The sequence below is a fragment of the Crossiella sp. CA198 genome (assembly GCF_052078295.1).
Classification (GTDB): Bacteria; Actinomycetota; Actinomycetes; order Mycobacteriales; family Pseudonocardiaceae; genus Crossiella.
In genome coordinates, this window is record NZ_JBQJIM010000036.1 from 1 (window position 1) to 56,674 (window position 56,674).

At 71.3% G+C, this 56,674-nt stretch carries 50 protein-coding genes and 1 tRNA gene (1 of these 51 cut by a window edge); 25 read left to right on the top strand and 26 right to left on the bottom strand.

Features of this window, described 5'->3' with window-relative positions; genetic code table 11:
- Positions 1-247 precede the first annotated feature (247 nt).
- On the bottom strand, positions 248-2,635 hold the full coding sequence (locus ACTOWY_RS39625; RefSeq protein ID WP_441314740.1) for a glycosyl hydrolase family 95 catalytic domain-containing protein: 2,388 nt from the start codon (positions 2,633-2,635) through the stop codon (positions 248-250).
- Between the two features lie 292 nt (positions 2,636-2,927).
- Between ACTOWY_RS39625 and ACTOWY_RS39630 the strand changes: the two genes are divergently transcribed.
- Both ACTOWY_RS39630 and ACTOWY_RS39635 read left to right on the top strand, forming a co-directional pair.
- The gene (locus ACTOWY_RS39630; RefSeq protein WP_441314741.1) at positions 2,928-3,272 is read left to right on the top strand and encodes a type II toxin-antitoxin system RelE/ParE family toxin; all 345 of its coding nucleotides are present in this window, start codon (positions 2,928-2,930) and stop codon (positions 3,270-3,272) included.
- A 5-nt stretch (positions 3,273-3,277) separates the two neighbouring features.
- Positions 3,278-3,583: a helix-turn-helix domain-containing protein gene (locus ACTOWY_RS39635; RefSeq protein ID WP_441314742.1), complete on the top strand. Its 306-nt coding sequence runs from the start codon at positions 3,278-3,280 to the stop codon at positions 3,581-3,583.
- Between the two features lie 104 nt (positions 3,584-3,687).
- Here ACTOWY_RS39635 and ACTOWY_RS39640 read toward each other — a convergent pair whose 3' ends face one another.
- Positions 3,688-5,394 carry an AbfB domain-containing protein gene (locus ACTOWY_RS39640; RefSeq protein WP_441314743.1) on the bottom strand — a complete coding sequence of 569 codons (1,707 nt, stop codon included), beginning with the start codon at positions 5,392-5,394 and terminating at the stop codon, positions 3,688-3,690.
- Between the two features lie 96 nt (positions 5,395-5,490).
- On the opposite strand from ACTOWY_RS39640, the gene ACTOWY_RS39645 reads away from it, so the two are divergent.
- Positions 5,491-6,402 carry a DMT family transporter gene (locus tag ACTOWY_RS39645; protein WP_441314744.1) on the top strand — a complete coding sequence of 304 codons (912 nt, stop codon included), beginning with the start codon at positions 5,491-5,493 and terminating at the stop codon, positions 6,400-6,402.
- Positions 6,403-6,454: 52 nt separating this feature from the next.
- Here the strand turns inward: ACTOWY_RS39645 and ACTOWY_RS39650 are convergent, their stop codons facing one another.
- From ACTOWY_RS39650 to def, 5 genes are all read right to left on the bottom strand, one after another.
- Complete coding sequence (locus ACTOWY_RS39650) at positions 6,455-8,080, bottom strand: AbfB domain-containing protein (RefSeq protein WP_441314745.1); 1,626 nt, start codon at positions 8,078-8,080, stop codon at positions 6,455-6,457.
- Positions 8,081-8,172: 92 nt separating this feature from the next.
- Positions 8,173-10,332 (bottom strand): SulP family inorganic anion transporter, encoded by a 2,160-nt coding sequence (locus ACTOWY_RS39655; RefSeq protein ID WP_441314746.1) that lies wholly within the window; start codon positions 10,330-10,332, stop codon positions 8,173-8,175.
- Between the two features lie 439 nt (positions 10,333-10,771).
- On the bottom strand, positions 10,772-11,530 hold the full coding sequence (cobM, locus tag ACTOWY_RS39660; RefSeq protein ID WP_441314747.1) for a precorrin-4 C(11)-methyltransferase: 759 nt from the start codon (positions 11,528-11,530) through the stop codon (positions 10,772-10,774).
- Positions 11,527-12,744, bottom strand: coding sequence for a precorrin-6y C5,15-methyltransferase (decarboxylating) subunit CbiE (gene cbiE / locus ACTOWY_RS39665; RefSeq protein WP_441314748.1), 1,218 nt, complete (start codon positions 12,742-12,744; stop codon positions 11,527-11,529). Before cbiE ends, cobM begins: the two co-directional genes overlap by 4 nt.
- Positions 12,741-13,259 (bottom strand): peptide deformylase, encoded by a 519-nt coding sequence (def, locus tag ACTOWY_RS39670; RefSeq protein WP_441314749.1) that lies wholly within the window; start codon positions 13,257-13,259, stop codon positions 12,741-12,743. Before def ends, cbiE begins: the two co-directional genes overlap by 4 nt.
- A 100-nt stretch (positions 13,260-13,359) precedes the next feature.
- On the opposite strand from def, the gene ACTOWY_RS39675 reads away from it, so the two are divergent.
- Positions 13,360-14,028, top strand: coding sequence for a peptidylprolyl isomerase (locus tag ACTOWY_RS39675; RefSeq protein WP_441314750.1), 669 nt, complete (start codon positions 13,360-13,362; stop codon positions 14,026-14,028).
- A 65-nt stretch (positions 14,029-14,093) separates the two neighbouring features.
- Here the strand turns inward: ACTOWY_RS39675 and ACTOWY_RS39680 are convergent, their stop codons facing one another.
- Entirely contained in the window at positions 14,094-14,891 is a 798-nt protein-coding gene (locus ACTOWY_RS39680) for an SDR family oxidoreductase (RefSeq protein WP_441314751.1), read from the bottom strand.
- A 74-nt stretch (positions 14,892-14,965) separates the two neighbouring features.
- On the opposite strand from ACTOWY_RS39680, the gene ACTOWY_RS39685 reads away from it, so the two are divergent.
- The gene (locus ACTOWY_RS39685; protein WP_441314752.1) at positions 14,966-16,069 is read left to right on the top strand and encodes an XdhC family protein; all 1,104 of its coding nucleotides are present in this window, start codon (positions 14,966-14,968) and stop codon (positions 16,067-16,069) included.
- A gap of 9 nt (positions 16,070-16,078) precedes the next feature.
- Here the strand turns inward: ACTOWY_RS39685 and ACTOWY_RS39690 are convergent, their stop codons facing one another.
- From ACTOWY_RS39690 to ACTOWY_RS39700, 3 genes are all read right to left on the bottom strand, one after another.
- On the bottom strand, positions 16,079-16,936 hold the full coding sequence (locus ACTOWY_RS39690) for an aldo/keto reductase (protein WP_441314753.1): 858 nt from the start codon (positions 16,934-16,936) through the stop codon (positions 16,079-16,081).
- 113 nt (positions 16,937-17,049) lie between these two features.
- Positions 17,050-17,670 (bottom strand): TetR/AcrR family transcriptional regulator, encoded by a 621-nt coding sequence (locus ACTOWY_RS39695; protein WP_441314754.1) that lies wholly within the window; start codon positions 17,668-17,670, stop codon positions 17,050-17,052.
- Complete coding sequence (locus ACTOWY_RS39700) at positions 17,667-20,018, bottom strand: GH92 family glycosyl hydrolase (protein ID WP_441314806.1); 2,352 nt, start codon at positions 20,016-20,018, stop codon at positions 17,667-17,669. The genes ACTOWY_RS39695 and ACTOWY_RS39700 overlap by 4 nt, the downstream gene beginning before the upstream one ends.
- Before the next feature lie 386 nt (positions 20,019-20,404).
- On the opposite strand from ACTOWY_RS39700, the gene ACTOWY_RS39705 reads away from it, so the two are divergent.
- Positions 20,405-20,791 (top strand): hypothetical protein, encoded by a 387-nt coding sequence (locus tag ACTOWY_RS39705; RefSeq protein ID WP_441314755.1) that lies wholly within the window; start codon positions 20,405-20,407, stop codon positions 20,789-20,791.
- A gap of 1 nt (position 20,792) precedes the next feature.
- Here the strand turns inward: ACTOWY_RS39705 and ACTOWY_RS39710 are convergent, their stop codons facing one another.
- The gene (locus ACTOWY_RS39710) at positions 20,793-21,533 is read right to left on the bottom strand and encodes a Clp protease N-terminal domain-containing protein (RefSeq protein ID WP_441314756.1); all 741 of its coding nucleotides are present in this window, start codon (positions 21,531-21,533) and stop codon (positions 20,793-20,795) included.
- Positions 21,534-21,617: 84 nt separating this feature from the next.
- Here ACTOWY_RS39710 and ACTOWY_RS39715 point away from each other — a divergent pair.
- The 3 genes from ACTOWY_RS39715 (at position 21,618) to selB (ending at position 24,714) form a co-directional block, all read left to right on the top strand.
- Positions 21,618-21,712 (top strand) — tRNA-Sec (locus ACTOWY_RS39715).
- Positions 21,713-21,727: 15 nt separating this feature from the next.
- On the top strand, positions 21,728-23,014 hold the full coding sequence (gene selA / locus ACTOWY_RS39720) for an L-seryl-tRNA(Sec) selenium transferase (protein ID WP_441314757.1): 1,287 nt from the start codon (positions 21,728-21,730) through the stop codon (positions 23,012-23,014).
- Positions 23,014-24,714, top strand: a complete 1,701-nt coding sequence (selB, locus tag ACTOWY_RS39725) for a selenocysteine-specific translation elongation factor (protein WP_441314758.1) — start codon at positions 23,014-23,016, stop codon at positions 24,712-24,714. Before selA ends, selB begins: the two co-directional genes overlap by 1 nt.
- A 1-nt stretch (position 24,715) precedes the next feature.
- On the opposite strand, the gene ACTOWY_RS39730 is transcribed toward selB, so the two are convergent.
- A complete protein-coding gene (locus tag ACTOWY_RS39730; protein ID WP_441314759.1) occupies positions 24,716-25,207 on the bottom strand; it encodes a MauE/DoxX family redox-associated membrane protein in 492 nt (163 codons plus the stop codon).
- Between the two features lie 88 nt (positions 25,208-25,295).
- Between ACTOWY_RS39730 and ACTOWY_RS39735 the strand changes: the two genes are divergently transcribed.
- From ACTOWY_RS39735 to ACTOWY_RS39755, 5 genes are read left to right on the top strand one after another with little or no spacing between them, the layout of a single operon-like run.
- On the top strand, positions 25,296-26,009 hold the full coding sequence (locus ACTOWY_RS39735) for a hypothetical protein (protein ID WP_441314760.1): 714 nt from the start codon (positions 25,296-25,298) through the stop codon (positions 26,007-26,009).
- 27 nt (positions 26,010-26,036) lie between these two features.
- Positions 26,037-26,525: a hypothetical protein gene (locus ACTOWY_RS39740; RefSeq protein ID WP_441314761.1), complete on the top strand. Its 489-nt coding sequence runs from the start codon at positions 26,037-26,039 to the stop codon at positions 26,523-26,525.
- Positions 26,515-27,075, top strand: coding sequence for a hypothetical protein (locus ACTOWY_RS39745; protein WP_441314762.1), 561 nt, complete (start codon positions 26,515-26,517; stop codon positions 27,073-27,075). Before ACTOWY_RS39740 ends, ACTOWY_RS39745 begins: the two co-directional genes overlap by 11 nt.
- Entirely contained in the window at positions 27,072-27,212 is a 141-nt protein-coding gene (locus ACTOWY_RS39750; RefSeq protein WP_441314763.1) for a hypothetical protein, read from the top strand. Before ACTOWY_RS39745 ends, ACTOWY_RS39750 begins: the two co-directional genes overlap by 4 nt.
- Before the next feature lie 54 nt (positions 27,213-27,266).
- Complete coding sequence (locus tag ACTOWY_RS39755; RefSeq protein WP_441314764.1) at positions 27,267-27,797, top strand: hypothetical protein; 531 nt, start codon at positions 27,267-27,269, stop codon at positions 27,795-27,797.
- On the opposite strand, the gene ACTOWY_RS39760 is transcribed toward ACTOWY_RS39755, so the two are convergent.
- The 4 genes from ACTOWY_RS39760 to ACTOWY_RS39775 all read right to left on the bottom strand — a co-directional run bounded on the left by ACTOWY_RS39760 (position 27,769) and on the right by ACTOWY_RS39775 (position 33,837).
- Positions 27,769-30,975 carry a S8 family peptidase gene (locus ACTOWY_RS39760; protein ID WP_441314765.1) on the bottom strand — a complete coding sequence of 1,069 codons (3,207 nt, stop codon included), beginning with the start codon at positions 30,973-30,975 and terminating at the stop codon, positions 27,769-27,771. The two genes, ACTOWY_RS39755 and ACTOWY_RS39760, sit on opposite strands and share 29 nt — an antisense overlap.
- 121 nt (positions 30,976-31,096) lie before the next feature.
- Positions 31,097-32,695, bottom strand: a complete 1,599-nt coding sequence (locus tag ACTOWY_RS39765; protein ID WP_441314766.1) for an ABC transporter permease — start codon at positions 32,693-32,695, stop codon at positions 31,097-31,099.
- Positions 32,692-33,570, bottom strand: coding sequence for an ABC transporter ATP-binding protein (locus ACTOWY_RS39770; RefSeq protein ID WP_441314767.1), 879 nt, complete (start codon positions 33,568-33,570; stop codon positions 32,692-32,694). Before ACTOWY_RS39770 ends, ACTOWY_RS39765 begins: the two co-directional genes overlap by 4 nt.
- A gap of 63 nt (positions 33,571-33,633) precedes the next feature.
- Positions 33,634-33,837, bottom strand: coding sequence for a hypothetical protein (locus ACTOWY_RS39775; RefSeq protein WP_441314768.1), 204 nt, complete (start codon positions 33,835-33,837; stop codon positions 33,634-33,636).
- Between the two features lie 111 nt (positions 33,838-33,948).
- On the opposite strand from ACTOWY_RS39775, the gene ACTOWY_RS39780 reads away from it, so the two are divergent.
- Both ACTOWY_RS39780 and ACTOWY_RS39785 read left to right on the top strand, forming a co-directional pair.
- Entirely contained in the window at positions 33,949-34,647 is a 699-nt protein-coding gene (locus tag ACTOWY_RS39780; protein ID WP_441314769.1) for a lysophospholipid acyltransferase family protein, read from the top strand.
- A gap of 123 nt (positions 34,648-34,770) precedes the next feature.
- Positions 34,771-36,186: a hypothetical protein gene (locus ACTOWY_RS39785; protein WP_441314770.1), complete on the top strand. Its 1,416-nt coding sequence runs from the start codon at positions 34,771-34,773 to the stop codon at positions 36,184-36,186.
- A gap of 81 nt (positions 36,187-36,267) precedes the next feature.
- Here the strand turns inward: ACTOWY_RS39785 and ACTOWY_RS39790 are convergent, their stop codons facing one another.
- From ACTOWY_RS39790 to ACTOWY_RS39805, 4 genes are all read right to left on the bottom strand, one after another.
- Entirely contained in the window at positions 36,268-36,669 is a 402-nt protein-coding gene (locus tag ACTOWY_RS39790; protein WP_441314771.1) for an NTP pyrophosphohydrolase, read from the bottom strand.
- Positions 36,666-38,768 (bottom strand): putative bifunctional diguanylate cyclase/phosphodiesterase, encoded by a 2,103-nt coding sequence (locus ACTOWY_RS39795; RefSeq protein ID WP_441314772.1) that lies wholly within the window; start codon positions 38,766-38,768, stop codon positions 36,666-36,668. Before ACTOWY_RS39795 ends, ACTOWY_RS39790 begins: the two co-directional genes overlap by 4 nt.
- A gap of 257 nt (positions 38,769-39,025) precedes the next feature.
- A complete protein-coding gene (locus ACTOWY_RS39800) occupies positions 39,026-39,832 on the bottom strand; it encodes an SAM-dependent methyltransferase (protein WP_441314773.1) in 807 nt (268 codons plus the stop codon).
- Between the two features lies 1 nt (position 39,833).
- Entirely contained in the window at positions 39,834-40,661 is an 828-nt protein-coding gene (locus ACTOWY_RS39805) for an SAM-dependent methyltransferase (protein WP_441314774.1), read from the bottom strand.
- A gap of 211 nt (positions 40,662-40,872) precedes the next feature.
- On the opposite strand from ACTOWY_RS39805, the gene ACTOWY_RS39810 reads away from it, so the two are divergent.
- The gene (locus tag ACTOWY_RS39810; protein ID WP_441314775.1) at positions 40,873-42,081 is read left to right on the top strand and encodes an ROK family protein; all 1,209 of its coding nucleotides are present in this window, start codon (positions 40,873-40,875) and stop codon (positions 42,079-42,081) included.
- Here ACTOWY_RS39810 and ACTOWY_RS39815 read toward each other — a convergent pair.
- A complete protein-coding gene (locus ACTOWY_RS39815) occupies positions 42,064-42,777 on the bottom strand; it encodes a class I SAM-dependent methyltransferase (RefSeq protein WP_441314776.1) in 714 nt (237 codons plus the stop codon). The two genes, ACTOWY_RS39810 and ACTOWY_RS39815, sit on opposite strands and share 18 nt — an antisense overlap.
- A 228-nt stretch (positions 42,778-43,005) precedes the next feature.
- Between ACTOWY_RS39815 and ACTOWY_RS39820 the strand changes: the two genes are divergently transcribed.
- The 4 genes from ACTOWY_RS39820 to ACTOWY_RS39835 all read left to right on the top strand — a co-directional run bounded on the left by ACTOWY_RS39820 (position 43,006) and on the right by ACTOWY_RS39835 (position 48,103).
- A complete protein-coding gene (locus ACTOWY_RS39820; RefSeq protein WP_441314777.1) occupies positions 43,006-44,196 on the top strand; it encodes an alpha/beta hydrolase family protein in 1,191 nt (396 codons plus the stop codon).
- 110 nt (positions 44,197-44,306) lie between these two features.
- On the top strand, positions 44,307-45,470 hold the full coding sequence (locus ACTOWY_RS39825) for an alpha/beta hydrolase family protein (protein ID WP_441314778.1): 1,164 nt from the start codon (positions 44,307-44,309) through the stop codon (positions 45,468-45,470).
- A gap of 210 nt (positions 45,471-45,680) precedes the next feature.
- Complete coding sequence (locus tag ACTOWY_RS39830) at positions 45,681-47,114, top strand: carbohydrate-binding protein (RefSeq protein ID WP_441314779.1); 1,434 nt, start codon at positions 45,681-45,683, stop codon at positions 47,112-47,114.
- Positions 47,115-47,287: 173 nt separating this feature from the next.
- Positions 47,288-48,103, top strand: a complete 816-nt coding sequence (locus ACTOWY_RS39835) for an ESX secretion-associated protein EspG (RefSeq protein ID WP_441314780.1) — start codon at positions 47,288-47,290, stop codon at positions 48,101-48,103.
- 124 nt (positions 48,104-48,227) lie between these two features.
- On the opposite strand, the gene ACTOWY_RS39840 is transcribed toward ACTOWY_RS39835, so the two are convergent.
- Positions 48,228-49,547, bottom strand: coding sequence for an NAD(P)/FAD-dependent oxidoreductase (locus ACTOWY_RS39840; protein ID WP_441314781.1), 1,320 nt, complete (start codon positions 49,545-49,547; stop codon positions 48,228-48,230).
- 1 nt (position 49,548) lies between these two features.
- Positions 49,549-50,145 (bottom strand): ferric reductase-like transmembrane domain-containing protein, encoded by a 597-nt coding sequence (locus ACTOWY_RS39845; RefSeq protein ID WP_441314782.1) that lies wholly within the window; start codon positions 50,143-50,145, stop codon positions 49,549-49,551.
- Positions 50,146-50,421: 276 nt separating this feature from the next.
- Here ACTOWY_RS39845 and ACTOWY_RS39850 point away from each other — a divergent pair, with 276 nt between their 5' ends.
- The 4 genes from ACTOWY_RS39850 (at position 50,422) to ACTOWY_RS39865 (ending at position 55,344) form a co-directional block, all read left to right on the top strand.
- The gene (locus ACTOWY_RS39850) at positions 50,422-50,982 is read left to right on the top strand and encodes a sigma-70 family RNA polymerase sigma factor (RefSeq protein ID WP_374205845.1); all 561 of its coding nucleotides are present in this window, start codon (positions 50,422-50,424) and stop codon (positions 50,980-50,982) included.
- Between the two features lie 6 nt (positions 50,983-50,988).
- On the top strand, positions 50,989-51,966 hold the full coding sequence (locus ACTOWY_RS39855) for a zf-HC2 domain-containing protein (RefSeq protein WP_441314783.1): 978 nt from the start codon (positions 50,989-50,991) through the stop codon (positions 51,964-51,966).
- Positions 51,967-52,114: 148 nt separating this feature from the next.
- Positions 52,115-53,929 carry a family 20 glycosylhydrolase gene (locus tag ACTOWY_RS39860; protein ID WP_441314784.1) on the top strand — a complete coding sequence of 605 codons (1,815 nt, stop codon included), beginning with the start codon at positions 52,115-52,117 and terminating at the stop codon, positions 53,927-53,929.
- Between the two features lie 320 nt (positions 53,930-54,249).
- Complete coding sequence (locus tag ACTOWY_RS39865) at positions 54,250-55,344, top strand: peptidoglycan recognition protein family protein (protein ID WP_441314785.1); 1,095 nt, start codon at positions 54,250-54,252, stop codon at positions 55,342-55,344.
- Here the strand turns inward: ACTOWY_RS39865 and ACTOWY_RS39870 are convergent.
- Positions 55,319-55,951, bottom strand: a complete 633-nt coding sequence (locus ACTOWY_RS39870; protein WP_441314786.1) for a DedA family protein — start codon at positions 55,949-55,951, stop codon at positions 55,319-55,321. The genes ACTOWY_RS39865 and ACTOWY_RS39870 overlap by 26 nt on opposite strands.
- Positions 55,951-56,674 carry the 3' portion of a lysophospholipid acyltransferase family protein gene (locus ACTOWY_RS39875; RefSeq protein ID WP_441314787.1) on the bottom strand. 65 nt of this gene lie beyond the right edge of the window, so 724 of the gene's 789 nt are visible here — the last part of the coding sequence; the start codon falls outside the window, past its right edge; its stop codon occupies positions 55,951-55,953. Before ACTOWY_RS39875 ends, ACTOWY_RS39870 begins: the two co-directional genes overlap by 1 nt.

Genomic DNA, 56,674 nt, shown 5'->3' on the forward strand with positions numbered 1-56,674 from the left:
CATACTGAAGGAGGCCTCGTCGGGTCGGTTGTGTGTGGTAACTCAATCCAACCCGACGGGGCTCTTCACGTTCGAGGGAAGGTCAACTCCCGCGAGTTACGGACACAACTTCTGGCAACCCGCTTAGAGGACCCAAACCAGATCGGCGGTGTGTTGGCTGCTGTGGTACGGGGAGTTGGCCGTTGTGGACAGGCGAAGCCGTCGACAACGGCCAACGCACCGTACGACAACGGCCAACACACCGCAGCTACGAGGTCGGTCGAACTCTCAAGGTCTCCCCAACGCGAAGAGTGATCTGCCGCCGCCACCCACCAGCACGCAACTCCGTGCTAGTCCCCCCGACACTCCGCACCACCGCGCTCGTCACCTTCCCGTCCCGCCAAGCCAGATCCACCTCGAACCCGCCCTTGGCGCCAATCCCGGTGACCCGCCCCTGCTTCGCCCACGCCCCCGGCAGCGCGGGCAGGAACTCGATCACCCCCACCCGCGAGTACAACACCATCTCCAGCATCGCCGTCGGCGCACCGAAATTCGCGTCGATCTGGAAGATAGCCCGTTCCCCGTTGCGGTACATGTCGAAGAAGTTCGCCGAGGTCCCGTTCTCGTTGGCGATACTCGGCCGCATCACCGTCAGCAACAGCTGATACGCCCGGTCAGCGTCCCGAAGCCTTGCCCAGCAAGCGGATCGCCAGGCACAAGCCCACCCGAAGCTCTCCATCCCCCGGACCTCCAGCAACTTCCGGATGCCCTCGATGGTGGCCTTCGGCGACACATCATGGTTCATGTGATCACCAGGAAAGAACCCGATCAGCGGCGAGAGGTGGCGATGGGTGCGCTCGCCGATGTCGTCCGGGTGCATCCACTCCTGCAGCATCCCGGTCTTCGGGCTGACCTCCGGCAGGTACAGCCGCGCTTGAAGATCCTTGACCTGCGCGGCGAACTCCTTGTCCCGCCCCAGTTTCGCCGCCGCAAGCTGGAGTTCGCGGAACAGCTCCCAGACGATCTCCTGGGCGTAGCTGATGCCCAGCGCGTCCTGCGGCCCGTGCTCCGGCGACCAGTCCTTGTCGTCGACCAGCACCTGCCGGGTGCTGCCGTCCGGGTAGGTGTGCGTGATGGTGATCAGCCGCGCGGCCCAGAACTCGGCCGCGCCCTTGAGCAGCGGGTAGATCCGCTCCAGGTACTTGACGTCCAGGGTGAACTCGTAGTGCTCCCACAGCGACTGGCACAGCCAGGCGTTGCCAGCCGGATGCCACCACCAGCCGAGGCCGCCGTTGGTGTTGGTGGAGAAGGCCACCGTCCACCCGGCGATCTTCCCGGTCGAGTTGCGGAACCGGTTGCGCGGATCGTTGAACAGCCGCTGGGTCTGCTGGGACCATTCGGGCAGCTGCGCCAGGCAGTACTCGGCCAGCGCGGGGAAACAGCGGCCGAGACCGGCGCGGTCGGTCAGCCAGTAGTTCATCTGGATGTTGATGTCGGTGTGGTAGTCGGCATACCAGTCCGGCGAGTTGTTGTGCAGCCACAGGCCCTGCAGGTTGATCGGCAGGCTGTCCCTGGACCCGGTGATCATCAGGTACCGGCCGAACTGGAGGTAGCTGGCCTCCAGTTCCGGGTCCGGCTGCCCGGGGTTGGTGTGCCGCACCGCGAGCCGCGACCAGGAGTCCAGATTCCGTTGCGAGCGGCTGGATTCACCAAGGTCGACGGTCAACTTCCGGTACAGCGACTGGTAGTCGGCGACGTGCGTGTTGAGCAAGGCGGTCCCAGAGACCTTGGCCTTGGCCAGCGCCCGGTCCCTGGCCACCGTCAGCGGTTCCACCGCGGTGTTCCGGAAGCCCTTGGCCGCGTCCGGCAGGTAGTCGGTGCCGCCGGAGACCACGATCAGCAGTTCCCGGCAGTCGGTGAAGGTCAGCTCAGCGCCGGTGACGGCGACCGCGCCGGTGTCGCTGAACGCGGTGACCACCGCGGCGTAACGCAACCCGTTGTCGAACCGGGCCTGCAAGGAGATCGTGCGCGTCCCGGCTTCGCCGGTCACGGTCTCTGTGCGAGTGGGCTCCAGCCGGATCCGTCCACTGTGGACACCTCCGCCACGCTGGGTCAGCCGGATCACCACGACGTCGTCCGGGTGGCTGGAGTAGGTCTCCCGCCGGTACTGCGCGCCCTTGACCCGGTAGGAGGCGGTGACCAGCCCGTTGCTCAGGTCCAGCCGCCGCCGGTAGTCGCTCACCGCGGCCTTGGTGTGCCCACTGACCTGCACCCGCACCTTGGCGAGCAACCCGAAGGACCCGAAGTCGTTGGGCCCGTACGGGAACTGCCCGTCGTCCTGCAGCACGTCGTTGCGATGCCCGGTCCACAGGGTGGCGTCGGTCAGGTACAGCACGTCGTCGGCCGGATCGGACCCGACCAGCGCTCCCAGCCTGCCGTTGCCGATCGGCAACCCCTGCTGGATGATCCGGCTTTCCTCGGCGGGCGCCGGGTACCACAGACTGGTCGCCTCGGACTCCGGCACCAGCGAGACCCCCTGGGGCCGGGCCACCTCCTCTGCCTGTGCGATGAACGGCCGGACCCCGCTCAGCATCATCCCGGCGCCAACGGCGCCCGTGATGCGCAGGAAGTCCCGGCGCGACGGCGAGTCGGACATGGTCGAGTCCCTTCGATGGGCTGTGGCGGAAGGTCCACCCGAGGCTCGATGTGGTGGTGCGGCGCAGGAAAGATACGATCTCTTAACAGAACCGTCAACGGCCCGTGGACGTCAGCCAAACAGAGCAACGGCCAGAAGTGCTGGTAAGACAGCACATCCAGTGATGCATGCGCCAAGAAACAATTCCCAATAGATCACCGGCAGAGCACTACACATCCGATGACTACTCACTGTCATCACGCGACCACACCCCGGGATCGACACAGCCTCGGCTGGATATAGCATCGATGGTATGAGCTGGGGTACCGTGGAACTGGAGCCGGAGGTTCGGGACTGGCTGGAAGGTCTGCCGACAGTCCACTTCGCCACAGCGGCGTTCTACCTCGACCTGGTCGCCGATCAAGGACCGCTGCTGGGTGAGCCGTACAGCCGCCAGCTGGTCGGGAAACTCCGGGAACTCCGGTTTCATCTGGATGGCGAGGCAATCCGGGTGACCTACTGGATCGCCTCAGGGCGTCGGATCGTGTTGCTGACGGTCTTCCGCAAGACTCGGATGCGCGAGGCGCGAGAAGTCGCCAGGGCACAGCGGGCGTTGCGGCGGTGTGTCGCCGAGGAACACAGTGTGGACGGGGAGTGAGTGCGATGGCTGACCGTGACGACTGGGCTGAACTGCGCGAGCGTCGGCTCGCCGAGCCGGGTGCGGCCGAGGCTTACGATGCCGCGCGGCTCGCCTACGAACTGGGCAAGACCGTCCGCGAGATGCGCGAGCAGCGTGGCTGGACCCAGGCGCGGCTCGCGGAGATCGCGGGCATGGCCCAGCCGGCGATCGCGCGGTTCGAGGCGGGTGGCACCGTGCCGACCATCCCGGTCCTCGAACGGCTCGCGCACGCCCTGGACGCCGAACTGGTGGTCCGCCTGGACCCGCACCTCCGCCAGCCGACCGCGTAGTCCCTGGCCCGCCACCGAGAACGCCCCGGCGCCCCGCGCGATTCCTGCCGCGCGGGGCGCCGGGGCCAAGCGGCGGCCAGCGCCGCCGGGTCACGTCCTGCTGATCAGCGCTTCAGCGGTTCCGCCACGTCCCAGCTGGTGTCGTGGTGGAAGTTCGCCCTGGTCTCGTACCACTCCGGCCCGTCGAACTTCGCCAGCCACACCTGGCCGTTGATGTGCCGGACGAACTTGCCGGGGAAGTTCCACGACTCCAGCGAGACGCCGGTGCCGCTGAGGCCGTGCTGGGCGCACCAGGTGGCGTCGGCGTTGAACAGGCCAGGGTCACCGGAGGGGCCGTCCAGGCGCAGTCTGCCGCCGGCGTGCCGCAGGAAGTTGCCGGGGAAGTTGACCGATTCCAGGGAGTAGCAGCGGGTGTCGAGCCTGCCCGGCACCAGCCGGAAGGTGGCGTCGGCCCGGTCCAGTTCGGAGCTGCCAGGGTTGACCGGGGACAGCTCGCCCAGGCCGTTGGCGTGTCGGATGTGGCGGTCGTTGAGGCCGGGGTTGGTGGCGCGCAGGGACTTGCGGTCCTGGCCTGGCTGGGTCAGGTCGTGCCGGGCCTTGCCGACCACGGTCAGGAACCAGTGCTGGTCCGCCTCGTGCCGGTTGGTCCCCTGGCTGACCGGGCTGCCCTCGCCGGTGGCGAAGTTCGCGGCCTCCAGCACCTTGTCCGTGCTGACGTTGCGCAGCTCGATCGAGCCGCTGCGCGCGGGCAGCGCCTCCCACCACAGCGAGCGGTCGGCGAAGTCCAGGCAGGCGCTCTGCACGACCTGGATGCCTGCCGGGTTCTGTCCGTTGAGCGGGCGCAGGCACTGGTGCTTGTTGTTCATGCTGCGCAGCGCGACCGTGTTCTCCGCCTGCTGCACGACCTCCCAGCGCTGGTTGGGGCCGGCGTGGCAGTTCGCGATGACGGTGTGGGTGTTGGGTTCCCACCGGGCGAAGTAGACGTCGAGGCACTTCTGCGAGTGCACGCCACGCAGTTCGACGATGTTGCCGTCGGCCAGGCCGGGGGTCTGCCTGCCTTCCTTGATCAGGCCGCTGAGCCACGGCTCCAGGTCGTCGGTGCGCGCGACGGCCGCGCCGGGCGTGCCGCCGGTGACGCCCTGGCAGCCCTGCTGGCCGGAGCTGGTGTGCACGCCGAGCAGTTCGGGCGTGCCCGCGCGCTCCCGGAAGGCCGGGCCGCCGAAGTCGCCGTCGCAGATCGCGGCGTTCGCCGGGTTCTGCGCGGCGAGGCTGAAGTTGTCGGCGCCCAGCGCGGAGGCGGTGAACAGCGCGGTGTGCGCGCGCTCCGGCCGGGCCTGCGTCGCGGTGCGGCCGTACCCGGCGGCGCGCACCACCTCGCCTTCGCCGGCCGGTCCGGCCCGGTAGGCCAGCGGGGTGATGTCGTGCACCGGGTCGGTGAGCCGGGCCATCAGCACGTCCCTGGCCGCGTCCAGCCGGAACTCGGCCACCTCGCGCACGGCCGTGCGCGCCGTGGCCAGGCCAAGGCCGCCGAAGCGGACCGTGGTGCGCTGGGCCGGGCGACCGGACTCCAGCTGGTTGCCTGCCTGGGCCGGGTTCGGGTCGAAGCAGGCGGCCGAGGTGATGACCCACTGCGGGTCGATCAGCGCGCCGGAGCAGCGCTTGTCACCTTGGTCGAAGGCCGCGGTGAAGGAGTACGTGCCGATCTCCACCTGGTTGCCGTTGCTGATCGCGTGCGCCTGTGCCGTGCCCAGCAGGGTGAGCGCGGTCGTGACGATGGCAGCACGGACCACCCGCGAACGGGTTGTTGACACTGCGGAACCCCCCTATGAGTCCTCGATGAGTGACGGGCGAAGCCTAGGGCAGGGCGCTGACATTTCGCTTAACGCCGGGTGTGAGGATGGGCGCTCGTGCCCCATCGTGTCCCGCTGATCCCGCTGCTCGCCCTGGCTCTGGCCGTGCTCGCGGTGTCCACCTCCGGCCCGCTGATCGCCTACGCCGCCGCGCCCGCGCTGGCGATCGCGTTCTGGCGCAACACGATCGCGGTCGGCCTGCTCACCCCGTTCACCGCACTGCGCCGCGGCCCGGAGCTGCGTGCCGCGGTGGCCGGGGACAAGCGCGGTCCCGGCGGCTACAGCGTGCTGGCCGGGGGGATGCTGGCGCTGCACTTCGGCACCTGGATGTCCAGCGCCCAGCTCACCACGGTGGCCACCTCGATCGCGCTGGGCTGCACCCAACCGGTGTGGGCCGGGCTGATCGCGGTCGGCCAGGGCAAGCGCTTGCCGGTGAGCACCTGGCTGGGCATCGGCCTCGCGGTGGCCGGCGCGGGGTGGACCACGGGCGCGGACTTCCAGGTCTCCGGCGCCGCGCTGTGGGGTGATCTGCTGGCGGTGCTGGGCGGGATGGCCGCGGCGGGCTATGTGGCCCTGGGCGAGCAGGCCCGCACCGCGCTGAGCACCACCACCTACACCACGATCTGCTACGCCACCTGCGCGCTGGTGCTGCTGGTGGTGTGCCTGAGCGCGGGCATCCCGCTGACCGGCTACCCGGACAGCACCTGGCTGGCCATCCTGGCCATCGCGCTGGGCGCGCAACTGCTCGGGCACTCGATGTTCAACTACGCGCTGCACGCGGTCTCGGCCACCACGATCAGCCTGGTCACGCTGCTGGAAGTGCCGGGAGCGGCACTGCTGGCCTGGGGCTGGCTGGGGCAGACCCCTCGGCCCGAAGCGTTGCCGGGACTGGCGTTGCTGCTGGCCGGGGTCGCGGTGGTGGTGCTGGCCGGGGCCCGGCGACCCGCCGCGGCGCCGGTGGCCGGATAGCCGAACGGCCGGGGCGGCAAACGCCACCCCGGCCGTCAGATCAGTTGCGGTGTCAGGGCTTCAGCGGCGGGGCCACGGCCCAGCTGGTGTCGGCCTCGAAGGAGTTCGGCGTCTCGTACCACTGCGCGCCGCCCTTGTAGGCGTTCCACACCTCGCCGTTGATGTGCCGGAGGTAGTTGTCCGGGAAGTTGAACGAGGCGAAGGAGACTCCGTTGCCCGCCGCGCTGTCCCTGGCGCACCAGGTGGCGTCGTTGGCGAACAGCGGGGTTCCGTTGTTGTCGTCCAGGCGCAGCCTGCCGTTGGCGTGCCGCAGGTACGCGCCGCGGATGTCCCGCGCCTGCAGCGAGTAGCAGCGGCTGTCGGCCAGGCCGGGCACCAGGTCGAAGGTGGCGTCGGCCTTGTCCAGCTCGGGGCTGCTCGCGGTGATCAGGCTCAGCCAGCCCGCACCGCGGGCGTGCCGCAGGTAGTGGTCGGCCAGACCGGCGTTGGTGGCCCGCAGCGAGGCGCGCTGCGGCAGGTCGTGCCGGACCTTGCCCTTGGCGGTGAGCTGCCAGAGCTGGTAGTCGTAGGGGCGGCTGCCGTCGCGCAGCACCGGCCGGGCGCCAGGGTCGAGGCTGGGCACGGCCAGGCCGCCGAGGTTGCCCTGGTTGCGCAGCTGCACGGTGCCGTTCTTGCCTGGCGTGATCGCCCAGTCCTGCGCGCTGACGTTGCCGCAGGTCATGAAGGTGACACTGCTGCTCACCGTGGTCAGGCACTGCTGGGTGTAGAGGTTGCGCAGCTTCCGGTACTCACCGGAGCCGACGATCTCGAACTCCTCCTCCGACCGGCCGCTCCCGCACTCCGCGGTCAGCTCGCCGCGCAGGCACCAGCCGCTGATCTGGTTCTTCAGCGTGACCACGCCACCGTCGGTGATCACCGGGTTGGCCCGGCCCGCCAGCACCTGCTGCTTGATCCAGTCGGTCAGGTCGTCCACCCGGACCGCGGTGGTCGCGTCGCTGGTCTCGGTCTCGCCGAGGCAGTTGCGCCGCGGCGCGGTGACCAGGATGGCGCCCAGTTCCGGGTTGCCGTCACGCTGGCGGATCACCGGGCCGCCGAGGTCGCCCGCGCAGATCTCCGCCCCGCCGGAGCCCAGGGTCAGCGTCGAGCCCGCCTGGCTGCCCAGCGGGAAGGTGGCCGAGTGCAGCCGGTCCGCTTCCTCGCTGGCCGCGGCGAGCGCGCCGTAGCCGGTGACGGTGAGCTGCTCACCGGTGGCGAACCCGGAGGCCGTGGGCATCCGGGCCGGCCAGGTGTCGGGCACCGGGTCGACCAGCTTGACCAGCACCAGGTTGCGGTCGGCGTGCGGGACGAGCTGACTCGCCTCGGACACCGCGCCCTCGCCGTGGGACAGCTTGGCCCTGCCGACGGTGACCACCGTCCGCTCGGCGGGCGCACCGGGCCTGACCTGGCCTGGCGTGCCGAAGCAGCTCGCCGCGGTCAACACCCACTGCTCGTCGACCAGCACCCCCGAGCAGGACTTCTCCGCGCCGACCCGCAGGTAGGCGCTGTAGCTGTACCCACCGGTAGCCACCGGTGTGCCGCCGCTGATCGCGTGTGCGGGCAACGCACCCAGCAGGCCGGTCACCACCGACGCGGCCAGCGCACCGGCCACCGCGGTCTTGCTCAACTTTGCACGCGCCACAGCGCAGATCCCCCTTGAGTCGACGAAGTCGTTACGTGCCAAGGGGACGCCGCTCCCCCGCAGGGGAGACTATGCAGAGCTTTCGGGGGTCGTCAATCCGCTGTTCGCCGCGTGCCGGTGCCCACCGCGGGCACTGCTCCATCCGGGTCAAGTGGTCTGAACCGCTGGGTTTCGGGATCCAAAATGGACAGTCGGGCCTGGCCGATGTCGAAGAACAGCCCGATCACCTGGAGCCTGCCCTCGGCGACCGCGGCGCGCACCATGGGCAGCCGGGCCAGCGCCTCGGTCTGCACCGCGACGTTGACCTTGGCCAGCCGGTCGGCCGCCTCCTCCGGCTCGCCCGCACCGGCCGGGTGCCCGGCGCGGAAGGCGCGCAGGCTGGGCAGTCCGGCACGCAGCCAGCGGCCCAGCGAGTCGTCCTGCTCGGCGCGGCCGGAGAGCAGGCTGGTCATGCCCGCGCAGGCGGAATGGCCGCAGACCATCAGGGTGGGCACCCGCAGCACCTCGACCGCGACGTGCACGGAGGCTTCGATGCCGTCGTCGCCGGGCGGCACCAGGTTGCCGACGTTGCGCACGGTGAACAGGTCCCCTGGCCCGCTAGTGGTGATCATGTTGGGCACGATCCGGGAGTCGGCGCAGGTCAGGAACAGCCCGTGTGGGCGTTGCAGCACCGCGAGTTGCTCGAAAAGCGGGCGCAGCAGCGGGGCGGAGTGCCGGTGGTACTCGCGCACGCCGGTCTCCAGCGGGGAGCCCGAGCGCGGCCGGGGCAGCTCGCCCTGCCAGCTGGACCAGGGCGCGAACCAGCGCGGCAGCACGGGTTTGCCCTCGGCGCCGAGTTCGGCCACCACCACGGTGCCGCCGCGTTCCTCGTGCTGGCGCCGCCAGCCGGAGAGGTGTTCGTAGGCGGCGTGGTCCAGGAAGTCCGCGACCAGTTCAATGTCCACAGTGGACCTGTCCGGGATCTGCCCGAGCATCCGGGAAAGTCTTGGCAGGGACAGGAAACTCAGGGTTCCCTCGACCTGCACCCGCCACCGGCCGGGCCCGGACTCGGTGACCCGGACCCTGGCCCAGACCACCCGGCGCAGCACCAGCACCACCGAGGTGGCCAGTCCGATCAGCACGCCCTGCAACAGGTCCAGGAACACCACGCCGAACACGGTGGCCAGGTAGGCCAGGGCTTCCCGGTGCCGCCAGGCCGAGCGCACGTCCTCGATCCGGACCAGCTGCAGGCCGATGAACACCAGCAGCCCGGCCAGCGCGGCCATCGGCACCCGTTCGATCACCCCGGCCAGCAGCAGCACGAACAACAGCACCCACACCCCGTGCAGGATCGCCGAGGCCCTGGTGCGGGCGCCTGCGGCCACGTTGGTCGAGCCGCGCACGATCACCCCGGTCACCGGCAGCCCGCCGAGCAGGCCGGAGGCCGTGTTGGCCGCGCCCTGGCCGATGAGTTCGCGGTCCAGGTCGCTGCGGGTGCCGGCCAGTTTGTCCACGGCCACCGCGGAGAGCAGGCTCTCCACGCTGGCAATGACGGTCAGGGTCAGCACCGCGAGCAGCACCGCGCCCCAGTCGCCGCCGGGAAGCTGGGGCAGGCGCAGGGATTCCAGCAGCGAACCGGGCAGGTCCACCCGGACCAGGTCGAGTCCGGCGACCTCGGCCAGCACGGTGGCCAGCAGCACCGCGACCAGCGGTCCGGGCACCCGGCGCACCGGCGCGGGCAGGAAGCCCCACAGCAGCAGCACACCGAGCACCAGCAACCCGATCAGCGCGGCGGGCCCGTGTAAGTCGAGCAGCTGGCCGGGCAGTTCGAGGAGGTTGGTCAGCGCGCTGGTGCCGGGCAGGCCGCCGAGCAGCACGTGCAGCTGGCCGAGCACGATGACCAGGCCGATCCCGGCCAGCATGCCGTGCACCACCGCGGGGGAGATGGCCAGCGCGGCGCGGGCCACCCGGCACAGGCCGAGGACGAGTTGCAGCACCCCTGCGGCCACGGTGATCCCGCAGGTGACCGCCCAGCCGAACTGGTCGATGAACCCGGCCACCACCACGGTCAGCCCGGCCGCGGGCCCACTGACCAGCAAGGGGGACCCGCCCAGGGCGGCCGCCACGATGCCGCCGACCACCGCGGCGACGAGGCCGGCCACGATCGGCGCGCCGGAGGCCACCGCGATGCCCAGGGACAGCGGCACGGCGACCAGGAAGACCACCAGCGAGGCGGGCAGGTCGTACCGCAGGTCGCGTCGCAGCCAGTTCATCGGTTCCCCCTTTCCTACCAACACTATGGACCAATTGTCCGATTGGTCGGGACAGCGGGTAAGCGAGGAACTACTTGGAGCGACAGGAATCGGACACACTTCACCCGATCGAATGTCGGCCGCCAGGAACTCTGTTCAAGATCACCCAGCTCGTGGGCGTGCGCACGCCAGGCGTGCCAGATCACGGGCCGCGGCGAACCACACACAGTTCACCCGCTTTAGTGACCCGCTGCCGGGTTCCAGGCCGCCAAGCCAGCAGCCTCGTCGGCAACCCACCGGCGTGTTGGCCGTTGTCGTACCCAGTCTTGGCCGAACTTGTACCACTTGGGCCAACTGGTACGCCCACTTGGGCCAACCCGGCGTACCAGTTGGGCCAACTCGCCGTCCACAACGGCCAACACACTGTGCGACAACGGCCAACACTGTGCGGGGTGGGTGTCTAGCTGGGGTCCGTGGGTGGGCGGCAGCGGTCGGCGGAGTACAGGTGGCTGTCCGGGAAGGCGTGTGCGGTGAGGACTTCGCCGACCACGATCACCGCGGTGCGTTTGATCCCGGCCGTGTGCACGGCGGCGGCGATGTCGGCCAGGGTGCCGCGCAGCACGGTCTGCTCGGCCCGGCTGGCCATGGCGACGACGGCGACCGGGCAGTCCGCGCCGTAGTTCGGGATCAGCTCGGCGACCACGGCGTCGATCCGCTGCACGGCCAGGTGCAGCACCATGGTGGCGCGGCTGCGGCCCAGGGTGCCGAGGTCCTCGCCAGGCGGCATCGGGGTGGCCCTGGCCGAGGTGCGGGTGAGCACCACGGTCTGGCCGACACCGGGCACGGTCAGCTCCCGGTTGAGCGCGGCCGCGGCGGCGGCGAAGGCGGGCACACCCGGGGTGACGTCGTAGGGCACCCCGGCGGCGTCCAGGCGGCGCATCTGCTCGGCCATCGCGCTGTACACCGACGGGTCGCCGGAGTGCAGCCGGGCCACGTCCAATCCCTTGGCGTGCGCGGACACCAGCTCCTCGGTGATCTGGTCCAGGTTCAGCTCGGCGGTGTCCACCAGCCGCGCGCCGTCCGGGCACCAGCCCAGGATCTCTTGCGGGACAAGGGATCCGGCGTAGAGGCAGACCGGCGACCCGGCGATGATCCGCTGGCCGCGCAGGGTGATCAGGTCGGCGGCGCCGGGTCCGGCCCCGATGAAGTGCACGGTCACTGCGTCTCCTTGGTCACGACCCAGGTGGTCACCGGCAGCATCGGGCGCAGTGTGGTGAACCCGCCGACCGGCGCGGCCCGGCTGATCGCCACCCGCGTCAGGTCCCCGCCCAGGCGCGAATACCATTGCGCCACCAGGGATTCGGACTCCATGGTGACCGCGTTGACCACCAGTCGCCCGCCGGGCAGCAGGCTCTGCCAGCAGGTCTCGATCACTCCGGGCACGGTCGCGCCGCCGCCGACGAAGACCGCTGACGGCGCTTCCAGACCGGCCAGCGCGGACGGCGCCTCGCCGAGCACGACCTCGATGCCCGGCACGCCGAGGGCGTAGGCGTTGCGGGTGATCCGGTCGGCCCGTTCGCTCTCGCGTTCCACCGCGATGGCCCGGCAGCTCGGGTGTGCCCTGGACCATTCGATGGCCACACTGCCCGCGCCCGCGCCGACATCCCAGAGCAGCTGGCCGGGCACCGGGGCCAGCCGGGCCAGGGTGAGCGCGCGGACCTCGCGTTTGGTGAGCTGGCCGTCGTGGTCGAAGGCGGAGTCGGGCAGGCCGGGCACGGTGGGCAGCAACGGGGTGCCGGGGTCGGCCACGCAGTCCACCGCGATCACGTTGAGCGCGGCGGTGCGCGGCAGCGACCACTCCCCCGCGGTGCCGGTGACCATCCGTTCGTCCTTGCCGCCCAGGCGTTCCAGCACGGTCAGCCTGCTCGGCCCGTAGCCGCGCACGGTGAGCAGCGCGGCCACCTCGGCCGGGGTGCCGCCACCGGCGCTGAGCACCAGCACCCGGCGGCCGGGCTGGACGAACGGGTGCAGCAGTTCCACCGGCCGCCCGACCGCGCTGACCACGTCCACCGCTTCCAGGGGCCAGCCCAGCCGGGCGCAGGCCAGCGACAGCGAGGAGGCGTGCGGCAGCACGTGCAGCCGTTGCGGGCCGAGCAGCCGGGCCAGGGTGGAGCCGATGCCGAAGAACATCGGGTCCCCGCTGGCCAGCACGCAGATCCGCCTGCCGCGGTGGCGTTCGAGCAGGCCGGGCAGGGCGGGCAGCATGGGCGAGGGCCAGGCCACTCGTTCGGCGGTGACCTTGTCCGGCACCAGGTCGAGCTGGCGGGAGCTGCCGAGCAACACCTGGGCGGCGCGCACCTCCAGCTGGGCGGGTGGGGCGAGGCCGGGCCAGCCGTCCGCGCCGATGCCCACCACGGCGACAGACTCGGTCATCCGCTCAGGCCGGCCGCGGCGAGGATTTCCTTGTGCTGCTTGACCGGCAGCCGGTCCACATAGGCCAGTCCGTCCAGGTGGTCCACCTCGTGCTGCAGGCAGCGCGCGGCGATCCCGTTGGTGCGCACGGTGACCGGGTTGCCCTCGATGTCGAAGCCGGTGGCCTCGGCGTGTTCGGACCGGGACAGTTCGGCGAACTGGCCGGGCACGGACAGGCAGCCCTCGTTGAACAGGGTCAGCTCGCGCGGGGCGGGCGGCAGGGTGAGCACCGGGTTGACCAGGGTGGCGATCACCGGGTTGCCGTCGGCGTCCGGGCAGTCCATCACGAAGACCCTGGCGTCCACCCCGATCTGGTTGGCCGCCAGCCCCACGCCCTCGGCGGCGTACATCGAGGCGAACATGTCCTCGACCAGGGTCTTCAGCTCGTCGTCGAAGCTGGTCACCGGGGTACACGAGCGGTGCAGCACCGGGTCGCCGTAATAGACAATGGGCCGTGCTGTTCCGGTGCCGCTCATCGCCGCCGTCATCCTCCCCGAGCCATCTGGTCGCCGACGATCGTAGGCTGGGCTGTTCGCCGGGTTTCCGGGACCCCGGGGGCGAGCTAGGTTGACCGGCATGAGAAAACGCTGGTCAGTTGGTGTCGTGGTGGCCGCGTTGCTGGCCGCACTCCCCGTTGGCGTGGCCCAGGCGGCGCCGGAGACCGACCTGGGGCGCTCGGTCCGCTGCACGTTCACCCCGACCCCGGACGATCCGGCCGCCAAGCCGGTGCACCCGCCGCGGGCCAAGGCCAAGGCGCGGGGCACGGTCAGGGTGACCATCTCCACCAACCACGGCAAGGTGGTGATGGAGCTGGACCGGGCGAACGCGCCCTGCGCGGTGCACAACTTCCTGTCCCTGGCCCGGCAGCGCTTCTTCGACAAGACCCAGTGCTGGCGGCTGACGAACTCCACCCGGCTCGGCGTGCTGCAGTGCGGTGACATCTGGGAGGCGGAGAAGGGCGGTCCCGGCTACAAGTTCGACGACGAGGTCACCGGCAAGGAGACCTACCCGCGTGGCACGGTGGCGATGGGCAACTTCGGCCCGAACACCAACGGCAGCCAGTTCTTCATCGTGCACAGCTTCGCCAACATCAAGCCCGCCTACACCGTGCTCGGCAAGGTGACCCGCGGCATGGCGGTGCTGGACAAGATCGTCGCGGGCGGCATCATCCCCGGCCCGACCAACCCCCTGGACGGCCTGCCCAAGCTCCCGGTGCACATCCAGCGCGTGCGCTACGGGCACTGACGACCCGGTCCTGACCGCGGAACCCGTTGCCCCGCACCGGGTTCCGCGGTCAGCTCCCCCTGATCTCAGTTGACCTGCCGGACGCTGCCGCCGTCGATCCGGAACTCCGCGCCGACGATCCACGCGGCCTGATCGGAGGCCAGGAACGCGACCACGTTGGCGATGTCCGCGGGCTGACCGGCACGCCCGGCGGGGATGCCGCCGACCAGGTCATGGAGCACGCCCACCGCGGCGTCCTTGTCCAGGCCCTGGCTGTCCTGGATGTGCTGGATGAAGTTGTCCACCGCCTCGGTCTGGATCAGTCCGGGGGCGACCCGGTTGACCCGCACCCCGCGCGGGGCGACCTCGGTGGCCAGCGATTTGCTGTAGACGTTGAGGGCTGCCTTGGCCGCGCCGTAGTGGGCCAGCGAGGACTCCGCGCGCAGGGCGGCGATCGAGCTGATGTGGATGATCACACCGCTGCCCCGCTCCAGCATGCCGGGCAGCAGCGCCCGGTCCAGCCGCACCGCGGCCAGCACGTTGAGCTGGTAGGCGTCGTTCCAGTGCTCCTCGGTCAGGTCGGCGACGCCGAGCGTGGACGGCGCCGCGCCACCGGCGTTGTCCACGATCACGTCGACCCCGCCGAGGATCTCCAGCGCCTCCGCGGCCAGCCCGGCCACCCCGGACTCGGTGGACAGATCAGCCTTGACGAACCGCACATTCGCGGGCAGCTCCCCTTCCGGCGCGGACCGGGCCGCGACCAGCACCGAGGCGCCCGCCCCGGCCAGCCGCGCGGCGATGCCCGCGCCAATCCCCTTGGTGCCCCCGGTGACGACGACCCGCTTACCCGACAGGCCGTCCTGACTCGCAACGTTATGGACCATGCGGTCCACAATGCCCATTCTGGACCGTCTAGTCAAATACAACTTCTTGACCTCCCCCGGCGCACAATGGGCCGATGCGCGAACTGATCGCCCCACTGCTCGCCTGGTACCGCGAGGGGCAGCCGTTCGCCCTGGCCACGGTGGTGCGCACGTGGCGGTCCGCGCCCCGGCAACCCGGTGCGGTGATGGCGGTGAGCGCGGCGGGCGAGGCGCTGGGCAGCGTGTCCGGCGGCTGTGTGGAGGGCGCGGTGTACGAGCTGGCCCAGGAGGTCCTGCGCACCGGCGTGCCGGAACTGGCCAGTTTCGGCGTCAGCGACGACGACGCCTTCGCGGTCGGCCTGACCTGCGGCGGCACCCTCCAGGTCTTCGTCCAGCCGGTAACGCCGCAGAGCTACCCCGAGTTCCCGGCCCTGGCCGAGTCCATCCAGTCGAGCACCCCGGTGGCCATCGCCACCCTGCTCGACGGCGCCCCCGCCCCCGGCAGGCATCTGCGGATCACCCCGGAGGACACCGCGGGCGCCCTCGGCTCACCCCGCCTGAACGAGGCCGTCCGCGACCACGCCCGCGGCATGCTCGCCTTGGGCAGCACCGGTTTCCTGCACATCGGCGCCGACGGCGAACAACGCGGCGACGACCTGTCCATCTTCGTCGAGTCCTTCGCCCCGCCACCCCGGATGCTGGTCTTCGGCGCCATCGACTTCGCAGGCGCGGTGGCCCGCATCGGCAAGTTCCTCGGCTACCACGTCACCGTCTGCGACGCCCGCCCGGTTTTCGCCACCGCCAAACGCTTTCCCGAGGCGGACGAACTCGTGGTGATGTGGCCGCACAAGTACCTCGCGGAGACCACGGTCGACGAACGCACCGCCATCTGCGTGCTCACCCACGACCCGAAATTCGACGTCCCGCTACTGGAACTGGCCCTGCGCGGCAACGCCGCCTACATCGGCGCGATGGGCAGCCGCCGCACCCACGAGGACCGCCTGACCCGGTTGCGGGAACTGGGTTTGACCGAATCCGAACTGTCCCGCCTGTCCTCCCCGATCGGCCTGGACCTGGGCGCGCGCACGCCGGAGGAGACCGCGGTGTCGATCGCGGCCGAGATCATCTCGTTGACCTGGGGTGGATCGGGCCGCCGTCTCGCCGAGACGGACAACCCGATCCACCGGCCGCAACCCTAGAAAGCAGCCTCAGTCGGCCAGCTTGGACAGGGCCGCGAACTGCTCGTCGGACAGCGTCACCCCGGCCCCGCCGAGGTTGTCCTCCAGGTGCGCCACCGACTTGGTGCCCGGGATGGGCAGCACCACCGGGGAGCGGCGGAGCAGCCAGGCCAGCGCGACCTGGGCGGGGGTGGCGCCGAGTTCCCCGGCCACCGCCGCGACCGGGCTGTCCGGCTTGGTCAGGTCGCCGGTGGCGATGGGGTACCAGGGGATGAACGCGATGTTCTCCTGGGTGGCGTGGTCCAGCAGGGCCTCGCTGGCGCGGTCGGTGAGGTTGTAGCGGTTCTGCACGCTGACGATCGGGGTGATCTTCCGCGCCTGCTCCAGCTCGGCCACGCTGACCTCGGACAGGCCGATGTGCTTGACCTTGCCCGCCTCGCGCAGTTCCACGAACGCGCCGAGCTGGTCGGCCAGTGGCACGGCCGGGTCGATGCGGTGCAGCTGGATCAGGTCGATGTGGTCCAGGCGCAGGTGGCGCAGGCTCAGTTCGACCTGCTGGGTCAGGTACTCCGGGCGGCCGGTGATGGCCCACTGGCCGGGGCCCTGGCGGGTGAAGCCCGCCTTGGTGGCGATCACCAGGTCGTCGCGATACGGGTGCAGGGCTTCGGCGATCAGCAGTTCGCTGACCAGGGGGCCGTAGGAGTCGGCGGTGTCGATGAAGGTGACGCCCAGCTCGACGGCGCGGCGGAGCACGGCCAGTGCGCCTTCGCGGTCGGCAGGCCAGTCCCAGACGCCGGGTCCGGTGATCTGCATGGCGCCGTAGCCGAGCCTGCCGACCGGGAGGTCGCCACCCAGCTCGAACCGGCCGCCGAGGAAGTTCTCTGTCACTGCTGAGATCCCTGCTTCAGTTGGAGTCGTATCCGGTGGACATTGCCAACGAACGCCAGCGGGCCGGTTCCTGTTCCATGTTCGCCAGTTTTCCCTCCACCCGGGCCACGTAGTCAGCCCCCAGTCGCAGCCGCGCGGGGGCCGCCGCGGGTGGCGAGGCCACGCAAGGCGGCGTCGGTCACGGCGTCGGCGAAGTCGGGGCCGACGGTGTCGTGGCCGGTCATCAGCCGGAAGATGGCCGGGCCGAAGAGCAGGTCGATGGCCACCTCGACGTCCACGTCGGCCCGCAGTTCGCCCCGGTCCACGCCGCGGGCCCACACCGTGCGCACGCCTTCGCGGCGGCTGTGCAGGAAGCGTTCGACGAACATCCGCTTGCCGGTCTCGTCGCCGTGCACGCCCGCGATCAGCCCGGCGAAGGTCTGCCCGTCGGCGGAGCTGTAGAAGGCGAACACCGAGCGCACGAGTTCGCGCAGGTCAGTGTGGGCGGAGCCGGTATCGGGCAGTGCCACCTGGGTGGCCATGTGCTCGGCGAAGGCCTCGATGGCCACCGCGGTCTTGTTGGGCCAGTGCTTGTAGATGGTCGCCTTGCTCACCCCGGAGCGAGTGGCGATGGCGTCCACGGTCAGCTCGGGTCCGGGTTCCCGCATCAGTTCGGTGGCGGCCTTGAGCACCGCCGCCCTGGCCCGCTGGCTGCGCGGCCGCAGGGTGGCGGGTCCGGTTTTCTGCTCGGTCACGGTCCTGTGGGTACCACAGCCTGGTTGGGGATGCCGCTCAACTGGACTTTCAGCCAGGTGGGCAGGGCGCCGAGTTTCCAGTCCCGGTGCACCCGCCCGTCGACGGTGACCGACTGGAGGTACTGGCCGCTGCCGCCGGTGTCGATCAGCGTCGGCGGGCGGCCGTCCGGGGCGATGAGGGTGCGCGGGAACAGCGGGGTGGCGAGCAGGAGTTCGGCGCTGCCCGGGGTGCGCGGGAACAGGCCGAGCGCGCCGAAGACGTACCAGGCGGACATGGTGCCGAGGTCGTCGTTGCCGGGCAGGCCGCCGGGTCCGGTGCGGTAGGCGGTGTCCACCAGCCGCCGCACGGTTTCCTGGGTTTTCCACGGCCGGCCGAGTTCGTTGTACAGCCAGGGCGCGTGGATGCCGGGCTCGTTGGTGGGGTCGTAGCGCAGCGGTCCGCCGCCGGGCTGGAAGAACTCGTCCAGCCGCCGCAGCGCGATGTCCTTGCCGCCCATGGCTTCGGCGAGTCCGCTGACATCTTGCGGCACCATCCACACGTAGGTGGCCGCACTGCCCTGGGCGAACCCCTGTTGACTGGCCGGGTCGAACGGGCCGAGCCAGGACCCGTCGAGCCTGCGGGCCTGGATGTAGCCGGTGGCGGGGTTGAACACGTTGCGCCAGTAGGTTCCGCGCTGCCGCAGTTCGGCGGCTTCCTTGTCCCGCCCCAGTTGTGCCGCCCACCGGCTGAGCGCGTCGTCGGCGACCGAGGCTTCCAGGGTTTCCGCCGCGCCGCCCCAGCAGTGGCAGACGTCGTGCGCGCTGTACCGGGATTGGACATATTGTGCCAGATTCGGCCGTTGCCCAACACATTGGCCGGGACAGCCCGCGTCCAGGAGGCCCTCCGGGCGGGGCACGGTGGCCTGCCGGTAGAGCGAGTCGAACGCACCGGCGGCGTCGAAGTCGCGCACGCCCATGGCGTGGAAGGTGGCCAGGGTGGCGGCGGAGGGGTCACCGGTCATCACGTGGGTGGCGCCGTTGACGTGCACCCACCGGTCCCACACACCGTCGTTCTGGCGGGCGTAGTTGTACAGCGACTGCGCGAAGTTCCCGGCCACCCGGGGTTGCAGCAACGCCAGCAACTGGATCTGCGCCCGGTACTGGTCCCACCCGGAGAAGTTCCCGTACTGCGCGTCCTGCCCCGCGGCGAGCCGGTGCACCCGCCGGTCCATACCGAGGTAGCGACCGTCCACATCGGACACCAGATTGGGTTGCTGGAAAGCATGGTAGAGCGCGGTGTAGAACACGGTCCGCTGATCCGCACTGCCACCCGCGATCCGGATCCGCCGCAGTTCCCGGTCCCAGGCCCGGAAACCGTCCCGCGCCACGCTGTCCACGGTGTCCGAGCCCCGGATCTCCCGCCGCAGATTCCCTTCCGCACCAGGCAGATCAACGTAGGAGATACCGATCCGCATCCGCACCGAACTGCCCGGCGCGAAGCTCAGATACCCACCGGACCCCCGCCCCGCCCGATCCGCCCCAGTCGCGTAACCCTCGCCGCCACTGATCTCGGTCCCGCCCGGCGTGATCGTGCCGTCCCGCCACACCCCGGTGCCGATCACCGGCTGGTCGAACTCGGCGGTGAAGTGCAGCCGGTAGTAACTCTTGCGGTTGTTGACCCCACCATTGGCCCGCCGCCCGCAGAACGCGCCGGTGAGCACGGATCCGGTGACCCGCCGCCCGGCCGGATCCAGCCGGATGTCGGCATCCTCGCTACCGTTGAGCGAGTTGGAGGTGCGGAAGAGCAAGTTCGCCGGTTTGCCCGCGGGGAAGGCGAAGTCGGCGATCCCGGCCCGGTCGGTGACCGCGAGATCGGCCCGTGCCCCGGAAGCCAGCCCAACCGAGTACCGACCCGGCCGCGCCACCTCATCCGCATGCGAGAAATCACTGGCGTACACGGAATCGGTGACATCCGCACTCGGCGACCCGGCCATCGCCCCCGCATGCGGAAAGATCGGCACATCCCCCGCCGCCCCCGGATTGCACCCGGCCCCGTTGACATGCGTCAACGAGAACCCCCGCACCCGGGTCACGTCATAGGAATATCCATTGGCCGCCCCAGTCCCGGTCTGATCACCCCGGGTGCTGGTCGGACTCCACGCGATCATCCCAAACGGCCGCTGTGCCCCCGGAAAAGTGTTCCCATCCCGAGCCGACCCGATCAACGGATCAACAACCCCCGCAAGCTCCCCAACCCACCCTCGCTCCCGAGCCTCCCCCACCCCACCCGCGAGCAGAACCCCAACCAGCCCAACCACAACCCCACGCCACCACACCACCCGCCGACCCTCCCACACCCCCAACCCCACCCCCGCCCCCTGTCCACCATCGGCCACCCACCCCACCCTCACCCCCACCCGAGTGTTGGCCGTTCTCGTACGGTGCGTTGGCCGTTGTCGTACGGTGCGTTGGCCGTTCCGGTACGCCTCGTTGGCCGTTGTCGTACAACTCTGTTCGCGAATCGGCGACCCGATCCGCACCCCGTACCACTTGAGCCAACCGGTACGCCCACTTGAGCCAAACCGGCGTACCAGTTGGCCCAACTCGGCGTCCACAACCGCCAACTCGGCGTCCGGAACGGCCAACTCGGCGTACGAGATCGGCCAACACTCGCGGGGATCGGGGGTGTCGGTGGGCGGCGGTACGCTGGAAATCGGGGGGCCGAGGGCCGCGCTTGATCTTGCTGGGAGCTGTGGTGGCTGAGGTTGTGGCGGGGCAGGGTGGTCCGGCAGGGCGGCGGGCGGCGGGCCTTGGGTGGGTTGCCGGGGTTGTGGTGAACCTGGGGTTGGGGATTTTCGCGTTCTTTCCGCTGGTGTTCACCCGGTTGCTGGTGTCCGCGATTGGTTTCCGGCTGGGGGATTACTCCGGGTTCGAGGCTCGGGACGGGATTGACCTGGTGGTGCTCATGGCCGGGTTGTGCTGGGTGGTGTTCCTGCCGGTGTGGTTCTTGGCCAACAAGCTGATCGTGCGCTGGACCGCGGTGCCGCAGCGGCCGTACTGGCTGGTCGCGGCGGGGTTGCCGCTGGTGTTGTTCCTGGCGGACATCGTCTTTGACCTTGGCCTGGTGCGGGCGGTGTTCTGACTCAGCCGCGGGTCCGCTTGATGATCTTCTCCAGTTCGGCCACGGTCCAGGTCTCGGTGGCCTCGGTGGTGATGCCCAGGCCGAACAGTGCCTGGGCTCCTGGCGAGTCCTGCTCGTCGAGGATGCCCAGCAGGATGTGTTCGGTGCCGATGTAGTTGTGGCCCAGGCGCAGCGCGACCCGGCCGGTCAGTTCGAGCACCTTGATCGCGGCGGGCGTGAACGGGACCTGTTCGGTCACCTCCTCGACCGGGTCCGGCAGCATCACGGTGACCGCCGCGCGCACCTGGTCCGCGGTGACGCCCTGGGCCAGCAATGCCTTGACCGCCAGGCCATCCGGCTCGCTGAGCAGGCCGAGCACCAGGTGTTCGGGGGTGCCCTTGCCGCTGCGCGCGGTGCGGGCTTCCTCCTGCGAGGCGACCACCACCTTGCGCGCGCGGTCGGTGAATCGGCTGAACATGCTCAGGTCCAAGGTCTCGCCGCCTTCCTTCGGCACGAATCGCTTCTGCGCGGCCTGTTTGGTCACGCCCATGCTGCGGCCGATCTCGGTCCAGGAGGCGCCGGAGCGGCGGGCCTGGTCCACGAAGTGGCCGATGAGGTGGTCGGCGAGTTCGCCGAGGCGCTCGCCGAGCACCACCGCGTCCTCCAACTGGTGCAGGGCGTCGCGGTCGGGGTCCTGGTTCCGCACGGCGGACATCCCGCGCACGATGCTGATGAATTCGTCGAGCCGAGGTACGTTCTCCATGTCGTCAACTCTAGGTTGACGATTCCAAGCCGTCAACCTTGGGTTGACGATCGGCGGCTCTGTCAAGATGGACGGGTGGCTCAGGGAGGCGTATCCGGCCTGGTGACCGGCGCGGTCTTCAACACCGCTGAGCGGCAGCACCTGTCGCTGGCGGGTTCGATTCCCGTCCGCCTCCGCCACCGAGGACTCCCCCGATGACCGATCCCCGCCGGCACATCCCGCGCACCGACGCCCTGCTGGCCGACCCTGAACTGGCCGCCGCCGCGCACATCCTCGGCCGGGACACGGTGAAGGCCGCCATCACGCACGCCCAGGACCTGGCCCGATCCGGGCAGATCCGCCCCGGCGAGGTGGCCGCGCACGCCCTGGCCGCGTTGCCGAGGACCGCGAGCAGCCTGCGCCCGGTGCTCAACGCGACCGGCGTGCTGGTGCACACCAACCTCGGCCGCGCCCCGCTCTCCGCCGCCGCGATCACCGCGATCACCGCGGCGGCCGGGCCGACCGATGTGGAGTTCGACCTGGTCACCGGTGCCCGCGCGCGCCGCGGCCGGGCCGCGCTGGCCGCGCTGGCCGCCGCGGTGCCCGAGGCGGGTGGCGTGCACGTGGTCAACAACAACGCCGCGGCCCTGCTGCTGTGCGCGCTGGCCATGGCCGCCGGGCGGGAGATCGTGATCAGCCGCGGCGAGCTGGTGGAGATCGGCGACGGCTTCCGCATCCCGGAGCTGTTGCGCAGCACCGGCGCCCGGTTGCACGAGATCGGCACCACCAACCGGGTGCACCCGCGTGACTACGCCGAGGCCGTCGGGCCGGAGACCGGGTTCATCCTCAAGGTGCACCCGTCCAACTTCCAGGTCACCGGGTTCACCTCCACTGTGGACACCGCGGAGCTGGTGGGGCTGGGGGTGCCGGTGGTGGTGGACATCGGTTCCGGCCTGCTCCGCCCGCATCCGCTGCTGCCCGCGGAACCCGACGCCGCCACCGTGTTGCGGGCCGGGGCGACCCTGGTGACCGCGAGCGGGGACAAGCTGCTGGGCGGACCGCAGGCCGGGCTGCTACTCGGCGCGGCGGAGGTCATCGAGCGGTTGCGCAGGCATCCGGCGGCCCGCGCGCTGCGGGTGGACAAACTTACCCTGGCTGCCCTGGAAGCCACCCTGCGTGGCCCGGAAACCCCGGTGGCACAGGCACTTGCCGCCGATCAGGCCGAACTGCTGGCCCGTGCGAAGCACCTCGCGGCCGCACTGACCGAAGCCGGAATCGACGCGGTGGCAACGGAGAGCACCGCCGCGGTCGGTGGCGGGGGCGCGCCGGGGGTGGAGCTGCCGAGTGCCGCGGTCAGTCTGCCCGAGCGGTACGCGGCGACTCTGCGGGCGCTGGCGGTGGTGGGACGGGTGGAACGCGGACGTTGCCTGCTCGACCTGCGGACCGTTGCGCCACAACAGGATCCGGCGCTACTGGCGGCGGTGCTGGCGGTGCCGCGCTGATGCGGGTGGTGGCCACCGCCGGGCACGTGGACCACGGCAAGTCCACCCTGGTCCGGCTGCTGACCGGGATGGAACCGGACCGCTGGGCCGAGGAACGCCGCCGTGGCCTGACCATCGACCTGGGCTTTGCCTGGACCACTTTGTCCGGCAGAGAGATCGCGTTCGTGGACGTGCCGGGGCATCAGCGGTTCGTGCCGAACATGCTGGCCGGGATCGGGCCGGTGCCCGCGGCGCTGTTCGTGGTCGCGGCGGATGAGGGCTGGAAACCGCAGTCCGCCGAACACCTCGCCGCCCTGCGCGCACTCGACGTCCGGCACCTGCTGCTGGTGATCACCCGCGCGGACCTGGCCGACCCGGAACCCGCGCTGTCCCAGGCGAAACAGCACCTCGGCGACGTGCCACACGTCGTGGTCAGCGGGAAGACCGGGCAGGGTTTGGACGAGTTGCGGGCCGCGATCCTCGCGCTGGTCGACCGGCTGCCGGATCCCGAACCGGCGGCGGATGTGCGGCTGTGGCTGGATCGCTCGTTCACCGTGGGCGGCGCGGGCACGGTCGTCACCGGAACGCTGGCGGCGGGCTCGATCGGCAAGGGCGCGGAACTCCAGCTCGCCTCCACCGGCGAGATCCTGCGCGTGCGCGGGCTGCACACCCTGGGACGGCAGGCGGAATCGGTGTCCGCGGTGGCCCGGATCGCGGTCAACCTGCGCGGGATCGACCGCACCGCGCTGATCCGCGGGGACGCGTTGCTAACCCCCGGCCGCTGGCTCACCTCGACGGTGGTCGATGTCCTGGTGACGGCCGAGTTGCCCAGGGAACTGGTGGTGCACGTGGGATCGGCGGCGGTACCAGCGCACGTCCGTCCATTGGGGACAGTCGGAGCCCGGCTGACACTGGCCCGGCCGCTGCCCCTGCGGATCGGGGATCGGGTGCTGCTCAGGGATCCCGGGCGGGGCGAGGTACTGGGCGGGGCGACGGTCGCCGACCTCGGCCCGCGACCGTTGCGCCGCCGGGGCGCGGCCACCGCCAGGGCGGCCGAACTGACCGGCGACCCCCTAGTCATCCACTTGCGCACCAAGGGTTTCGCCCGATCCGCGGAACTACGGGCAGCCGGGCTGCGGGAGCCGACAGCGGTGATCGGTGACTGGCACGCCGATCCCACGCACTGGGCCGGGCTGATCCGGGCTGTGTCAGGGGAAGTCGAGTCCTGGCAGCGGGCCCATCCGCTGGAACCGGGCATGCCCGCCGAGGTGCTGCGGCAGCGCCTGGAACTGCCCGATGCCGCGCTGATCACGCCGTTGCTCCAGGCAGCGGGGCTGAGCGTCGAGGCAGGGCGAGTGGGGGCGGTGGCGTTGCCCACGCGGATCGAGCAGGCACTGGCCACACTCACGGCTGGGCTGACCGAGAACCCGTTCGCCGCCCCGGATTCCGGGCGGTTGGCCGAGTTGGGCCTGGGTGGCAAGGAAGTGGCGGCGGCGGTGCGGGCCGGGCGACTGGTGCGGATCGCGGAGGGCGTGGTGCTGTTGCCGGACGCGGTGGCGCGGGCCGGTCAGGTGTTGGCCGGACTGACGCCGCCGTTCACGCTGAGCCAGGCGCGGCAGGCCCTGGACACCAGCCGCCGGGTCGCGGTGCCGTTGCTGGAGTTGCTGGACCGGCGCGGGATCACCGAGCGGCTGGCGGACTCGACCCGGCGACTGCGCTGACTCAGCGCAGGCTGGGCGCCAGCCAGGCGGTCAGCGCCAGCAACACCCCGGCGGCCAGCACGGGCAGCAGCCAGGGGCCGGGCACCGGTGGCGCGAACGTGGCCGCCAGCGTCGCGACCGCGGCCAGTGCGGCGCGCAGCACCGTGGCCCAGGTGGCCGGGGATCGTGCGTTGAAACAGCCGCAGGGTGTGCCGGGCCTGGTGCGCACCAGGATCACCAGATAGCCGGTGAAGGCCAGGTAGAGGGTCGCCTGCGGGAGCAGCAGCGGACGCGGCAGTGCGGGCAGCAGCACGGTGCTGGCGGTGAGCGCTCCGGCCGGGAGTTCGGTCGCGGGCGTGAGCAAGGACACCGGCACGTGCAGCCGCGCCGGCAGCAGGCGCTGGGCACGGAGCGTGGCCAGGAACAGGCGGCGTTCGCGCAGGTGGCCGAGTCCGGCTACCAACAGGAGCAGTGCGGCGCCGAGCGCAGCGGCGTTGAGCACGGCGGAGAGCACTCGAAGAGGGTAGCCGGACACCCGAATGACGGCTGTTGATCGTCTCCCCCGCCGTGTTTCATGGACCAGCCCTGGTGAGAGGAAAGGTATGGCCACCCAGCAGTTGACGCTGACCGCGCCCAGCGGGCGCCGGGTGAGCGTCACGCTGCCCGCGCACACCCCGGTGTCCAGTGTCGCCGCCGGTGTCCGGTTCGCCGGTGGCGTGTACGGCACCGGCTTCCAGATCGGCCCGCGCGGTTACCACGAGTTCGCGGTCACCGAGGTCGCGCCGATGCGGCAACGGGAGCGATTCCTGGTGCACGGCAGGGAGGTCGTGGTCGCCGAAGCGGTCGACGGACAGTCCTCGCTGGCCACCCTGTTCGGTGTCTACCACGAGCTGATGACCGTCTACTCCGGACCCGCGCCGCACCGGGACGCGGTGTTCGCGCTGTTCAACTCGTTGCGGGTCAAGGACACCATGGACGGGATGATCGTGCGGCCCCGCACGGCCACCATGCTGGACCTGATGCACGAGCAGCTCATGCTCGCCGTGCGCGATCACGGTTCACTGTCCATTCCCGGGCCTGGCCAGGCCGCCGCGGTCACCCCGCGGTTCGCCGGGGCCCGCACCCGGCACGGCGAGGTGTGGAAAACGCCCTACCCTGGCGCGGAAGGCTCGGCGCGGGCCAGTGATCACGCGTTTGTGCTGGGCTGCCCGGCGGGCACGGCTGAGGTGCACCTCAGCGACACCACCGTTACCTCCGAACGGCAACGGCTCGACTGGTTGAACGAGATCAACGTCGTCTGGCACGACGCGAACTGAGACGGGTACCCGCCGATGTCACCGGCCATGGCTTTCAACATCATCACCTGGGTCGCGATCCTGGTGCTGTTCCTCGGACTCGCCGCGGTGCTGCGGGAGATCCGGTTGCTGCGCAACGAGGTCCGGCGCAGTCCGGACGCCTTCGCGGCCGCGCCCCCAGAGCTGCTGCTCGGGCCGCGGTTCACCGGACGCGGGCGGCGGATCGTGCTGGCCGCGGACTCCGGCTGCCCGCTCTGTCTGGCCGTGCTGGAGCGGCTGCTGGCCGTCTCGCCCGGCTCGGTGCTGCTCACCCACGAGCCGGAAGCGTTGTGGGCCAGGGTGTCCGGTCAACTGGAGATCGTCAGCGACCCCGAGGTGTGGCGCGCGGTCTCGCACCTGTCGCCGCCGGTGCTGATGCTGGTGGACGGCTCCGGCCGGGCCGAACGGGTGCACCTGCCGGTGCGGGTGGCCGAGGTCGACATGGTGCTGGCCGAATGGCAGCAGATCGTGGTGCGGGGGCACGCCGATGCCGCTTGACCTCAACGACATCCCCGCCGTCGATCAGGCCCCGGCGGACGCGAAACCGACCACGGCGTTGCGGCGCCTGGACTTCACCGGCAGCCGCCGCACCCTGTTCAAGGCGATCGCCCTGGGCGCGGTGACGGTGGGCGCGAGCGCGCTCAACCTGTTCGGCGCGCGACCGGCCGCCGCGGAGACCGGTCCGTACGGCCTGTCCGGCTGGGACCGCAACGACTGCAAGGACGCCTATCCCACCGGTTACGCCGAGGTGGGTGACACCACCGGCGCCTACGTCAACACCTACCCCGCCTGCCTCTCCGGCTACTGGCGCGGCTCAGTGTACTGCGAGGCAGGCTGGCACAAATACGGCACCTACCAGAACGGCGCGGTGCAAAGCCAGCACGTGCCCATGTCCACCTCCTGCGGCACCTCCACCATGAAGAACTCGTGGAAGTGGACCACCCCGGACGGCAAGGTGTGGCGCTGCTCTGACGGCCACTCGACGTACTGGGGACCAGGCCACAATGGACAGACCTACCTGACGATCTGCCGGGCCTTGGTCCAGTGATCCGGCGCCGCTGGCATCCGCTGGCGGGAGCCCTCGCCGTACTCGCCTTCGCCGCCGCCGCAACGGGTTTGCCGGTGCTCGCGGGCTGGCTGGCCATGGGTGCCGCAGCCGGGTTCGCCACCAGCGGCTCCACCTGAAGCAGGAACTCAGCGCTGGTGCTGGGCTCGCCGGTCTGGCGAGGCACTTCGGCGGTGGCCTTCTGCCTGGGACTCCTGGGTGGCGGCGTGGTCACCGCGACCGTACTGGTGGTGGTGGGCTCGTTGGTGCGGGCTCCGCTGCCTCCGCCCGTGCCCTGGCTGCTGGTCGGGCTGATGCTGATAGTGGTGCTGGGCAAGGAGTCCGGGCTACTGCGGATCACCCTGCCGGAGAACCGGCGGCTGGTGCCGGAGACAGTGTTCCGGCTGGGCAGGCACCTCGGGCCGTTGCAGTTCGGACTGGAGATGGGCACCGGTGCGCGCACCTACCTGCCGAGTGGATTGCCTTATGTGGCCGCGGTCGCGGTGCTGTGCACGGCTTCCTTCCCGGCCGCGTTGTGCGCCGGACTGGGTTTTGGCCTGGGGCGGGCGTTGATGACCACGGCGAACCTGCGCTACGGCGAGAGCGGGGCCTGGGACGCGGCGTGGACCGGCCATCGCCGCGTCCTGACCCTGCTGCTGTGGTGCGCCTTCGGTGTGGCGTTGCTGGTGTTGCTGCTCAGCGATCCGTCAGTGCGTAGGCCCTGAACACGGTCTGGGTGACCGAGTTGCCCCCGGCGTCGGTGGCGGCCAGCCGGAGCGTGGCGAAACCGTTGCCGGGTGGGTGGTTGAGCAGGGTGTAGCCGCTGTTGCCGAAGCGCAGCACCGGGGCTCTGGCCCAGGTCGCGCCGTCGTCGTAGGAGACCTCGGCGGACAGCGCGGTCAGCGGCGCGGCCGGGGCGCCGGGCTGGTGGTGTGCGGTGAGGTGCAGCAGGTAGGGCAGTCCGGCCGGGGCCCGGTTGTGCTCATCGACCTGCCCGGTGGCGCGGATCACCAGCAGTGGCAACGCTTTCCCGGCCACACCGGAGTCCTGGAAGGTCCAGCGCACGTCGGCGCGGGTGCCGAGCACGGACCAGGGCACACTGCGGGTCGCGGTGGTGTGCACGGTGTAGCGGCCCGCGGTGGTCGGCACGGTGAACACGCCCGAGCCTGCCGTGTCGGCGGCGCCCAGGTCCTGGCCGTCCCTGGACAGCGTGGTGCGGCCGGTCATGCCCGCCTGCGGTGGTTCGGTGACCAGCACCGGATCGTTGCCGGACAACAGCGGCACGCCGACGCTGAGCCGGTCGCCGGTGCGCTGGGTGCCCCAGCCGTGTTCGGGGTCGCCGAAGGCCGGGCCGAGCGGGGCCCGGTTCCAGGCGGCCGTGCTGCGCCCTGGGCGCAGGGTGCGGACCACCCAGTGCAGTTCGACATCGGAGCCGTCGGCCAGTCGCACGCCGAGCAACTGCTGCCAGCTGACGTCCGGATGCGCGGTGAAGTACTCGATCCGCTTGGCTGGCAAGGTGTACAGGTAGGGGGCGAACACGCCGATGGTGGTGCCGGGGACCGGCAGCCGGGCGTAGTCGGCGCGCAGCCCGGAGGTGGGCGCGCCCTGGTCGTGGTAGCGACTGTCCACTCTGGCCAGTTCGTGGTCGCGGATGCGGCGGTCCAGGGTGGCCGGGATGCGGCCGCGTTCCAGGAAGGCCAGGTGGTAGAGGTACGGGGTGGGGCCGTCGGCCGGGTGGGACGGGCCGTAGGTGGCGCGCTGGAAGTAGGCGTAGACGTGGTCGGTGACCGTGCCGGGGGTCGCGGCGGCGAACAACTGCTGGCCTGGACCGGAGTTCCAGGTCAGGGTCGAGGTGCGGACGCCGGTCCGCTCCCCCGACACCAGGCCGAACTCGCCGAACTGGTGCCGGGCGTCCGGGCGGTCGAGGGTGGCCCGGACCGGTGTCGCGGTGGTCCCGTCCAGGGTCAGTTCGGTGTCACGGTCGAGGGTGAGGTTGGTGCGGGACAACAGGGTCACCACGGTCCAGTTCGCGGCCAGGTCGAGGGCGTTGAGGTCGTAGCGGCCCTTGGGCAGCCGCAGCACGGCGGTGCCGGTGGCGTCGAAGCGCGGGCCGGTGACCGCGCCGGTGCCGGTGTGCACGGCCTGGGCCAGCGCGGCGGCGAACTGGCCACCGCGACTGCGGATCTTCAGCGTCAGCTGGTAGCTCTCCGGTTCGAGGACCGCGCCGATCGCGGTGCGCACGGCGATCCCGGGCGCGGTGGCGGTGAGCCGGGTGGACTGCGGACCGGCCGCCCCGTTGGAGCGGGCGGTGACCGTCACCTCGGCGCTGCCCCCGGCGGGCACGGTGATCTGCTTGGCGGACAACAAGAATGCCGGATTCTGTTCCAGCGCCAGGGTCAGCGTGACCGGGGTGACGCCGTCGTTGTGGTAGCGGACGGTCTTGGCCGCGGACTGCCGGTAGTTCAGGAACCCGAAGCTCAGGCTGCCGCTGCTCCACACCGGCTGGCTGATCGCTCGGTCCACGTCCACCCGCCCGGCACCCTGCTCGAATACTCCGGCGGTGGGCTTGGCGCTGCTCATCAGCTGCGGCTTGAGCCGGTCGACCGTCCACTGTGGATGCTGTTGCAGCAGCAGTGCGGCCGCGCCGGTGACGTGCGGGGCGGCCATCGAGGTGCCGCTGGCCCTGGCGTGCCGCTCGCCCACCGGCTCGGCGTCGCCGGTGGGGGTGCCGGGAACCCTGGCGGAGACGATGCCGCTGCCGGGGGCGGCCAGATCGGGTTTGACCGCGTGGTCGCCGAAGCGGGGGCCGTGGCTGGTGAACGGGCTGGGCTTGTCCTCGGCGGTGACGCTGCCGACCGCGAGCGCGGCATCGGCCGCGGCGGGTGCGGTGACCCCGGCCATGGGGTCCGGCGGGTCGAGGGAACGGTCGTTGCCCGAGGCGACCACGAACAGGGTGCCGTGCTTGGCGCTCAACGTGTTCAGCGCCACCGACACCGGGTCGGCGCCGTCGGTGGTGTCGCCGCCGAGGCTGAGGTTGACCACCTTGGCCCGGGGCGCGATCCACTCCATCCCGGCGATGACCATCGAGTCCGGGCAACCGAAGGACACGCACACCTTGCCGCTGACCAGTTTCGCGTCCGGGGCGACACCGCGGTACCGGCTGTCGGCCGAGGCGATGATCCCGGCCACGTGCGTGCCGTGACCGAGGTCGTCGCCGCCCTGCGGCAGGGTGCCGGTGAAGTCCTGCTGTGCCAGGAGTTTCCCGGCCAGGTCGGGGTGGGTGCCGTCCACACCGGAGTCGAGCAGGCCGATGGTGACGCCCGCGCCGGTGAGTCCGCGCTGCCAGGCCGCGGGTGCGCCGACCTGCGGCACGCTGGTGGCCAGGGTGGGTTTGGCGACCCCGTCCAGCCACACCTTGGCCAGTCCGGCCGGCCTGCCGCGCACCCAGTTCCAGAACTCCGTGCCCTGCCCGCGCACGGCCGCGCCGTTGATGGCGGGCAGCGCGCGCACGGCTTTCGCGCCAACGGGACTGGCCGCGCGGGCGCCGGTGAGGATGAGCGGGGTGTCCGCACTCCGTTGCGCGGCCAGTGCGGTGACGTCGAACAGGCGTGGGTCCAGGCGGCCCTCGTTGAGCAGCGGGACCGCGTCCGCGGGCACCACCCGGTGGTGCGCCCCGTCCTTGCCGGTGCTGGTCTCGCGCACGAAACCCAGCCGTTCCCGGCCGGGCGCGGGCTGCACCAGCACGGTGACCGCGCCGTCCCTGGCGGTGTTCAGCAGCACCCGGTCGCCGGTGACCAGCGTCACGGTCCGACTGTCCTTTGTGGCCACCGACGGCGCGGCCGGGGCGGCCATGGCCGGTTCACCCACCGGCAGCAACGCGGCTACCAGTACCAGTGCGGCCATTCGGACGAAGTGGACACCACCTGTTCGGCGGTCGGAGTTCCAGGACACTGGCGGAGTATCACCGGGTTGGCGCAAGGGGTGTAGCCGCCAGGCAGGTGACGGCCTCACCCGGTCGGCGGGTTCAGCCCAGATCGCGGCGGCGCAGTCCGAGCAGCCCGGATCCGGCCAGTAGCAAGGTCACCGCCGTCAAGGCCAGTAGCGGAACTGTGGCGAACTCGCCGCCGGAAAGCACCTTCGGGATGTGGTGGAAGGGCACGATCTGGTTGGCCAGCCAGTAGTCCACGCCCAGCACCGGACCGAGCTGCTCGCCGACCAGGTTGACCAGCAGCCACACCGTCCAGGAGATGGCCGCCGCCGCACGGGGCAGGAAACCGAAGGCCAGCACCGCGACCGCGCCGATCGTCCAGGCCGCCGGGACCTGCACCAGCGCGCCCAGCAGCACCCGGCCGAACTGTGCACCGTCCGAAGTGGACAGTGTGTGCACGGTGGCCGCGGTCAGGCCACCGGCCAGCAGCATGCTCGCGGTGCCCAGCAGCGCGAAGGCGAGGTGACTCAATGCCCAGCGGGTCCGGCCGACCGTGGTGGACAGGGTCAGCTCGGCCCGCCCGTCCGCCTCCTCGCCGCGCAGTCGCAGCGTGACCAGCATCGGGTACAGCGCGGCCACCCCGCCCAGGCTGAGCATGATCAGCCACAGGTAGGTGTCGGCGATGCCCGCGTCGGGGCTGGCGGCGTAGCGCCGGAAGAACTCCTGGATGGCCGGTCCGCCGCGCCCGGCGATCTCCGGCATGCCCTTGGCCACCGCGGCGGTGGCCGCCCCGGCCACGGCGAACCCGGCGGTCCAGCCCAGCAACTGACCCCGGTGCAACCGCCAGGCCAGCCCGAACGCCGAGCTGAGGCCGGCTGCGGCGACCGCCGGTCCGGTGCGCGTGGGCAGCACCCCGGCGCCGAGGTCGCGGCGGGACACCAGGTTCGCGGCCAGCGCGGTGAGCAGCACGGTGGCGGTCAGCGGCAGCAGCAGCACGGCCCAGCGCGGGTCGCCGGTGGGTTCCAGGAGGTGACTCCAGCCGGTGGGGCTGAACCAGCGCAGCCACCGCACGCCGCTGCCGTCGGCGAGGAAACGCAGCAGGTAGGCCAGGCCGAAGCCGGTGGCGGCCAGCGCGGTGGCGGTGCGGGCGCGTGGGGTGAGCTGGGCGGTGAGCGCGGCCAGTGCGGCGAAGACCAGTCCGGGCGCGGCCACCGCGAGCCCGAACGCGACCGCGTTGACCAGGGCGAATCCCATGATCAGCAGGCCGACGGTCACCAGCAGCCCGGTGCCGAGCGCGGCGGTCCAGGTGAGCAGCAGGGCCGCGGCGAGCACCGCGTGGCGGCCGAGCACCCCGGCGCCCAGGAGTTCGGCGCGGCCGGACTCTTCCTCGGCGCGGGTGTGCCGGACGGTGATCAGGATCGCCATCAGCGAGGTCAGCGCGTAGGCGATGTCGCTGATCTTCCACCCGGTCAGCGCGGCCAGTCCGCTGCCGTGCGCCTGCCCGGTGAAGGCGCTCAGCGCGGCGTTGCCAGTGACCTCGGTGAGGAAGGCCCGTTGCAGGTCCGCGGTGGGGAACAGGCCCGCGTACTGCACGGCGGTGCCGATCACCAGCAGCGTGATCAGGCCGGTCCAGCCGGGCAGCAGCAGCCGGTCGCGGCGCAGGAACAGGCGGAACAGCAGGCCGGCGCCGGTCATCGGCCCGCCTCGTAGTGCCGCAGGAACAGCTCCTCCAGGGTCGGCGGATGACTGGCCAGCGCGCTGATCCCGGCCTGCGCGAGCCTGCCCAGCACCGGGCCGAGCTGATCGGGTTCGACCTGGCAGCGCAGCCGATTGCCCTCGATGCTCAGCTCGTGCACGCCGGGCAGTTCCGGCGCGGGACCGGTCAGCTCGGCGGTGATCGAGGTGCGGGTGAGGTGCCGCAGCTCGGCGAGGGTGCCGGTCTCCACGGTGCGACCGGCCCGCACGATGCTGACCCGGTCGCACAGCGTCTCCACCTCGGAGAGGATGTGGCTGGACAGCAGGATGGTGCGGCCGCGATCGCGTTCCTCGGCCACGCACTGCTGGAACACCGCCTCCATCAACGGATCCAGCCCCGAGGTCGGCTCGTCCAGGATCAGCAGGTCCACGTCGGCGGCGAACGCGGCGACCAGGGCCACCTTCTGCCGGTTGCCCTTGGAGTAGGCCCGCCCACGCACCCGAGGATCCAGCTCGAACCGGTCCAGCAGCTCGGCCCGGCGCGCGGGATCCAGCCCGCCGCGCAACCGGCCGAGCAGGTCGATGGCCTCCCCGCCGGTGAGGTTGGGCCACAGGGTGACGTCGCCGGGCACGTAGGCCAGCCGCCGGTGCAGCGTGGTGGCCTCCCGCCAGGGGTCGCCGCCGAACAGCTTGGCCCGCCCCGCGTCCGCGCGGATCAGCCCGAGCAGCACCCGGATGGCCGTCGACTTGCCCGCGCCGTTGGGTCCGAGGAAGCCGTGCACCTCCCCCGCAGCCACGGCGAGGTCGAGCCCGTCCAGCGCACGCGTCCGACCAAAGCTCTTGACCAGGCCGGACACCTCGATCACTGAAGTCACGACACAGAAGCTACACACTCTTCACAAACTTGTGAACGTACGAAACGCGTAAAGACGCGCAGCTCATCCTTCCGAGACCACCGAGGACGCCCGGCCCAGGATCCCGATGTTGACGTACTCCAGCACATCCTCCAGCAGGTCGATGTCACCGGTCTGGATGTGCGGCGCGACAACGACATCCCCCACCGACACCAGCGGACTCGCGTGCGCCGCGGACCCGGCGATCGACACGGCCACCAGCACTCCCCCGAGCACGATCTTGCGCATCCCCTGCCCCAATCATCCGATGAACCGGACATATCACGCTAATCGGACAGTCCTCGGGTGAGACAGACGGCAAACGGTGGATCACGAATGGCGGCAACCTACTGTGGAGGCATGAGGCGCAGGGAACGCGGCGGGTTCTGGGTCGGACTGACCGCGACGATCTTGTATCCGGTGACCTGGCTGCTGGCCCGGCGCAAGGTCACCGGCGGCGCGATCCCCGCCGAGGGTCCGGCGTTGCTGATCATGAACCACCCCTCGCTGCTGGACCCGGTGTTCGACGCGGTGTTCGTGCATCGCAAGGGCCGGGTGCCGCGATTCCTGGCCAAGCACAGCCTGTGGCGGCTGCCCCTGGTCGGCAGCGCGTTCCGGGCCACCGACCAGATCCCGGTCTACCGCGGCACTTCGGCGGCCGGGGACAGCCTGCGCGCGGCGGACACCGCGCTGGAGAAGGACCGGGTGGTGGTGATCTACCCGGAGGGCACGCTCACCCACGATCCGGACGGCTGGCCGGTGCTCGGCCGGACCGGCGCGGTGCGGCTCGCGCTGTCCAACGACGTGCCGATCATCCCGATCGTGCGCTGGGGCACCAAGGCCATCCTCAGCAAGGGCCGGTTCCGCCCGTTGCCGCGCAAGACCGTCGAGTACCTGATCGGCGAACCCCTTGACCTGTCCGCCTTCCGGGCCCGGCCGGTGGACAAGGAACTGCTGCAGGAGGTCACCGACCTGGTCCTGCTGAAGTTGCAGGAACTGCTGGCCGTGCTGCGCGGGGAGACGCCGCCCGGACTGCCGCAGACCGGGCAGGCCGCCTGAGCGAAACCAGGGTCGCCCCTAGGGGTTCTTGATCCCCGCGGGCGCCGGAGTTTCGGTATATCTGGACGTGGGCGGTGCGCATCGCAGGGGGCGATGCATCCTACCGTCCATGGGGGAATCACCATGTCTGACAACGTCATCCTGGGTTCGATGACCCAGCCCGGACCCGGTGACCGGCTGGCCGGGTTGTACGCGGCCAAACCGGTGCTGCGGATCCTGGCCTACACCGACGAGGCCAGCCTCGTGCAGCTCAACAACGTGGCCGGGTTCGGCGTCGGCATCCTGCGCGACCTGCTGGAGAAGAACGCGCCCTTCCACACCGACATCCGCTTCGATCTGGTGCAGCGGCACGGAAAGGGCCACGCCAGCGACAAGCTGACGCCCGAGTTGCTGGCCGGCTACGACCAGATCTGGTTCTTCGGCATCATGCCCTGCGACCTGCCCGCGCAGGGCATGCCGGCCAACGAGCTGACCGATCCCGAAGTCGCCGCGCTGCGCGCCTGGATGGACGCCGGCGGCGGGGTGCTGATCTGCGGCGACCACTCCAACCCGAAGCCGCCCGGCGCCGACCCGGCCCTGGACGAGCTGCTGAACCTGGGCCGGGCCATCGCGCACCGGGTGCCGAGGGCCGGGGAGATGCGGGTGTGGGAGGGCCTGCCGGACTCCAGCATCCAGTTCAGCCACAACACCCACCAGCCGGACGGCCGGGGCAGCGACATCAACAACCCGATCCCGATGGACGCCGACGGCTTCCCACAGGAGCTGATCCTCAAGCGGTACCGGCCGTTCAACCGCCCGCACCCGGTGTTCAGCGGCAAGAACGGGCCGATCACCGTGTTCCCGGACCACATGCACGAGGGCCAGCTGCTGATCCCGGAGAACTATCCCGCCGAGGTGTGGCCCAGCGGCCCGTTCGGGCAGCCGAAACCGGAGATCGTGGCCCGCGGCACCGACAAGCGCAACGGCTCGGTCTACGGCGTGCTCGCCACCTACGACGGGCACGCGGCGGGCGTGGGCCGGATCGTGGCCGACTCCACCTGGCACCACTACTTCAACCTCAACCTGTTCGGCTTCGTCAGCGAACCCACCGTGGCCGCCCGGATGGCCGAGTACTACGTCAACCTGACCCTCTGGCTGGCCCCGGCCCGCACACGGCAGCAGGCGCAGGCCCGGATGTTGTGGTGGCTGAGCAATCACCCGGTGGTGCGGATGGCCTTCGGCAACCCGGCGGCCGATGTCGGCCGCACCGCACTGGGGCTGCTGGCCACGGTCACCAACCCGGCCACCGCGGCCGACCTCGCCTGGCCGCTGCCCGCCCCCACCAGCCTGCCCGAGGACCTGACCCTGGGCGCGCAGCTGGTGTCGTACTGGCAGGAGCTGAACGCGAGCACGGACACCGCGCGCGGTGCGGCGGAACTGGTCGATGAGGGCCTGCGGGCGGCGGCGCGGGAGCATGCCGCCGCACTGCGCAGGTCCTTGGCGGAGACGGAGAACCTGGGCGCGAGCATCGAATCCGGCCTGCGCCTGGCCCACCGCTGACCAACCCCGCCGAGTTGGCCCAACTGGCACAGGCAGTTGGGCCAACTCGGCGTACCGGTTGGGCCAACTCGGCGTTGTGGGTCAGCGCCCGCCCGCCTCCGGCCGCACCGTGCTCGGCCCGGTGACCAGGGCCCCCAGCGCCAGCACCCGCTCCCGCAACCCCCGGTCCGCGGTCACCACCAGACACGGCCGGTCGGCCTCCCGCACCAGCGCCACGATCGCGTCATCGCCCGACCCTGGCGCGGCGACCACCCGCACCGCGCCGGTCTCGCGTACCCGGGAAGCCTTGCCCTCCACCACCAGGACCACCTCCACCGGCCCGCTGGCCCACTCCGGCACCCCGGAGCCCGGCGGCAAACCCTGCTCCGGCAACGGGTTCAGCCGGTCCAGCAGGCGGGTGGTGGCGCCGGCCCGGTCCCGCCACCAGCCGTCGGGGACCGAGCCGACCACGTTGGCCGCGTCCACGATCACCAGGCCGCTCACGAGACACTCCGGGCCAGCAGGGCCGACATCTCCGCGGGCGGGCCAGGCTGCCCGAAGTAGGCGCCCTGGGCCAGGTCCGCGCCCAGGCTTCGGCAGCGGGCGGCGTGTTCGGCGGTGGTGATGCCGTCCATCAGGACCGCGGCCTCCAGCCGGTGCACCAGGGGGACCAGGTTGCGGACGGCTTCGGTGAGCAGGGTGGGTGGGCAGGGCTGGCCAAGGCGGCGCACCAGGCTGGCGGAGAGGCGGACCGAGCTGACCGCGAGTTCGTCGAGCAGGGTGAGTTCGTCGGTGCCGCCGCGGAACTCGTCCAGCAACACCGGGATGCCCATGCCCGCCAGGGTTTCCACGTTGTCCTCGACCTCGCCGAACCCAGCGAGCAGGGCCGATGCGGGCATCCCCAGCCAGAGCTGGTCGGGACCCAGACCGCAGCCGTCGAGGACCTTGCGGACATCGCCCACCAGGTCCGGATCGGCCGCCTGGCTCTTGCCCAGCCGCAGCCCGATCGGCGGCACCGGGGCCTGGAACTCCTGCTGCCACAACCGGACCTGCTCGCACGCGGTGCGCAGCATCCACTGTCCGATCAGGATGGTCAGGCCGGTTTCCCCGGCCAGGCGCACGCAGTCGTCGTGCCCGATCTCGCCGCGGTCCGGGTGCAGCCAGTGCAGCAGCACCTCCACCCCGGCCAGCCGGTCGTCGGAAAGCTGCCGGACCGGTTGGTAGCGCAGGCGAAGCTCGCCGTTCTCCCACGCGCCGGGCATGGTCGCGGCCAGCGCGAACCATTCCCGGTCCCGCCGGTCCGCGTCCGGGTCGTGCAGTCCCCACTGCCGCCTGCCGGAGGCCTTGACCCGGCGCAGGGTGCCTGCCGCGGACCGCAGCAGCTCCACCGGTTTGATCCGCCCGGCCTGCTGCTGCACCACGCCGATGCTGGCCGAGACCGCCACCCCGCGTTCGGTCAGGTAGACCGGTTCGCCGAGTTCCTCGTTGATCCGGGCGGCCATGGTGGCCACGTCCGGGGTGCCCGCGGTGTGCTCGATCAGGATCGCGAACTCGTCCCCGCCGAACCGGGCTACGAGGGCCTTCTCCTTGTCCACCAGCATCTTCAGCTTGGCCGCGACCAGTTGCAGCACCTGGTCGCCGACCTCGTGCCCCAGGCCACTGTTGATCATTCCGAAGCCGTCGATGTCCAGGTGGTACAGGCTCATCCCGGTGCTCGGCTCGATCCGGCCGAGCACGGATTCCAGCCGGGACAGGAAGAACTGCCGGTTCGCCAGCCCGGTCAGCCGGTCGTGCAAAGCCTGGTGGTGCAACCGGTCCTGCACCAGTTTCAGCTCGGTGACGTCCTCGACCATGGTCACGCAACTCGTCGGCGAGCCCCGCTCATCGCGCAGCAGGGACACCGCGAGGTAGGCGAACCCGGTCTCCTCCTCGCCCTTGCGCAGCCGGGCCAGCACCCGGAACCGCTCCTGCCTGCCCGCGAACAACCCGTCGTAGGCGCGGGCCACCTCGGCCGCGGTGTCCGGGTGCACGAAGTCGGTCAGCGTGCGCCCGCGCAGTTCCGCCGGTTCCTGGTCGAGGATCCCGCACAGCGCCTGGTTGAAGTTGATGAACGTGCCGTCCAGCTCGGTGATCGCGATGCCCACCACCGAACTGGTGAACACCTCGCGCAGCCGCGCCTCGCTGCCGCGCATGGCCCGCTCGGCGTTGTCCTTGGCCCGCAACAACGCCTGCTTGACATCCTCCTGCTGCTCGAAGGTGCGCTGCCGGATCGCCTCGGCGAACCCGGCGGCGAGCGCGCCCAGGGCCAGGACCACCCGCTGGGGCAGTTCGGGCCGCCCGGCCAGCTCGGCCAGCGCGGGCAGGCCAGCGCCCAGCACCCGCATGGTGCAGACCAGGCTCTCCTGGTGCGTGAACTGCCCGCTGACCAGCCGCTGCCCGGCCTCGGTCGCCGCGCTGACCCCGCCAGCCGGGGCGCGCAGCTCCTCGACCAGCTCGTGCACCAGGTCCAGCAGGTACTCGCCGATCTCCGCCTCGGTCAGCGGCACGTAGACGGTCCGGGTGATCTCGGTCTGCCAGCTCGCGGCCAGCTCCGCCCGGTTCACCGCCGTTCCCCGGCCACGGCGGCGCCAGCCAGGGCGACCGGCGGTGGCAGCGGCACGGTGGACACCTCGTCGAGTTCTCGGGGCGGTGGCGGGACCCGGCGCGAACCCGCGATCCGAATCCCACCACCATATTGCGCCGTTCCCCGCGCGGGCAGGGCGGCGAGCCCGGGGGCGGCCCCATCATCGCCCGATCGGTACCCGGATGGCCCAATGAGTCACCCGGCAGGATGGACCTGGGCGTCCGCCCGGCCGTATACCTAGACCTTGCGGCCCACCGCGGCGAACAGGTTGGAGTGCCGCACGTCCTCCAGGTGCACCGTCTCGGTCTCCGGCCGCCAGTTCGGCGTGTAGACCAGGCCCGGCTCGACCAGGTCGAAGCCCTCGGCGAAGCGCAGGATGTCCGCCCTGGTGCGCGGGTGGATGGGCTCCTGGGTGTTCTTGAAGACCTCCACCGCCTTGGTCATCGCCTCCCGGTTGCCGTCCCAGGTGAAGGCGGAGAAGGCCAGGTAGCTGCCAGCGGGCAGGGCGTCCCGGTAGCGCTGGATGACCGACCACGGGTCGGAGTCGTCCGGGATGAACTGGAGCACGCCGACCAGCAGCAGCGCGACCGGCTGGCTGAAGTCCAGCAGCCGCTTGGTCTCCGGGTGGTTCAGGATCGCCTCGGGATCACGCAGGTCGGCCTGGATCGCCGCCGCGTTCGGGTTGTCCTGCAACAGCAGTTCGCTGTGCGCCACCGCGACCGGCTCGATGTCCACGTAGACCACCCGCGAGTCCGGCGCGGCCGCCTGCGCCACCTCGTGCACGTTGCCCACCGTCGGCACGCCCGAGCCCAGGTCGAGGAACTGCCGGATGCCCTGGTCCACCAGGAACTGGGTGCAGCGGCCGAGGAAGGCGCGGTTGAGCCGGGCCATGTCCCTGGCAGGCACCACGGTGAGCAGCCGGTCGGCCAGGGTCCGGTCCATCTCGAAGTTGTGGCCGCCGCCCAGCAGGTAGTCGTAGATGCGCGCGGAGCTGGGCAGCTCCATGTTGACCCCGTCGGGCACCCAGCTCAGTTCGTTCGACACGTCACGCAGTCCCTTCCGTGGACGAAAACTTGCGGCCGACGCCGGCGAAGTACCAGTCGCCGAGGGCGGTGGGTCCCGGGCGCACCGGATTCCGCCACCGACCGGGGTGTACCAGTCCGGGAGCGACCAGGTCGAACCCGGTGAAGAGGCGCTCGATCCCAGCCCGCGGCCGCGGATACACCGGGTCACCGGTCCGCCACAGCTCCTGGGCTCGCAGCACCATTTCGGGTGACACGTCACAGGTCCCGTGGCTCAACGCGAGATAGCTGCCCACGGCCAGCCGGTCCCGGTACCCGGCGAGCATCCCCTCGGGATCTCGCTCGTTGGGCACGTAGTGCAGCAGGGCTACCGCGAGCAGGCCGATCGGCGCCTCGAAGTCGAGCATCCGGCGGAGCCGGGGCTCGGCCAGCACGGACCGCGCGTCCACGGCGTCGGCGCGCAGCACGGTCGCGTGCTCATCGCCCTCCAGCAGCAGCTCGGCGTGCGCCACCGCCAGCTCGTCGTGGTCGACGTAGACCACCCGGCACTCCGGCGCGGCCTTGCGGGCGATCAGGTGCACCGGGTCCACCCCGGGGATGCCGCAGCCCAGGTCCAGGAACTGGCGCACCCCCGCGGAGAGCATGAAGTGCACCACCCGGCGCACGAAGGCCCGGTTGACCAGCGCGGAATGCGCCACCCCCGGCAGTTCGGCGACCATCCGGTCGGCCAGTTCCCGGTCCACCGCGAAGTTGTGCCCGCCGCCGAGCAGATAGTCATAGACCCGGGCCGAGCGGGGTTGCGCCCAGTCCTGATCGGTCGACTGCGGACCCGCGCTGGGGTCTCCGGTCACGGCACACCTCGTGGCGATGGACAAGTAGCGGACAGACTACTGAGGGTGCGCAACCCCAGCGAGCGAGGTCATCGCCGGGCGGCACGCGCCGATATGCCGGACCGGACCCGGCATTGGTCCTACGATTCGGCAGGCACCCGCGCCCGGGTGACACCTGGATGGCCGTACGCGCTGCCGCGTCCAGTGCCACACGCGTGAAGGGGGAGTGGTGGTGCGAGCCGGAAGTCCGCGTCTGCTGCGGGAGATCAACGATCGGGCGGCCATCGAGATCCTCCTGGACAACGGGCCGATGACCAGGTCCGAGCTGGAGACCGCGATCGGGCTGTCCAAACCGGCCACCGCCCAGCTGCTGGCCCGGCTGGAGGAGGACGACGTGGTGCGCCGCGAGGGCCTGCGCGGTGGCGCCCGCGGGCCGAGGGCGCAGCTCTGGGCGGTCAACGGGGCGCTGTGCTTCGTGGCCGCGGTGGACCTGACCGCGGAATCGGTGGACATCGCCGTCGCCGACATCTCCGGCCGGGTGCTCGCCGAGCACCGCGCGGTGATGCCCGCCGGACCCACTGAGGCGGTGCTGGCCGCCTTCTGCACCGCGCTGGCCGCCGCGGTCGGCCTGGCCGGACTGCCCGAGGGCACGCTGCGGCACGTCGTGGTGGGCAGCCCCGGCGCGGTGGACCGGGCCACCGGACAACTCGGCTTCGCCCCGCACCTGCCCGGCTGGGAGGGCTTCGACCTGCCAGGACGGCTCAGCGAGCTGCTCAACGCCACGGTCACGGTGGAGAACGACGTCAACCTGGTCGCGCTGGAGGAGATGATCTCCGGCAAGGCGGTGGACGTGCGGGACATGGTGCTGGTCTGGCCGGCCGACGCGGTGGGCAGCGCGGTGGTGGTCAACCGGGTGCTGCTGCGCGGGGCCACCGGCGGCGCGGGCGAGATCGACTGGATGCGAGTGCCGGACCTGGCGCGGGCAGGCAGCGCGATCGGCCGGGACGGGATCCGGTTCGGCGACCTGGTCAGCTCGGACTCCATCGTCAGCCTGGCCGCCGCGCACGGCGTGCACGCCGAGACCGGGATCGCGGCCGTGCGGGAGGCGGTGACCGGCGGTGAGCCGGGCCTGGCCTTCCTCACCGACCTGGCCAGGCGGATCGCCACCGGCGTGGCCAACCTGGTCTCCGTGCTGGACCCGGAACTGGTGCTGCTCTCCGGGGCGACCGCCGAGGCGGGCGGGCCGCTGCTGTGCGAGCTGGTGCAGCGGGAACTGCACGACCTGGTGATCCCGAAGACGCCGGTGGAACCGGCCTCGGTGACCGGCAACGCGGTGCGGGCCGGCGCGCTGCACGCGGCCTACGCGATCGCCAGGGAGGAGATCTTCGGGCTGCCCGCGGCGGAGTTCATGAAGCCGCCGGGCTCACGGGCGCATCGGTAGCGACTCGATCTCCCACAGGCCCAGTGCCTTGTCCGCGAACGCCCCGCCCTCCTCGGCGCAGTTCTCCACCAGCACCGCGACCGGATCGGGCAGGTTGAACGGCGGGCGCTGCAGGTTGAGCGGGCGCCAGTCGCCGGTGGCGATGTCGGTGTTGTGCTCCAGTTCCAGGAACGTGGTGGCCAGCAGGTAGCGGGAGCCGCTGCGGCGCAGGTTGTCCAGCGCGTCCCAGATCTGGGCGAAGCTCAGGTGCACCAGGCAGTCCCGGCAGAGCACGGCGTCGGTGCGCGGCAACGGGTCCCTGGTGAGGTCCAGGGTGTAGAAGCGGCGGTTGCCGCCGTGCCGGAAGTACTTGGCCAGGTTGGCCGCGATCAGCTCCTCCACGATGTCCGCGCCGAGGTAGGTCTCCAGGCCCAGCTCACAGGTGGCCAGCCAGCCGAAGTCCCCGCACGGGATGTCCAGCAGACTGCGCACCCCGAAGCGCCGCAACACCTTCGGCAACTCGGCGCGCAGCACGGCGGTCTCGGTGAGCGCGGAGCCGTCGCCGGAGACCGAATCGGCGCAGCCCCACATGTTGCTGCGGAAGATGTGCGCGAACACCTCCTGGGTGCTCAGCCCGTCGAGCTGCCCGGCAAGGGCGAGGTAGTTCAGGTGCGCGCGCACCGGCGGGCGGGCCGCGTCCCGGGGCGTCTGGGTCACCTCCGCACCTCCGCAGGGTCGTGGTCGATCAGGTCGGTCCCATTGTGTGCGGCGGAAAACACGGATCGGCCACGGAACGCCGACGACCCGGTACGCCACCCCCTCAAGGACCCATCGAGTGATCCCCGTTCGCTCCCGGCGGAATCCCGCCCTGTGCCACCAAGTCACAGGGCAGGGTGAAGGCACCGGTTCCCTGCCACTCGCCACAACCACCCTGGGGGAAGAAAGGTGCTTCGCACCCGCGTCACCACATTGCTCACGGCCGTCTTCGTGCTGCTGACCGCGCTGCTGTCCACCGGCACCGCGACCGCCGCCGCGAAACCGGCCCTGGACCTGCCCGCCACCAGCGGCCCGTTCCCGGTCGGCACCACCACCCTGCACCTGGTCGATCGCGCCAGGGCCGACCCGTGGGCGCCGACGCCCGGACCACGCGAGCTGATGGCCCAGGTCTGGTACCCGGCCGTGCCCGTGGGCCAGCGCGCCGAGTACGGCGATCCCGCGGTGTCCCAGCATTTCGCCGACCTGGCCACCGCGATCGGCATGGGCCAGGTCGAACCGTGGCTGGACCGCGTGCACCCCACCGCCCGCCAGGCCGCAGAGTTGTTACGGCCCCAGCTGCTGCCCGGCCAGCCGACGCTGCTGCGCGGCTGGCCGCTGATCCTGCAGAGCCACGGCCGCGGCACGGTCCGCGCCGCGACCACCGCGATCGCCGAGGACCTGGCCGCCAAGGGCTATGTGGTGGCCGCCGTCGACCACACCTACGACGCCGCGGTCACCCGGTTCCCGGACGGCCGGACCGTGCGGGCCAACCGCACCCAGAACCCGACCGAACCGGAACTCGCCGCCGAGGTGCAGGTCCGGGTCGCCGACCTGCGGTTCACCCTCGACCAGCTCAGCGCGGGCGACACTCCGTTCCGGCACCGCCTGGACCTGCGCCGGGTCGGCGTGTTCGGCCACTCCCTCGGCGGTGACACCGCGGCCGAGGCCATGCGCGCCGACCGCCGCTTCCGGGTCGGCGCCAACCTGGACGGCGCGTTCTGGGGCGAGGCCCAGCACCAGGGCGTTCCCGGTCCGTTCGCCCTGTTCAGCGCGGGCCCCGGTGACCACCCCAGCTTCACCCGCTGGCGGGCGAACCAGCGGGCCTGGGGCCGGCACTTCACCCTGCCCGAGGGCATTCACAGCTCCGCCACCGACCTAGTGCTGTTCCCGGCGGTCTCCGGACTGCGCGAGCTGCTGAAGGACCATCCGGAGGTGTACAAGCAGATCTTCGGCAGCCTCGACGGCGTGCGCACCACCCAGCTCTACCGCACCTACCTCGGCGCGCTGTTCGACCGGCACCTGCTCGGCCGCCCGTCCCCGCTGCTCGACCGGGATTCGGCGCGGTGGCCGGAACACCGGCTGCTCTTCTCGGTCGGCTGAGAGGTTGCTGAGAGCCCCAAAGGGCAGACCCGGCGCGCAGACGATCATCGGCGCGGAGTCGCTGGCAGGGTGAAATCACGGCAACCCGCCGCCACCCGAGGGGGACACCCATGCGCCCAACACGGCTGCTCGCCGTGCTCCTGACCCTGTCCGCCAGCCTGGTCGCCACCGCCCCGGCCGCGACCGCGGCGGTGCCGACCAGCGCCGCGACCACGCTGGACCTGCCCGCCCCGACCGGCAGGCTGGCCGTGGGCGTCACCGACCTGCACCTGACCGACCCGTCCCGCCCGGACCCGTGGTCGCCCACCCCGGCGGCGCGTGAGCTGATGGTTCGCGCCTGGTACCCGGCCATCGCGGTCACCCCGCGGGCCCGCTACGCCGACGAGGCCACCAGCGCCACCGTCACCGCCTTCCTGAACGGCTTCATCGGCGGCGGGGTGAGCCCGTTCCTGGACCGGGTCCGCCCGCATGCCCGGCACAACGCCCCGGTGTTCGGCGCGGGCTGGCCGGTGCTGCTGTACAGCCAGGGCCGCGGCAGCATGCGCGCGCTGTCCACCAGCCTGGCCGAGGACCTGGCCAGCCACGGGTACGTGGTGCTGTCGGTGGACCACACCTACGACGCGGGCGCGGTGCGCTTCCCCGACGGCCGGGTCATCCGCGGCAATCGCCCGCAGGTCCCCACCGAGGCCCAGCGGGCCGAGGAACTCCGGGTCCGGGTCGCCGACCTGCGCAGCACCCTCGACCACGTCAGCACCGCCGCGACCCAGTTCCGCGGCCGTCTGGACCTCGGCAAGGTCGGCGCCCTCGGCCACTCCATGGGCGGCGCGACGGCCGCCGAGGCCATCCGCACCGACCCCCGATTCCGCGCCGGGGTGAACCTGGACGGCGGCTTCTGGGACGGCGCCGCCGGCAACGGCGTGCCCGCGCCCTTCCTGCTGCTGAGCACCGGCGCGCCCGACTACCCCACCTTCACCGCCTGGAAGGCCAGCCACCGGACCTGGGGCCGCCACTTCGCCCTCACCGGCGCGGCGCACTACAGCGCCACCGACCTGACCCAGTTCGCCGACATCTCCGGCGCCCGCGAACTCCTCCGCGACCGCCCCGCCCTGTACACCACCCTGTTCGGCGACACCCCCGGCAGCAGAACCACCCAGCTCAACCGCGTCTACACCCGGGCGTTCTTCCAGCAACACCTCTACGGCGTGCCCGCCCCACTGCTGGACGCGCCGTCCCCGGCCTACCCGGAGCAAACCCTGCGCTGGTCCCACTCCTGACCCGCGAGCCTGGGCAGCGGCGTGCCCGCTGCCCAGGCCGCCATTTGTTGTTTCTCCCCCGAAATCCAGCCCAATCGTTGACAACCCACCCTTGAGAGCGCTCTCATCGCCTCACGGCAAAGCGGCCGGAGACGCACCGACCGTGGCCGGGCACGCCTAATCCCTTCCCCCGCTGTGATCCGCCGCCACGGACCGAGGAGGCGCTCGCACATGTCCGCTGCGCAGATCCCCATCGCCACTCCCCCAGCCCGCCGCACCCGTTCCCCGCGCTGGGCTTTCGCCGCCGCCACCGCCGCGGCGGCCGTGGTCGTCCCGCTCACCCTGTTCGCCCCGGCGGGCGCGTCCGTGCCGCCGCCCGCGCCCGGCTGGACGCAGGTCTGGGCCGACGACTTCACCGGACCCGCCGGTTCCCTGCCGTCGGGCAACAACTGGATCTTCGACCTCGGCCACGGCTACCCCGGCGGGCCCGCCAACTGGGGCACCGGCGAGATCGCCGCGCACACCAGCAACCCGGCCAACATCAGCCTCGACGGCGGCGGCAACCTGCGCATCACCCCGCTCCGGGACGGTGCAGGGAACTGGACCTCCGCCCGGATCGAAACCCACCGCGGCGACTTCCAGGCCCCCGCCGGTGGCGTGCTCGCCATCGAGAGCAGGCTGCAGATGCCCAATGTCACCGGGCAGGCGGCGATCGGGTACTGGCCCGCGTTCTGGGCGCTGGGCACGCCGTATCGCGGCAACTACTGGAACTGGCCGGGTATCGGCGAGTTCGACATCATGGAGAACGTCAACGGGATCAACTCGGTCTGGGGCGTGCTGCACTGCGGGGTCAACCCGGGCGGCCCGTGCAACGAGACCACCGGCATCGGCGCGAACCGGCCCTGTCCAGGGGCGAGCTGCCAGTCGGCCTTCCACACCTACCGCTTCGAGTGGGACCGCTCGGTCTCGCCGAACCAACTGCGCTGGTACGTCGACGGCCAGCAGTTCCACAGCGTCAGCCAGGACCGCTTCGACGCGGCCACCTGGACCAACATGACCAATCACGGCTACTTCGTGATCCTCAACGTGGCCATCGGCGGCGCCTTCCCCAACGCCCTCCATGGCGGCGTGACCCCGGTCGCGGCCACGGTTCCCGGGCGGCCGATGGTGGTCGACTACGTCTCGGTGCAGCAGCGCGGCGGAGGCGGCGGCAACCCGACGACCACCACCAGCGCGCCGCCGCCCGCGGGTGGCAGCGCCTACGGCCGCTGGGAGGCCGAGCGGTTCGCCGCGCAGTCGGGCGTGCTCACCGAGTCCACTTCGGACAGTGGTGGCGGGCAGAACATCGGCGGGGTCGGCAACGGCGACTGGGTGCGGTACCGGGGGGTGGACTTCGGCGGCTCCGGCGCGCGGCAGTTCCAGGCCAGGGTGGCCTCGGGCGCGGGCGGCGGGGTGAGCGGGCTGGTCGAGGTGCGGCTGGACAGCCGGAGCGGGCCGGTGATCGGGTCATTCGCGGTGGGCAACACCGGCGGCTGGCAGAACTGGCGGACCATTCCGGCCAACGTCAGCGGAACCATCGGCGTGCACGACGTGTACCTGACCTTCGCCAGCGGTCAGCCCGCGGACTTCGTCAACCTCAACTGGTTCACCTTCGCCACCGGCTAGCCAGACTCGCGGCCGGCCGGTGGCGACGGCGGCAACCCACCGGCCGGCCGCTTCCCAGCACCGCCCGGCAATGTCAGCGGACCGAATGTGACCTGGTTTACACACATAGTCACAGGCCCGGGTTAGTTTGCCCCCCTTGACCGAGAGGACTCGGCGCACAAGGGGGCGCGACGATGGGCGGGGAACCGCACGCCATGACCACGATGGTGCTCACCGCGACCGAGTTCGAGGTGGTGTGGGCGCAACTCGCCCTCGGTGAGCCACCCCTCGCGCTGGAACTGCCGAGTTTCGGGGCCACCGACTCCGAGCGCGGCATGCTGACCTCGCTGGCCATGGACTCGCTGCGGCAGCGCGGCCTGGCCGACCGGATCGGCCCGACCTCCGGCCTCAGCGACACCTGCCTGGGCCTGACCCGGTACGACTGGTCCCTGGACGCCCGGCTGTGGACCGGCGAACTGCTGCGGGCCTTCGGCGCCGCCCGCGGCGAGAGCGGCACCCTGGCGGTGCGCATCGGCGACACCGTGCACCTGACCCGGCTGCCCGACTACCTGCTGCCCACCGACCTGGCCACCCTCGGCGGCGGCACCCCGAGCGGGCCGGGCGAGGCACTGAGCGTGCGCGGCGAATCGCTGGACGCGGCCGCCCGCGCGGCCGGGGCGGATCCGGTCGCCTTCGCCGAGGTGCTCATCCAGCGCGGCGAGACCCCGCCGGTGGCCCGCGAACTGGCCCGGCGGTGCGCGGGGGCGGGCTGGTGGGGCCAGTTCGGCTGCACGGTGCGAGACCGGTTCGGCTCGACCCGCCGGGCCACCAGGGTGGTCGCCTTCCACGACGTGCCCGGCCGGGGCCGCTACCTGGTGCTGCGCCGGGTAGAGACCGGCGGCGTGGTCTGGGTGACCGTCCTCCCCGGCGGCAGCCGCCAACTGGTAGCCCAACTCATCGCCCTCCGAGACGAAACCACCACCACCCACCGCACCAACGGCCACCGCTAACCCACCCCCACCCGGAGTGTTGGCCGTTCTCGTACGCCGAGTTGGCCCAAGTCGTACGCCGAGTTGGCCCAAGTCGTACGCCAGGTTGGCCCAAGCGGTACGCCGGGTTGGCCCAAGCCGACGATCAGCTCGCCGCGTCGTTGCCCCGACGCCCGCACCGCCACCCCCGCCGCGCCCGTCCGCTGACCGCCCGTCCGTTGACCGACGGCATCCCCCGCGGCGCCTCCGTCTCCCCCGGCGAGGGCCGCGGCGCCCCCACCGCCGACTGCCGGTCCAGTTCCGCCGTCCACTGCCGCATCCCGCGCGGGCTGTCCCAGGCCGCCACCCCCACCAGCCACCCCCGCCGCACGTACCCGCACACCTGGTGCCCCAGCGACCGCGCCCCGGCCAGCGCGATGGTGTCCCCGGCCAGCGCGGGCGCGCCCGCCGCCTGGATCCGCACGCCGTGCTGGGCCGACCAGAACCTGGGCAGCGGGGTGAACGGCCGGGCGCCCGCACCGGCCAGCAGGCTGTCCGCGGCGGCCCGGCCCATCTCCACCGCGTTGATCCAGTGCTCGACCCGGCGCGGGATCTCGTCGAAGCGCAGGTTGGGCCAGCGGGCCAGGTCGCCGGCGACCACCACGTCCTGGGCGCCGATGGCATGGCAGGTGGCATCGCACAGCACGCCGTCCTCCAGTACCAGGCCGGAGCCGCGCAGCCAGTAGCTGGCCGGGATGGCGCCGACGGCCAGCACCACGCAGCGCGCGGAGACCAGCTGGCCGTCGGTGAGCTGGACCGCGATGCCGCCGGGGTGCGGGGCGAACCGCCACACCGTCACGCCCAGGGCCAGCCGCACCCCGGCGTCCTGGTGCAGCTGGGTGACCGCGGCGCCCATCCGCTCGCCCAGCACGTCCCCGAGCAGGTCGCCGCCGCGGTCCACCAGCAGCACCGGGATGTCCATGGCGCGCAGGCTCGCGGCCAGTTCACAGCCAAGGAACCCGCCGCCCACGATCACCACCGGGCCCTGGCCCGCGGTCACATTGCGTTGCAGCGCAAGACCATCGCTCATCGTGCGCAGCACCTGCACCCGGCGGTCGTGCCGGGGCGCGCCGGGCAGGTGCCTGGCCTGGGCCCCGGTGGCCACGACCAGGCCGTCATAGCGCAACTCCTCACCGCGCGGCAACAGCAGCAGCCTGCGGTCCACGTCCAGCGCGGCCGCCCGGGATCCCAGTCGCCACACCACATCCAGCTCCGGCAGGCCGGGCAGGGTCAGCTCCTCCGGACCCGCTTGCCCCAGCAACAGCTGCTGCGCAAGGGCCGGACGGTGGTAAGGCAGCCGGGGTTCCTCACCCACCACCAGGACCTCGCCGGAGAATCCCTGCTCTCGCAAGCGTTCCGCCGCGTTCAGTCCGGCCGGGCCCGTGCCCACCACCACGATCCGTTCGGCCCGCCCGGTCAGGGCCATCTCACGGCGCCTCCTCGATGATCCGCGCCGAGACCAGCATCCTGGCCGGCAGGAAACGCAGCACCGTCAGGGTCAGCACCGGCACCAGCAGGGTCACCCCGGCCAGCCACAGCAGACCGAACCGCCCGCCGGCGAGGGCGCCCAGCAGGGCATGCGCCACACCGAGTGCCGCGGCCGGATAGGCCAACCGGTGCAACCACAGCCATCGCCGGTAGCCCAGCACCCGGCGCAGTCCCACCGAGAAGGCCACCAGCAGCATCAGCTCGAAGGCCAGCGCGCCAAGGGTGTGCCGCAGCGGCGCGCCCGCCACCACCGGGAACAACAGGTTGACCAGGCCGAAACGCTCCTCCCGCAGGAACAACAGGGCCAGGCCGTGACTGCACACGAAGGCCAGCGTGACCGTGGCCAGCACCAGGTGACCCGAGCGCACCACCTGCCGCCCGGTCGCCCGGCGCACCCAGCCCGCGCTGGTGAACACGCCCCAGCACAGGGTCAGGCACATCAGCCCGTAGGCCAGCCACCCCGATAGCGCGGCCGCCGCGCGCACCCCGTCGTCCTGGGTGCTCACGGCGAGTTGCAGGACCGGATGGTGCGGCATGTGCGCCTCCGGGGCAGACGGGCGGCGGAACCCGGGTAGGCCAGGGGGTGCGACCCGGCCTACCCGGGCGTTTCCGGTGTTCCGCCAGGGAAAACCGGAAGCTTCGCGGGCGGCGAACTCAATAGTCCATAGTGGACAGTCCCTTCGTGACGACGCGCCAACGATTACGGATCCCTGTCGCGGGTGGTTCAACCTGGCCGCAAAATCGATCCAAATCCGTCGCGAGCACAAAAAGATCGGCCGCAACCCTGTACGAAACCCGTTGCTGGGGACAGGATGTGCGCCGTGGGCCGACATCGGGTCACCAGAGCAGAGTCAACCGGCACCGCCGAGGTTTCCGGCCGGGACGACGATCTGGTCAGGGCGCTCTACCGTGAATACGGTGGTGCGCTGTTCGGGCACGCGTGCAAGCTCACCGGCAATGATCGCCAGTGGGCCGAGGACGTGGTGCAGGAAACCTTGTTCCGGGCCTGGCGCAACGCCGAGAAGCTGGACCGGGAACCCGGGCTGATGCGGGCCTGGTTGTTCACCGTGGCGAGGCGGATCGTGATCGACGGAAGGCGAAGCCGCAGTGCGCGGCCGCACGAGGTCGACGCGAGTCCGTTGGAGGCAGTGCCGGTGCCTGACGGCGCCGACGCGACCCTCTCCGCCCTGGTGATCACCGAGGCGTTGCAGCAGTTGAGCGAAGAGCACAGGGAGGCCATCACCCAGACCTACCTACGAGACCGCACCATCAACGAAGCGGCCGCCGTTCTGGGCGTGCCACCGGGTACCGTCAAGTCCAGGGTGTACTACGCGTTGCGTGCCCTACGACGGTCACTCCAGGATCGGGGGTGAGCGGGGATGTCGTCCCCACCTGACCACTCCGACGTCGGCGCCTACCTGCTCGGCGTGCTCAACGAGGCGGACACCATCGCCTTCGAGGAGCACCTGACGCACTGCACGCGCTGCCAGGACGAGCTGCAGGAGCTGCTCGACCTGCCGGACCTGCTCGACACCGCCCGCGCGCTGGGACAACACCAGCAGCAGCGCAACGGCGCGGTGCCGTCGCCACAGGTCCGGCCGAACCAGCCGCGGCCGCAGGCCCCGCCGGGCCGGCCGCTGCGCAGCGTGCCGCCACTGGCCAGACCGCAGCCGGGCGCACCGGCGCCGCGCCCGCTACCAGGGCCACCGCCGCGAACCCAGCCGCGTCCGCCCGCCTTCGCCCCGGCCGCCCAGGCGCCGGCGCAACCGGACGAACGGGTGCTGGCCCAGCTGCTCGACCAGGTCGGCGCGCGCAAGCGCGACCGGCGCAAGGCCGTGCTGTGGTCGCTGGCCGCGGCGGCCTGCCTGGCACTGGTGCTGACCCCACTGGCGATCTCGGCGACAACCGGCGACGGGCGGGACGGCGTCGCGCTGCCCAGCCCGATCCTGAGCCTGCCCAGCCAGCCGAGCACCACCCGTCCCCCCGTCCAGAGCGGGCCGTCCGGCCCGAGCACGGACGCGAACACGCTCAACGAGGAGACGCTGACCGGCAGCAACCCGGCGAACAACGTCTCCGCGATCCTGGCGCTGACGGAGAAGGGCTCCGGCGTCGAGGTGCGGATGGAGTTGAAGGGCATCTCCGGGCCGAGGCGCTGCCAGTTGGTGGCCATCGGCAAGGCAGGCGAGACCTTCCCGGTGAACAGCTGGGTGGTGCCGGAGAAGGGCTACGGCGTGGCCGGCTCGCCGGAGCCGCTGCGCAACACCGGGAACGTGGCGCTGTCCAGGACCGACATCGCCAGCTTCGAGGTGCGCACCATGGACGGGATCGGGCTGTTGTCAATCCCCGCGGGGAGCTAGGTACGGACAGGTACGGAAGAGCACAGGTGGCGGCACCGGGATGAACCCAGTGGTCTAGACCTTGACACGAGGGTTGCCGGGAGATTCGATGGCTGCAACACGCCGCCGCCTGTGCTCGCCTGTCCGAACTCTCCGGGAGGACATCCCCGTGAAAACCCTCAGCGCGCGGCCATTGCGGTCGCGGTTGGCCGGCGGTCTCGCCGCCCTAGTCGTGCTCGGCGGAGCCACTCTGGGCTGGGCCTCGGCCCAGCGTGACGCGGTCGCCGAGGAGGCCGCGAGCCCGTTGCAGAGCATCGTGCCGGTACCCGCGTCGGTCACCCCGGCCGCCGGCGTCACCTTCACCCTGGGCGCGGGCACCCGCATCCAGACCCAGGCCGGATCCGCCGAGGCCACCCAGGTCGCGGACTACCTGGCCTCGATCCTGCGCCGCTCCACCGGGTACCCGCTGCCGATCACTCCGGCCGCGGGCAACCCGGCCGACGGCATCGCGCTGCTGCTCTCCGGCGCGCCCGCGAGCGTGGGCGAGCAGGGCTACCAGCTCGACGTGACCGCGGGCGTGGTCACCGTGCGCGCGAACAAGGCGGCCGGCCTGTTCGCCGGTGTGCAGACACTGCGCCAGCTGCTGCCGGCGGCGATCGAGTCCGGCTCGGTCAAGCCCGGCCCGTGGACGGTGCCCGGCGCCAAGATCGTGGACCAGCCGCGCTTCGGCTACCGCGGCGCGCACCTGGACTCGGCCCGGCACTTCTTCACCGTGGACACGGTCAAGCGCTACATCGACCAGCTCGCGCTGTACAAGATCAATAACTTCCACTGGCACCTGACCGACGACCAGGGCTGGCGGATCCAGATCGACAGCTGGCCGAACCTGACCAAGCACGGCGCCAGCACCCAGGTCGGCGGCGGCCCCGGCGGTTTCTACACCAAGGCGCAGTACGCCGACGTGATCAACTACGCCAAGGCCCGGCACATCACGGTGATCCCCGAGGTCGACATCCCTGGGCACACCAACGCCGCGCTGTCCTCCTACGCCGAGCTGAACTGCAACGGCGTGGCCCCGCCGCTGCGCACCGACACCGAGGTCGGCTACAGCTCGCTGTGCATCGCCAAGGACATCACCTACAAGTTCGTCGAGGACGTCATCCGGGAACTCGCCGCGATCACCCCCGGCGAGTACTTCCACCTCGGCGGCGACGAGGCGCACGCGACCAGCGACGCCGACTACAACACCTTCATGCAGAAGGTCATGCCCCTGGTCGGCAAGTACGGCAAGAAGATCCTGGGCTGGCACGAGTTCGTGAAGGTCAACCCGGCCCCGCCGGTCTCGGCCATCCCGCAGTTCTGGGGCACCACCACCACCGACAACAACGTTGCCGCGCATGCGGCCCGCGGCGGCAAGGTGCTGCTGTCCCCGGCCAACAAGGCCTACCTGGACATGAAGTACAACGCCAGCACCCCGCTCGGCCTGAGCTGGGCCGGTTTCATCGAGGTCCAGACCGCCTACGACTGGAACCCGGGCGGCTACCTCAGCGGCGTGAACGAGAACGCGGTCTTCGGCGTGGAGGCCCCGCTGTGGTCGGAGACGCTGACCAAGACCGCGGACATCGAGTTCATGGCTTTCCCGCGGCTGCCCGCGATCGCGGAGCTGGGCTGGTCGCCGCGGTCCACGCACAACTGGGACGCCTTCAAGCAGCGGCTGGCCGCCCAGGGCCCGCGCTGGAACGTCATGGGGATCAACTACTACAAGTCCCCGCAGGTCCCGTGGCCCTCGACCAACCCGACCAGCACCACGACCACCTCGGGCGGCTCGTGCAGCGCCCCGGCGTGGAAGAGCGGCGACACCTACGTCAAGGACAACACCGTCTCGCACAAGGGCAAGTCCTGGACCGCCCGCTGGTGGACCCGGGGCGAGGAGCCGGGCACGACCGGCCAGTGGGGCGTGTGGAAGGACAACGGCACCTGCTGAGCTGAACGCCTGAAGGGGCCCGGCTGGACCATCGCGGTCCGGCCGGGCCCTTTCTCGCGCAAGGGGTCCGGCCGGATTCCCGACCTCCCGGGGTGGCGCGCCCATTCAACTTCTGTGCCCGATCTCCTGCGGCATTCGGCGTATTCACCTGACCTCCGCCACCTCGACGGGCTACCGATTACGTGAATCGGTGACGTACTAGTACAAGTAATCGAAAGTTCCTCACCCCTTCGGCCCTTACGAGTTCCGGAACCAGCTCTTACCGTCGAACGACCCACTTCTCTGGGGTTCCCTGCCCCCAAGACGAGGGAGTCGTCGTCATGTCGAACCCTGCTCACAATCCGTTCGGCCGCCGCGCTTTCCTGCGTGGCGGACTCACCGTGACCGCGGCCGGCGCACTCGGGCTGGCCGATCCACTGCTCGCCGGAGCCGCGGAATCCGCGGCTCCACCCATCCACGGCACCGGGGCCTGGGGCGCACGCGCGCCCAGCGGCGGTATCTCGGTGCTCAACTCGCGGCCGGTCAAGATCATCGTGCACCACACGGCCACCGGCAACGTCACCGACTACTCGCTGGCCCGCGCGTTCGCGCTGTCCAGGTCGATCCAGAACTACCACATGGATTCCAACAGGTGGATCGACACCGGGCAGCACTTCACCAACAGCCGCGGCGGGCACATCACCGAGGGCCGGCACCGCAGTCTGGCCGCGCTCAACGGCGGCACCCAGCACGTGGTCAGCGCGCACACCGCCGGGCAGAACAACGTGGCCCTGGGGATCGAGAACGAGGGCCTGTACACCAGCGTCGGCCCGACCACCGCGCAGTGGAACTCCCTGGTCCAGCTGTGCAGGTACATGTGCGCGCAGTACCGGATCCCGGCCAGCCAGATCTTCGGGCACCGGGACTTCAACAACACCGCCTGTCCCGGCAACGTGCTCTACGGGCGGCTGCCGGAACTGCGGCGCTCGGTCGCGGCGGCCATGGGCAGCCGGGAGAAGATCGTCGACCCGGTGACCTGGCCGTTGCTGCAGCCCGGTGACCGCGGCGAGAAAGTCCTGGCCGCGCAACGCCTGCTGCACCACGCGGGTGAGCGCGGCGTGCCCCTGGACGGCGTGTTCGACCAGCGTACCGATGAGGCGGCCCGCCGGCTGGAGGTCCGGATCGGCGTTGCCGAGACCGGTCTGGTCGGCGCCGAGTCCTGGCCCGCGCTGGTTCCGGCCGCGCTGCGCACGGGCGATCGGGGCGACGCGGTGCACGCGGCCCAGCTGCTGCTGGTCGCGGCCGGGCTGCGCAGTCCGGCCGACGGCGAGTTCACCGAGGCCACCCAGTCCGCGGTGAAGGATCTGCAGACCGCGCAACGGATCCCGGCCACCGGGGTGATCGACCTGCTCACCTGGCAGTACCTGCTTCGCTGAGTTCCCGCTGCCGGGGTGCGCGCCGCCGTCGCGACCACAACGCGCGCACCCCGGCCACGGCTCCGGCCAGTCCGGCCGCGATACCGAGCGCCATCAGCAGTCCCAGCAACGGGTTCTGCTCGAACGCGCGCCCGCCGAGGTAGCCGATCGCCACGCAGGCCACCGCCCAGATGGTGCCGGCCACGGTGTCCCACAACAGGAACCGGCCACGGGGATAGCCCACCGCACCGGCGGCGAGCATGCTGGCCAGCCGCCCGGCCGGGATGTACCGGGCCGCCACGATCACCCACGGCCCCTGCCGACGGATCGCCCGCTGGGCCCACTCGTAGGCCTGCTTTCCCTTGCGGCTGCGGGACAATCGCCGTTCCAGCCCGGGTCCGGCGCCGCGGCCGGCGAGGTAGGTGCCGTAGTCGCCGAGCAGCACCCCGGCGATCGCGGCCAGCAGCACAAGCCAGATCGAGGGCGGGCCGGTGGCCGCGGCCACGCTGATCGCGATCACCGTGCTGTCACTGGGGGTGAACGGCAGCACCGCGTCCAGCGCGGCGAAGGCCAGCACGATCAGGTACAGCCAGGGCGAGGCGAGCAACGCCTGCAGGAACTCCGGCATCAGGCCGCCACCCGCAACTCCGGGACGGGAACCGTTGTCCCGCCCAGGATTTCCGCCTGCGCGCGAGCGGCGAACTCCCGCCGGTCGCGCACGGTCCGCGGCCAGATCGTGGCGCCCTCGCGCAGCTGCACGGACAGCCCGTGGGCGCGGATCACCCGCCGCAGCGAGGTCAGTACGTCCTCCTCGCCGAGGAAGGCCGCCGCCGCGGACGGTGTCCCGTCCGCCCCGCGGAACTCCAGCCGCACCGGCCGCACCGGCACACCGGCGTCCAGCGCGGCCTGGAAACTGGCCGGGCGCAACACAACCCCGTCCGGCGCGCAGCGGGTGGTGCCCTCCGGGAACACCGCGACGGTGATCCCAGCGGCCAGCCGGTCCCGCATCTCCGCGACGGTCCCCGGCAGCGTGGACAGCCGGTCCCGCTCGATGAACACCGTCCCGGCCCGCGCGGCCAGCCCGCCGAACACCGGAAGGTCCCGGATCTCAGACTTGGCCACTTGGTGCAGTGGTTCCCTGGACAGCAGCACCAACCCATCCAGCCAGGAGATGTGGTTGCCCACCAGCAAGGCCGGACCCCGCCGTGGCGTCGAATTCCGCGCCACCACGCGAATCCCCAGCGCCCACAGGATCCCACGGGCTCCGCTGCTCGCCAGCCGCCCCCGGATTCCGTTGGGCAGCAACGGCAACAGCCAGGACACCGGCACCGCGAGCGCGAACACCCCGGCC

What these genes read in the sequence shown, in the direction of transcription:
- ACTOWY_RS39625 (WP_441314740.1), bottom strand. Translation starts at nt 2,635, where the DNA reads ATGTCCGACTCGCCGTCGCGCCGGGACTTCCTGCGCATCACGGGCGCC.
- ACTOWY_RS39630 (WP_441314741.1), top strand. Translation starts at nt 2,928, where the DNA reads ATGAGCTGGGGTACCGTGGAACTGGAGCCGGAGGTTCGGGACTGGCTG.
- ACTOWY_RS39635 (WP_441314742.1), top strand. Translation starts at nt 3,278, where the DNA reads ATGGCTGACCGTGACGACTGGGCTGAACTGCGCGAGCGTCGGCTCGCC.
- ACTOWY_RS39655 (WP_441314746.1), bottom strand. Translation starts at nt 10,332, where the DNA reads ATGAACTGGCTGCGACGCGACCTGCGGTACGACCTGCCCGCCTCGCTG.
- cbiE (WP_441314748.1), bottom strand. Translation starts at nt 12,744, where the DNA reads ATGACCGAGTCTGTCGCCGTGGTGGGCATCGGCGCGGACGGCTGGCCC.
- def (WP_441314749.1), bottom strand. Translation starts at nt 13,259, where the DNA reads ATGAGCGGCACCGGAACAGCACGGCCCATTGTCTATTACGGCGACCCG.
- ACTOWY_RS39675 (WP_441314750.1), top strand. Translation starts at nt 13,360, where the DNA reads ATGAGAAAACGCTGGTCAGTTGGTGTCGTGGTGGCCGCGTTGCTGGCC.
- ACTOWY_RS39680 (WP_441314751.1), bottom strand. Translation starts at nt 14,891, where the DNA reads ATGGTCCATAACGTTGCGAGTCAGGACGGCCTGTCGGGTAAGCGGGTC.
- ACTOWY_RS39685 (WP_441314752.1), top strand. Translation starts at nt 14,966, where the DNA reads ATGCGCGAACTGATCGCCCCACTGCTCGCCTGGTACCGCGAGGGGCAG.
- ACTOWY_RS39710 (WP_441314756.1), bottom strand. Translation starts at nt 21,533, where the DNA reads ATGGAGAACGTACCTCGGCTCGACGAATTCATCAGCATCGTGCGCGGG.
- selA (WP_441314757.1), top strand. Translation starts at nt 21,728, where the DNA reads ATGACCGATCCCCGCCGGCACATCCCGCGCACCGACGCCCTGCTGGCC.
- selB (WP_441314758.1), top strand. Translation starts at nt 23,014, where the DNA reads ATGCGGGTGGTGGCCACCGCCGGGCACGTGGACCACGGCAAGTCCACC.
- ACTOWY_RS39735 (WP_441314760.1), top strand. Translation starts at nt 25,296, where the DNA reads ATGGCCACCCAGCAGTTGACGCTGACCGCGCCCAGCGGGCGCCGGGTG.
- ACTOWY_RS39740 (WP_441314761.1), top strand. Translation starts at nt 26,037, where the DNA reads ATGGCTTTCAACATCATCACCTGGGTCGCGATCCTGGTGCTGTTCCTC.
- ACTOWY_RS39745 (WP_441314762.1), top strand. Translation starts at nt 26,515, where the DNA reads ATGCCGCTTGACCTCAACGACATCCCCGCCGTCGATCAGGCCCCGGCG.
- ACTOWY_RS39760 (WP_441314765.1), bottom strand. Translation starts at nt 30,975, where the DNA reads ATGGCCGCACTGGTACTGGTAGCCGCGTTGCTGCCGGTGGGTGAACCG.
- ACTOWY_RS39765 (WP_441314766.1), bottom strand. Translation starts at nt 32,695, where the DNA reads ATGACCGGCGCCGGCCTGCTGTTCCGCCTGTTCCTGCGCCGCGACCGG.
- ACTOWY_RS39775 (WP_441314768.1), bottom strand. Translation starts at nt 33,837, where the DNA reads ATGCGCAAGATCGTGCTCGGGGGAGTGCTGGTGGCCGTGTCGATCGCC.
- ACTOWY_RS39780 (WP_441314769.1), top strand. Translation starts at nt 33,949, where the DNA reads ATGAGGCGCAGGGAACGCGGCGGGTTCTGGGTCGGACTGACCGCGACG.
- ACTOWY_RS39785 (WP_441314770.1), top strand. Translation starts at nt 34,771, where the DNA reads ATGTCTGACAACGTCATCCTGGGTTCGATGACCCAGCCCGGACCCGGT.
- ACTOWY_RS39825 (WP_441314778.1), top strand. Translation starts at nt 44,307, where the DNA reads ATGCGCCCAACACGGCTGCTCGCCGTGCTCCTGACCCTGTCCGCCAGC.
- ACTOWY_RS39830 (WP_441314779.1), top strand. Translation starts at nt 45,681, where the DNA reads ATGTCCGCTGCGCAGATCCCCATCGCCACTCCCCCAGCCCGCCGCACC.
- ACTOWY_RS39835 (WP_441314780.1), top strand. Translation starts at nt 47,288, where the DNA reads ATGGGCGGGGAACCGCACGCCATGACCACGATGGTGCTCACCGCGACC.
- ACTOWY_RS39840 (WP_441314781.1), bottom strand. Translation starts at nt 49,547, where the DNA reads ATGGCCCTGACCGGGCGGGCCGAACGGATCGTGGTGGTGGGCACGGGC.
- ACTOWY_RS39845 (WP_441314782.1), bottom strand. Translation starts at nt 50,145, where the DNA reads ATGCCGCACCATCCGGTCCTGCAACTCGCCGTGAGCACCCAGGACGAC.
- ACTOWY_RS39850 (WP_374205845.1), top strand. Translation starts at nt 50,422, where the DNA reads ATGTGCGCCGTGGGCCGACATCGGGTCACCAGAGCAGAGTCAACCGGC.
- ACTOWY_RS39855 (WP_441314783.1), top strand. Translation starts at nt 50,989, where the DNA reads ATGTCGTCCCCACCTGACCACTCCGACGTCGGCGCCTACCTGCTCGGC.
- ACTOWY_RS39865 (WP_441314785.1), top strand. Translation starts at nt 54,250, where the DNA reads ATGTCGAACCCTGCTCACAATCCGTTCGGCCGCCGCGCTTTCCTGCGT.
- ACTOWY_RS39870 (WP_441314786.1), bottom strand. Translation starts at nt 55,951, where the DNA reads ATGCCGGAGTTCCTGCAGGCGTTGCTCGCCTCGCCCTGGCTGTACCTG.